The sequence below is a fragment of the Nostoc sp. genome (assembly GCF_036917935.1).
In the GTDB taxonomy this organism is placed as follows: domain Bacteria; phylum Cyanobacteriota; class Cyanobacteriia; order Cyanobacteriales; family Nostocaceae; genus Nostoc.
In genome coordinates, this window is sequence record NZ_JBALEL010000016.1 from 1 (window position 1) to 57,671 (window position 57,671).

40 protein-coding genes and 4 pseudogenes (1 of these 44 running past the window's edge) are annotated in these 57,671 nt (G+C 43.3%); 22 read left to right on the plus strand and 22 right to left on the minus strand.

All coding sequences use genetic code 11. The annotated features are described in order from the left end of the window. A pseudogene (locus V7K62_RS07080) lies at positions 1–105 on the plus strand (glycine--tRNA ligase subunit alpha); the annotation flags it as partial. 402 nt (positions 106–507) lie between these two features. Here the strand turns inward: V7K62_RS07080 and uvrA are convergent. Next, entirely contained in the window at positions 508–3,396 is a 2,889-nt protein-coding gene (uvrA, locus tag V7K62_RS07085) for an excinuclease ABC subunit UvrA (protein ID WP_334863065.1), read from the minus strand. A gap of 181 nt (positions 3,397–3,577) precedes the next feature. Between uvrA and V7K62_RS07090 the strand changes: the two genes are divergently transcribed. Continuing rightward, entirely contained in the window at positions 3,578–4,324 is a 747-nt protein-coding gene (locus V7K62_RS07090) for a Uma2 family endonuclease (protein ID WP_334863067.1), read from the plus strand. A gap of 63 nt (positions 4,325–4,387) precedes the next feature. Continuing rightward, positions 4,388–5,137, plus strand: a pseudogene (locus V7K62_RS07095) (Uma2 family endonuclease). A 563-nt stretch (positions 5,138–5,700) separates the two neighbouring features. Here V7K62_RS07095 and V7K62_RS07100 read toward each other — a convergent pair. Both V7K62_RS07100 and V7K62_RS07105 read right to left on the minus strand, forming a co-directional pair. Next, positions 5,701–6,759, minus strand: coding sequence for a serine/threonine protein kinase (locus V7K62_RS07100; RefSeq protein WP_334863259.1), 1,059 nt, complete (start codon positions 6,757–6,759; stop codon positions 5,701–5,703). Positions 6,760–6,881: 122 nt separating this feature from the next. Then, a complete protein-coding gene (locus V7K62_RS07105) occupies positions 6,882–7,775 on the minus strand; it encodes an alpha/beta fold hydrolase (protein ID WP_334863069.1) in 894 nt (297 codons plus the stop codon). 339 nt (positions 7,776–8,114) lie between these two features. Between V7K62_RS07105 and V7K62_RS07110 the strand changes: the two genes are divergently transcribed. The 3 genes from V7K62_RS07110 (at position 8,115) to V7K62_RS07120 (ending at position 11,532) form a co-directional block, all read left to right on the plus strand. Continuing rightward, complete coding sequence (locus V7K62_RS07110) at positions 8,115–8,324, plus strand: hypothetical protein (RefSeq protein WP_334863071.1); 210 nt, start codon at positions 8,115–8,117, stop codon at positions 8,322–8,324. A gap of 64 nt (positions 8,325–8,388) precedes the next feature. Further along, positions 8,389–10,053 carry an FAD-dependent oxidoreductase gene (locus V7K62_RS07115; RefSeq protein ID WP_334863073.1) on the plus strand — a complete coding sequence of 555 codons (1,665 nt, stop codon included), beginning with the start codon at positions 8,389–8,391 and terminating at the stop codon, positions 10,051–10,053. A gap of 75 nt (positions 10,054–10,128) precedes the next feature. Further along, positions 10,129–11,532, plus strand: a complete 1,404-nt coding sequence (locus V7K62_RS07120) for an ATP-binding protein (protein ID WP_334863075.1) — start codon at positions 10,129–10,131, stop codon at positions 11,530–11,532. A gap of 123 nt (positions 11,533–11,655) precedes the next feature. On the opposite strand, the gene V7K62_RS07125 is transcribed toward V7K62_RS07120, so the two are convergent. Beyond that, entirely contained in the window at positions 11,656–11,868 is a 213-nt protein-coding gene (locus V7K62_RS07125; RefSeq protein ID WP_334863077.1) for a hypothetical protein, read from the minus strand. Positions 11,869–12,385: 517 nt separating this feature from the next. Continuing rightward, on the minus strand, positions 12,386–13,843 hold the full coding sequence (locus V7K62_RS07130; RefSeq protein WP_334863079.1) for an alpha-amylase: 1,458 nt from the start codon (positions 13,841–13,843) through the stop codon (positions 12,386–12,388). A 478-nt stretch (positions 13,844–14,321) separates the two neighbouring features. Here V7K62_RS07130 and V7K62_RS07135 point away from each other — a divergent pair, with 478 nt between their 5' ends. Then, positions 14,322–15,803 (plus strand): site-2 protease family protein, encoded by a 1,482-nt coding sequence (locus tag V7K62_RS07135; RefSeq protein ID WP_334863081.1) that lies wholly within the window; start codon positions 14,322–14,324, stop codon positions 15,801–15,803. 233 nt (positions 15,804–16,036) lie between these two features. Here the strand turns inward: V7K62_RS07135 and V7K62_RS07140 are convergent, their stop codons facing one another. Next, a complete protein-coding gene (locus V7K62_RS07140; protein WP_334863261.1) occupies positions 16,037–17,296 on the minus strand; it encodes a glycoside hydrolase family 10 protein in 1,260 nt (419 codons plus the stop codon). A gap of 484 nt (positions 17,297–17,780) precedes the next feature. Between V7K62_RS07140 and V7K62_RS07145 the strand changes: the two genes are divergently transcribed. Next, entirely contained in the window at positions 17,781–21,503 is a 3,723-nt protein-coding gene (locus V7K62_RS07145) for a beta strand repeat-containing protein (protein WP_334863083.1), read from the plus strand. A gap of 264 nt (positions 21,504–21,767) precedes the next feature. Here V7K62_RS07145 and V7K62_RS07150 read toward each other — a convergent pair whose 3' ends face one another. The 5 genes from V7K62_RS07150 to V7K62_RS07170 form a co-directional block, all read right to left on the minus strand. Continuing rightward, on the minus strand, positions 21,768–22,238 hold the full coding sequence (locus V7K62_RS07150; protein WP_334863085.1) for a hypothetical protein: 471 nt from the start codon (positions 22,236–22,238) through the stop codon (positions 21,768–21,770). A gap of 104 nt (positions 22,239–22,342) precedes the next feature. Then, the gene (locus V7K62_RS07155; RefSeq protein ID WP_334863087.1) at positions 22,343–22,645 is read right to left on the minus strand and encodes a hypothetical protein; all 303 of its coding nucleotides are present in this window, start codon (positions 22,643–22,645) and stop codon (positions 22,343–22,345) included. Between the two features lie 450 nt (positions 22,646–23,095). Beyond that, entirely contained in the window at positions 23,096–24,499 is a 1,404-nt protein-coding gene (locus V7K62_RS07160; RefSeq protein ID WP_334863089.1) for a glycoside hydrolase 100 family protein, read from the minus strand. A gap of 62 nt (positions 24,500–24,561) precedes the next feature. Further along, positions 24,562–24,807 carry an SDR family oxidoreductase gene (locus V7K62_RS07165; RefSeq protein ID WP_334863091.1) on the minus strand — a complete coding sequence of 82 codons (246 nt, stop codon included), beginning with the start codon at positions 24,805–24,807 and terminating at the stop codon, positions 24,562–24,564. A 238-nt stretch (positions 24,808–25,045) separates the two neighbouring features. Further along, positions 25,046–27,427: a phosphoketolase family protein gene (locus V7K62_RS07170; RefSeq protein WP_334863093.1), complete on the minus strand. Its 2,382-nt coding sequence runs from the start codon at positions 27,425–27,427 to the stop codon at positions 25,046–25,048. Positions 27,428–27,532: 105 nt separating this feature from the next. Between V7K62_RS07170 and V7K62_RS07175 the strand changes: the two genes are divergently transcribed. Then, positions 27,533–27,829, plus strand: coding sequence for a hypothetical protein (locus V7K62_RS07175; RefSeq protein WP_334863095.1), 297 nt, complete (start codon positions 27,533–27,535; stop codon positions 27,827–27,829). A 215-nt stretch (positions 27,830–28,044) separates the two neighbouring features. Next, positions 28,045–28,242, plus strand: a pseudogene (locus tag V7K62_RS31490) (STAND family AAA ATPase); the annotation flags it as partial. 124 nt (positions 28,243–28,366) lie between these two features. Here V7K62_RS31490 and V7K62_RS07180 read toward each other — a convergent pair. From V7K62_RS07180 to V7K62_RS07190, 3 genes and pseudogenes are all read right to left on the minus strand, one after another. Continuing rightward, positions 28,367–28,987: pseudogene (locus V7K62_RS07180) on the minus strand (Uma2 family endonuclease). A 49-nt stretch (positions 28,988–29,036) separates the two neighbouring features. Further along, a complete protein-coding gene (gene rimM / locus V7K62_RS07185) occupies positions 29,037–29,744 on the minus strand; it encodes a ribosome maturation factor RimM (protein ID WP_334863097.1) in 708 nt (235 codons plus the stop codon). Between the two features lie 121 nt (positions 29,745–29,865). Next, the gene (locus tag V7K62_RS07190; RefSeq protein ID WP_334863099.1) at positions 29,866–31,149 is read right to left on the minus strand and encodes a valine--pyruvate transaminase; all 1,284 of its coding nucleotides are present in this window, start codon (positions 31,147–31,149) and stop codon (positions 29,866–29,868) included. 283 nt (positions 31,150–31,432) lie between these two features. Between V7K62_RS07190 and V7K62_RS07195 the strand changes: the two genes are divergently transcribed. Both V7K62_RS07195 and V7K62_RS07200 read left to right on the plus strand, forming a co-directional pair. Beyond that, positions 31,433–32,542, plus strand: a complete 1,110-nt coding sequence (locus V7K62_RS07195) for an S-(hydroxymethyl)glutathione dehydrogenase/class III alcohol dehydrogenase (RefSeq protein ID WP_334863101.1) — start codon at positions 31,433–31,435, stop codon at positions 32,540–32,542. 282 nt (positions 32,543–32,824) lie between these two features. Beyond that, positions 32,825–33,283, plus strand: a complete 459-nt coding sequence (locus V7K62_RS07200) for a DUF29 domain-containing protein (RefSeq protein WP_334863103.1) — start codon at positions 32,825–32,827, stop codon at positions 33,281–33,283. A gap of 37 nt (positions 33,284–33,320) precedes the next feature. On the opposite strand, the gene V7K62_RS07205 is transcribed toward V7K62_RS07200, so the two are convergent. Together V7K62_RS07205 and V7K62_RS07210 are read right to left on the minus strand one after the other, a co-directional pair. Then, complete coding sequence (locus V7K62_RS07205) at positions 33,321–35,000, minus strand: hybrid sensor histidine kinase/response regulator (RefSeq protein ID WP_334863105.1); 1,680 nt, start codon at positions 34,998–35,000, stop codon at positions 33,321–33,323. A gap of 245 nt (positions 35,001–35,245) precedes the next feature. Continuing rightward, positions 35,246–37,189 (minus strand): GTPase family protein, encoded by a 1,944-nt coding sequence (locus tag V7K62_RS07210; protein WP_334863107.1) that lies wholly within the window; start codon positions 37,187–37,189, stop codon positions 35,246–35,248. A gap of 269 nt (positions 37,190–37,458) precedes the next feature. Here V7K62_RS07210 and V7K62_RS07215 point away from each other — a divergent pair, with 269 nt between their 5' ends. Both V7K62_RS07215 and V7K62_RS07220 read left to right on the plus strand, forming a co-directional pair. Beyond that, positions 37,459–37,692 (plus strand): ribbon-helix-helix protein, CopG family, encoded by a 234-nt coding sequence (locus V7K62_RS07215; RefSeq protein ID WP_442937235.1) that lies wholly within the window; start codon positions 37,459–37,461, stop codon positions 37,690–37,692. Positions 37,693–37,931: 239 nt separating this feature from the next. After that, entirely contained in the window at positions 37,932–38,735 is an 804-nt protein-coding gene (locus V7K62_RS07220) for a PEP-CTERM sorting domain-containing protein (RefSeq protein ID WP_334863110.1), read from the plus strand. Positions 38,736–39,089: 354 nt separating this feature from the next. On the opposite strand, the gene ebsA is transcribed toward V7K62_RS07220, so the two are convergent. Then, complete coding sequence (gene ebsA / locus V7K62_RS07225) at positions 39,090–39,464, minus strand: type IV pilus biogenesis protein EbsA (protein WP_334863112.1); 375 nt, start codon at positions 39,462–39,464, stop codon at positions 39,090–39,092. A gap of 594 nt (positions 39,465–40,058) precedes the next feature. Here ebsA and V7K62_RS07230 point away from each other — a divergent pair. After that, the gene (locus V7K62_RS07230) at positions 40,059–41,465 is read left to right on the plus strand and encodes a glycosyltransferase (RefSeq protein WP_334863114.1); all 1,407 of its coding nucleotides are present in this window, start codon (positions 40,059–40,061) and stop codon (positions 41,463–41,465) included. Between the two features lie 61 nt (positions 41,466–41,526). On the opposite strand, the gene V7K62_RS07235 is transcribed toward V7K62_RS07230, so the two are convergent. Beyond that, positions 41,527–43,638 (minus strand): DNA polymerase III subunit gamma/tau, encoded by a 2,112-nt coding sequence (locus V7K62_RS07235; protein WP_334863116.1) that lies wholly within the window; start codon positions 43,636–43,638, stop codon positions 41,527–41,529. Between the two features lie 386 nt (positions 43,639–44,024). Between V7K62_RS07235 and V7K62_RS07240 the strand changes: the two genes are divergently transcribed. The 4 genes from V7K62_RS07240 to V7K62_RS07255 all read left to right on the plus strand — a co-directional run bounded on the left by V7K62_RS07240 (position 44,025) and on the right by V7K62_RS07255 (position 52,148). Then, positions 44,025–44,711 carry a hypothetical protein gene (locus tag V7K62_RS07240; RefSeq protein WP_334863118.1) on the plus strand — a complete coding sequence of 229 codons (687 nt, stop codon included), beginning with the start codon at positions 44,025–44,027 and terminating at the stop codon, positions 44,709–44,711. Positions 44,712–44,908: 197 nt separating this feature from the next. Further along, positions 44,909–48,763 (plus strand): CHAT domain-containing protein, encoded by a 3,855-nt coding sequence (locus tag V7K62_RS07245; RefSeq protein ID WP_334863120.1) that lies wholly within the window; start codon positions 44,909–44,911, stop codon positions 48,761–48,763. A gap of 467 nt (positions 48,764–49,230) precedes the next feature. Beyond that, positions 49,231–49,377: a hypothetical protein gene (locus V7K62_RS07250; RefSeq protein WP_334863123.1), complete on the plus strand. Its 147-nt coding sequence runs from the start codon at positions 49,231–49,233 to the stop codon at positions 49,375–49,377. A 1,088-nt stretch (positions 49,378–50,465) separates the two neighbouring features. After that, positions 50,466–52,148: a fasciclin domain-containing protein gene (locus V7K62_RS07255; RefSeq protein WP_334863125.1), complete on the plus strand. Its 1,683-nt coding sequence runs from the start codon at positions 50,466–50,468 to the stop codon at positions 52,146–52,148. Positions 52,149–52,337: 189 nt separating this feature from the next. On the opposite strand, the gene V7K62_RS07260 is transcribed toward V7K62_RS07255, so the two are convergent. Beyond that, the gene (locus tag V7K62_RS07260) at positions 52,338–53,003 is read right to left on the minus strand and encodes a class I SAM-dependent methyltransferase (protein ID WP_334863127.1); all 666 of its coding nucleotides are present in this window, start codon (positions 53,001–53,003) and stop codon (positions 52,338–52,340) included. A gap of 67 nt (positions 53,004–53,070) precedes the next feature. Here V7K62_RS07260 and V7K62_RS07265 point away from each other — a divergent pair, with 67 nt between their 5' ends. Further along, on the plus strand, positions 53,071–53,478 hold the full coding sequence (locus tag V7K62_RS07265) for a hypothetical protein (protein ID WP_334863129.1): 408 nt from the start codon (positions 53,071–53,073) through the stop codon (positions 53,476–53,478). On the opposite strand, the gene V7K62_RS07270 is transcribed toward V7K62_RS07265, so the two are convergent. Continuing rightward, positions 53,467–54,075: a hypothetical protein gene (locus V7K62_RS07270; RefSeq protein ID WP_334863131.1), complete on the minus strand. Its 609-nt coding sequence runs from the start codon at positions 54,073–54,075 to the stop codon at positions 53,467–53,469. The two genes, V7K62_RS07265 and V7K62_RS07270, sit on opposite strands and share 12 nt — an antisense overlap. Positions 54,076–54,621: 546 nt before the next feature. On the opposite strand from V7K62_RS07270, the gene V7K62_RS07275 reads away from it, so the two are divergent. Then, on the plus strand, positions 54,622–55,395 hold the full coding sequence (locus V7K62_RS07275; protein ID WP_334863134.1) for a hypothetical protein: 774 nt from the start codon (positions 54,622–54,624) through the stop codon (positions 55,393–55,395). Between the two features lie 419 nt (positions 55,396–55,814). Further along, on the plus strand, positions 55,815–56,093 hold the full coding sequence (locus V7K62_RS07280) for a hypothetical protein (protein WP_334863136.1): 279 nt from the start codon (positions 55,815–55,817) through the stop codon (positions 56,091–56,093). A gap of 235 nt (positions 56,094–56,328) precedes the next feature. Here V7K62_RS07280 and V7K62_RS07285 read toward each other — a convergent pair whose 3' ends face one another. Together V7K62_RS07285 and V7K62_RS07290 are read right to left on the minus strand one after the other, a co-directional pair. After that, a complete protein-coding gene (locus V7K62_RS07285; protein ID WP_334863138.1) occupies positions 56,329–57,213 on the minus strand; it encodes a hypothetical protein in 885 nt (294 codons plus the stop codon). Positions 57,214–57,283: 70 nt separating this feature from the next. Continuing rightward, positions 57,284–57,671, minus strand: the 3' portion of a protein-coding gene (locus V7K62_RS07290) for a DUF1517 domain-containing protein (RefSeq protein WP_334863140.1). The gene runs 206 nt beyond the window's last position; the window shows 388 of its 594 coding nt (coding positions 207–594); its start codon lies beyond the right edge, outside the window; the stop codon is at positions 57,284–57,286.

Sequence of the window (57,671 nt, forward strand, 5' to 3'; positions counted from 1 at the left end):
GGTACTAAGAATCCACAGACCTTTTTAAGAGCTTTGGGACCAGAACCCTGGGCTGTTGCCTATGTTGAACCCTGTCGTCGCCCGACTGATGGACGCTACGGTGAGAAGCGATCGCTTTCCCATCGCGTAAATTATTTATAGATCAATTCCTTTGCGCTTCAATCTGGCAAATGATATACAACCGACAATCCTTGCATACACAACGTTTGTCGGTTTCTGTGTGAATGCGAATGAGAAAATAAGTTATATAAAATATAGTAAGATTTCGTAAACTCTTTGCTGTAACCACCCAGAAAAAATTCAGTTCCCTGTAAATAATGTTTCAACTAGTACAATAGCGATCGCGCCCTCTTGTTTAGCATTGTAGAGGGCTTTATCGGCTGAAGCGATGAGCATATATGATCTTATATCCCAAGTGGGTGGGTATGAGAAAAGTAATAGCCAATCGCTTTTATTTGCACCTTCCCTGCGGTAAGCCTCTTTGCGTCTATGGCTGAGAAAAAAACTCTACTTCTTCATCGCCGGATATTGTTTCAACACCTGCTGCAAATATTGCCCAGTATAAGACCTGGGATTTTTTGCAACTTCCTCTGGTGTACCCACAGCAATTAGTTCTCCCCCTTTATCGCCACCTTCTGGCCCCAAATCTATCACCCAGTCAGAACAGCGAATTACATCTAAGTTGTGTTCAATTACTAATATTGAATTGCCTTTATCCACCAACCGTTGCAACACATCTAACAATTTGTGGACATCATAAAAAGATAACCCTGTTGTCGGTTCATCTATTAAATATAGTGTCTTCCCTGTGGCGCGTCGAGATAGTTCTGTTGCTAATTTTACCCGTTGTGCTTCCCCACCAGATAAGGTAGTCGCAGGTTGTCCTAGTTGAACATAACCCAACCCGACATCAAATAAAGTTTGCAAACGCGCGATCGCTTTGGGAATATTTTGGAAAAAGTCTAAACTTTCCTCAACTGTCATTCTCAAAACATCAGAAATTGACTTATCTTTGTACTTCACCTGCAAAGTTTCGCGGTTGTATCTTGCACCTTTACAAATTTCGCATTGGACGTAAACATCCGGGAGAAAGTTCATTTCAATAACATTCACACCCTGTCCGCTACAAGCTTCGCAACGTCCACCTTTAACGTTGAAAGAAAATTGTCCGGGTTTGTAACCCCTAGCTTTAGCTTCTACTGTTTGGGAAAATACATCCCGAATGGCATCGAAAATCCCCGTGTAAGTGGCAGGGTTAGAACGTGGTGTGCGTCCAATGGGAGATTGATCGATGACGATCGCTTTATCAATCGCGTTTAATCCCTGAATTTTATCCAAATGCCTGGGTAAGGGAACTTTTTTAGTTAAATGGTGTTGCAGAGATGGGTACAGTAATTCGTTAATTAGGGTAGATTTGCCAGAACCAGACACACCAGTAATGGAGACGAGTTTACCTAGTGGAATATCTACATCTATATTTCTTAAATTGTTGCGATGGGCATTTTTAATTCCCAAACTGCGTCCATTTCCTTCTCGGCGTTCTAGTGGTGTGGTAATTACTCGTCTTCCTGATAAATAAGCACCAGTCAAAGAATCTTCCGCCGCTAATAACGCCTGAAAATCACCTTGGGCGACAATATTTCCGCCGTGAATTCCTGCACCAGGGCCAATGTCAACTATGTAGTTGGCTGCACGAATTGTTTCTTCATCATGCTCAACGACAATTAATGTATTACCCAAATCGCGCAATTTCGTTAAGGTTTTGAGCAACCTACCATTATCTCGCTGATGCAAACCAATACTTGGTTCATCTAAAACGTAGAGAACTCCTGTTAAACCAGAACCAATTTGCGTTGCTAGACGAATTCGTTGGGCTTCGCCACCGGAAAGGGTCATGGCTGGACGATCAAGGGTGAGATAATCTAAACCTACATCCAACAAAAATTGCAATCTTGCTTTGATTTCTCTCAGGACTAAATCAGCAATTTGTAACTGGCGATCGCTCAACTTAAATTGCTCAATTCTCTCTCGACAATCCCGAATTGATACCCCAGTCAACTCTAAAATTCCATATTGCCCCAACTTTACAGCCAAGGCTTCCGGTTTTAATCGTTTTCCCTGACAAACTTCACACGGTTGATCAATTAAATACTGCTCTAATTTTTGCTTAACTAATTCAGAGCCACCCTCATATTGTCGTTGCAAAATTGGAATAGCACCTTTAAAATTCTGGGTTTTTTGTGCTTTTGTGCTTCCTTCTTCTTTCTCTCCATATAGAATAATCTGCTGCTGTTCTACTGTCAGCTTGCTCCAATTTGTCTGTAATTCAAACCCATGAGCTTGTCCTATACTATAAAGTAATTCCAAATAATAAGAATTATCTTTTTCTGACCAAGGCGCGATCGCAGCATAAACTGGCGCTTCCCAGTCAGGTACGATCAAATCTGGCGCAAATCTTCTTAAAGTCCCGATTCCATGACAGTGCGGACAAGCACCATAAGGTGAATTAAAGGAGAACAATCGCGGCGATAATTCCTCCATTACCGCGCCATGTTCTGGACAAGCAAAGTTTTCGGAAAATACTAATTCTTCTTCTTTTTCTTGTCCGTCGTCACCAAGCAGACTCACGAGAATCGCCGCAATCCCACCCGATTGTTTGAGACACGTAGACAGGGAATCAACCAAACGCTCCTGAATATCAGCCTTTTTCACCAAGCGGTCAATTACCACTTCTATGGTGTGCGTAAAATTTTTATCCAATTCAATAGAATCTGACAGTTCGCGAATCTCGCCATTGATCCGCACACGGACAAAACCAAGGGAAGCCAGACTTGACAAAAGCTTACGGTGTGTGCCTTTTTTCCCCCTGACAACGGGTGCAAGGATTTGGAAGCGGGTGCGGTCTGGTAATTCCATGATGCGATCGCACATCTCATCGATTGTCTGGGGTGCAATACAGCGATCGCATATCGGACAATGGGGTTCACCAGCCCGACCAAACAACAGCCGCAAATAGTCGTAAATCTCTGTAACCGTACCCACAGTGGAACGGGGATTATGAGACGTTGACTTTTGGTCAATAGAAATTGCTGGACTTAAGCCTTCAATGGCTTCCACATCCGGCTTATCCAGTTGTCCTAGAAATTGCCGTGCGTAGGCGCTGAGGGATTCCACATAGCGACGTTGCCCTTCAGCGAAAATGGTATCAAAGGCTAGGGAAGACTTACCAGAGCCAGAAACGCCAGTGAACACAATCAGGCGATCGCGCGGCAATTCCAAGTCAATATTTTTCAGATTATGCTGCCTAGCACCCCGAATCCGAATGGTATTCTGGCTGTTGTGGCTGGGGTAGGGAAGATGTCCATTCAAGGATGCTGCTAGCTGTTGGTCTGACATATTGGGCGGCGAAGAAGGAGTTTCTTATGAAACAGTCCTTAATAATACTATCTTTAATCGGTTTATTGTAGAACAATAGTACTGTTATAGTTAGTTATCATTCCAGATTCATGCCGCAGACATACTTAAGAGTCTGCTAATTTGGAAGCATCCGATTAAATATCCTTCTGAGGGCGAAACTATGGTATCGCAAATCCAACCGCCGACCCAGCCAGAGGTGATCTACCCAGATAGTGACGGACAACCAGTGGCTAATAATACCATACAGTTTGGCTGGATTGTAGAAATTAAGCAGAATATAGAGTGGCTATTTGCAGACAATCCAAATGTATTTGTCGCCGGGGATTTATTTTGGTATCCGGTAGAGGGACGCAACAAAATTGTTAACGCCCCAGACGTGATGGTGGTATTAGGTAGACCAAAAGGCGATCGCCTGTGCTACCAACAATGGAAAGAGGAGGGAATTGCACCACAAGTGGTATTTGAAATTCTTTCTCCCAGCAACACCCAAAGTGAAATGGACAAGAAATTACTTTTTTATGACCGCTATGGTGTGGAAGAGTACTACATTTACGATCCTGAGAAAAATAATTTGCACGGTTGGTTGCGTGGTGAAGATGGCTTAGATGTCATCCCCCAAATGAAAGATTGGGTGAGTCCTTTATTAAAAATTAGGTTTGTTCCATCATCAGAGAGTTTGCAGCTATATCGCCCTGATGGAGAAAGGTTTTTAACTTATACAGAAATTTCCCGCAACGCCGAACAAGAACGACAACGGGCTGAACAAGAACGGCAACGGGCTGAACGGGCTGAACTTGCCAGAAGAGATGCCATACCCCGATTATTGCAAATGAGTTTGAGTATCGAACAGATTGCACAAGCTTTAGGATTATCAGTGGAAGAAGTGCGAACCCTTGCTCAGGAGTAATGTCGTGTGCAATTTTTTAATCAGGCCATTAGAAATTGAAATTGTATTTGAGATATTCTGATTATGCTAGCCAATGCCACCACCCATAATGTCATCTGGGAAAAGTTACCTGATGATTTTGTTTTAGAGAACGAACCAGTAGATAACATTAATCGGCCACTCTTGGCTGCTGCTTTAACAGAAAGCTTGGAACTTGCTGACAGATTACCCGCAAATGCTTTAACCATCACCAACTACGGCATCTGTGCCACCTTCAATAATCGATTTGTGATCAAAGCACCAGATTGGGGATATGTATCATCTATTCGAGTCTCACGAGAAGAAGTGAAGCGCAGTTATACCCCACGACTGCAAGGTGATATTCCCGTAATTGTGATGGAATTTCTCTCAGATACCGAAGGTGGAGAGTATTCTAGTAAACCAACCTATCCCCCTGGTAAATGGTTCTATTATGAGCAGATTTTACAAGTGCCAAACTATGCCATTTTTGAACCAGAGGGGGGAGTGTTAGAAGTTTATCGGCGAGATGATTTAGGACATTATGAACTGCAAACACCGGATGTAAATAATCGTCACTGGATTGGCGAAATGAACTTGTTTTTAGGCGTATGGGAAGGAAGCCGAGAAAACCGCACAGGTTATTGGTTACGTTGGTGGGATGACAACGGCAAACTATTGCTGTGGGGTTTGGAATTAGCAGCAAAAGAACGGCAAGAGAAAAACGCTGCTCAACAGCTTGCATAACAAGAAAGCCAGCGTGCAGAGAGATTAGCCGCTCAGTTAAAAGCGCTGGGAGTAGAACCGGAAGTTTAACTCGGAAATGCGATATTGGAAGTGCGATCGCATTTTCAACTAAAGAAAGGGCACTGTTACCCCTAATAGCTCCGTTGATCATAAGTAGGTAGGCACAAATAAACCTAACTATGTAACGAAAAGTAAAAGCGGTGAAAACCTTGCGATTGCTTCACTCCACTTCGTTACATTCGCAATGACATAGTTATAAATTTTCTCACCTACCTACTTACCAAATAAGAATCTAAAAGCGAATACTTCTACAACAAAAAGATAGAAAAATGCTCGATTAGAGTTCAGTAATTTATGAACGCCAGCGAAATACCTTTCTCATTATAATATATAGCTATACTTGCACCTATTGCTCCTAACAACAGAATCACAATGTAGAATCTAGCCCAATAAGTGGACTCTCAAGTGAAATATTGATGGACAGAAATATAGCGGTTCTCAGTTGAGTGAGGTACAAGAACCCCACCCCCAACTCCCTAAGAGCAAGCGAGGAGGGGACTATGATGTACCTTATATGATTAGGAAACGCTATAATTTTTTTAAGTATTTCATTTGGATTTTTACGAATTATTTTAATGTCCAGTATTTTCTTGACAACTTGAGCTTAAATTAAAGCCTTGACATTCTGTAGCTTTCAGCAATTGCCTAACCGGATCGCCAGGCTGACAACTGATAAAAGTTGCCCCAACCGCAGCCAATGTAACAACAGTGGCTAGTCCTAGCACTGTAGCTCGTTTTCTAGGTTTGATTGTACTAACTAAAGTTTCTATCCTGCTGGCAGTACCAACAACCTCAATGGACTTGAGTACTTTCAACGCAATAGCCGCATTAGCATAGCGACGTTTGCGATTTCGTTCCACTATTCTCATTAACCACGACTCAAAACGTGGACTGATGTGAGGAACGAATTGCTGGAAATTAAAGCGATAGTTATCATCAATTAATTTCTCAATCTCAACAGAACGGGTATTAGTAAGTAAGCAAATTAGTGTTGCTCCTAAACTATATAAATCTGATGCCTCAGTCAGAGAATGACCAAACTGTTCCTCTGGTGGCATAAAACCTGGAGTTCCTGCTACAAAGCTGCTCAGAGCTATTTTCGTACCCTGTATTCTAGCCAAACCAAAATCCACCAAGTAAGCATTTAGTTCTTGATCAACCAAAATATTCTCTGGCTTAATATCCCGATGAATAATTGGGGCAACTTGCTTTTGTAGATAAACCAAAATTTCTAAGATTGACAGAGCAATTTGCTTAATTTCTTCAGGATGAAAGCTGCGTTTTAATCCCAAGGATGGAGCATTTTTATATTCCTGTACCAGATAAAAAGCCCTTGGCATTTCAAAGGAATCTACATAGCGAGGAATGCGGGAATGATTCAATTGTTGCAACATTTCAATTTCGCGCTGATATGCTTTCACACCTGATAAATCAGCACCTGCACGAGCAAAACAAAACTCTTTAATCACCACCTGTTGATTAGAGTTGAGGACATTAGCTAAGTAAGTAATCCTTCCCCCTTCTCGGTTGCGTCCTAGTTCGCTGATGACTTGATAGCCTTGTTCGGAAAAATCTGGATGGTGATTTAAACGAATTACCCCTTTATATCCATTACGCACATCAAGCTCCATTTCACAAATCATACGAGTTTGATTCTGTCAAGGCGCAATTAAAAAATTAATATCCACTCACCCAGATTGTTAGCCCCATTTTTACCCTGCCTGGGCTAAGGCACATCGGCAGGGCGAAATTGTTAACTTTGCGCTAGCCAATCGACAATCTGGGCATTAACAACATCTGGAACCTCATCGTGAGGACAATGACCGGCATTGGGAATGGGAACAATTTTGATTTCTTTGCCATTCTCACGCGCCTTTTCGTAAATCTTTGCCCCGGTAATTGGTGTCCAAGGGTCGTCAGCACCCCAAATTACTAATAAAGGACGTTCGACTTTTGGCAATAGTTCCTCTGGACTAGGGCCAGGAGGTGCTGTGAGAATGGAGGCGAAAACTTGTTGCGCTCCTGGGTCACAAGAGGGAGTATAAAGTAAATCGACTAATTCATCGGTGACGGCTTGGCGATCGCGGTAAACTTGGTAGAGGGTACGGCGAATTTGGGCTTTTTGGCGGATGCGGTTATAGACAAATTTACCTGTAATTGGCGATCGCACAAACCGATTAAAAGCTGCCATCACTATCCGTAGCGGCGGGTTCAATTCGTGGGGACGATGACTCAACCCACCCGCAGAGTTAATTAAAATACCACCAGCAGCAATTTCTGGATGTTCTACCAGCACAATTAAGCTCAAAAGTGCGCCGATGGAGTTGCCAATAAATACAGCAGGTTCTTGGATGTGTGCGGTGCAGAAATCTTTCAGCTGTTCCACCCAAACTTCTACACTGTAATCAATGGGTGCTTTATCAGAACCGCCAAAACCTAAAAGGTCTATAGCAAATACCTGGTAGCCAGCATTAGCTAAAACTGGGATATTTTTGCGCCAGTGTCCAATGGAAGCACCAAAGCCGTGAACCAGAACCAAAGGGCGTCCTGTGCCCACAACAGTGTACTGAATTTTATAGCCTTGCCAATTCCAAAAGAATTTTTCAAAAGCGTCTTGAGTTGCAAGCGGCTGTGTAGTTACAGTCATTATTAAGATTAATAAAGTGTTTCTTTAATATAGTAATGTTCTCTGACCGAAACAGTGTTGAGTAAAAAAAGCAAAATTTGCTCAGGGGTTAAAAGCTAGCTAGCGCATCGTCGTGCGATTCTATGATGTTCAAAACCGCTTTATTGGCTATAGCGAATGACCAAAATAGTTTTATGATTCTCTAAGAAAGGATGTTTGAAATTATTTAGGTCTACTACCAAAATATTCTCAAGCCCATTCTGGAAAATGGTGAATGGTGAATCACCCAAAGGTGATTCGTGCAATGCTGGTGTTGAAACTTCTTCCAGGGTTAAATAAAGTATAGGGAGTTGAAAAAGTATGGCTGAACACCCATTTCATGACCAACTGAGTTTAGAGGAACAAACTGAAAAACTCGCAAAGCAAGCAGTAAGCTTGGGTTTGATTCCAAGTTTTGTGGTGCATTACTTTCCCGATACCTGGGTATTCTATATACCTAATGAAAGTAAATCAGAACCGCTGACACCAGAAGAGGCATACTTTCGTTTAAAGCAACTGGTTAAACAGTAGATATTTTGACAAGAGATTTTTGAAGATAACGGCTAGACACTGCAATTGTTAAGTAACAGTAGTTATGGCGAAACCAGCAATTTTAACCGTCGATGATGATCCAGAAGTGTTGCAAGCGGTGTCACGAGACTTGCGGCATCAGTATGGCGATCGCTTCCGCATTGTCCGAGCAGATTCCGGTATTACGGCTCTGGATGTGGTGCAGCAACTAAAATTGCGGAATGAAGCAGTTGCTCTATTTCTAGTGGATCAACGTATGCCCCAAATGGGAGGCGTGGAGTTTCTGGAACTGGCAAAAGGCATCTTTCCCGATGCGAAACGCGCCTTGTTGACGGCCTATGCAGATACGGATGCTGCTATTAAGTCAATTAATAGTGCCAGACTTGATTATTACTTACTCAAGCCCTGGAATCCACCAGAAGAGAAGCTATATCCGATTTTAGATGATTTGCTAGATGACTGGCTAGCTGGATTCCGCCCACCCTTTGAAGGTATTCGAGTCATTGGTAATCGCTGGTCGCCTTTTTCACATCAGGTGAAAGACTTCCTAGCACGTAACCAGATTCCATATAAGTGGTTAGATATTGAACTGGAGCCGGATGCGGCCAAATTGGTGGAATACGCCCAAGCTGATGGTAGACAACAATTGCCCTTGGTGCTGTTTCCCGATGGTTCCCGGTTAATTCAACCATCTAATTTAGAGATTGCCGCCAGAATTGGACTGCAAACTCAGGCAGAGCGCCCCTTCTATGATTTGGCGATCGTGGGTGCTGGCCCTGCCGGACTGGCAGCTGCCGTCTATGGCGCTTCTGAGGGATTAAGTACTGTCTTAATTGAGCGTGAAGCGCCAGGAGGACAAGCAGGTACGAGTTCGCGGATTGAGAACTATTTGGGGTTTCCTGTTGGTTTGAGTGGCAGTGATTTGGCAAGGCGGGGAGTCACCCAGGCGCGGCGATTTGGGGTAGAAATTCTCACTCCTCAAGTAGTAACTGGGGTTCGACTGGAAGATCCTTATCGGGTTCTGCATTTGGCGGATGGTAGCGAGATTAGTTGCCATGCACTTTTAGTTGCAACCGGTGTTTCCTACCGTTGGCTAAATGTTCCAGGAGCCGAGAAGCTCACAGGAGCAGGAATTTATTACGGTGCTGCCATGACTGAGGCGATCGCTTGCACCAACGAAGAGGTTTACTTGGTAGGCGGGGCAAACTCTGCTGGACAGGCAGCAATGCACTTTTGTAAGTATGCCAGGAAAGTGATCATCTTGGTGCGGGGTGAGTCACTCTCATTGAGTATGTCCCAATATTTGATTGACCAAATTGCCGCGACTGAAAATATCAAAGTTTGCACAGGTTGCAGCGTCGTGGAAGTGAAGGGAGAGGAACATTTAGAAGCAATTGTGATTGCCCATACCAACACTGGACAAACCGAAACTCTGCCAGCGCGATCGCTGTTTATCTTCATCGGTGCTAGCCCCAAAACTGATTGGCTTGATGGTGTTATTCAACGCGATGCTCAGGGGTTTATCATCACAGGGCCAGACTTGATGCATAATGGCAAATCTCCTCGTGGTTGGCCTTTGGAACGTTCTCCTTTTTTACTAGAAACCAACATTCCCGGCATCTTTGCCGCCGGAGATGTCCGCTATGGCTCAATCAAGCGGGTGGCATCCGGTGTGGGAGAAGGTTCGATCGCCATTCAATTCGTTCACCGCTACCTAAGTAATGTTTAGCTGAAGCGGCAAATACTATGCTGTTTAACTAAAATCTCCAAACCCTCTCCCCTGCCCTCTCAAGGAGGTTCATTGATGTTATGTGTTGAAGAATTAATCAACTTAGACCCATTTCAACAGCTTCCCAAAGAGCGATTGCAGTGGGTTTGCGATCGCGCTCAAACAGTTGAACTTTCGGCAGGAGAAGTGTTGTCCCATGAGGGAGACCCTGCATGTCGCTTATTTATCTTAGTCAAAGGTAAAATCTACATCACCCGCCGCAGTGAAGGAGTTGAAATTCCCATCGGGCAACACGAAGCTCCATCCTTTTTTGGTGAAATTCCAGTACTCACAGATGAACCTGCACCTGTGACAATGCGGGCATTGACAAATTGCAACCTTTATGCTCTAAAAGGAGAAGACTTCCGTCAACTGCTACATGAATGTCGTGATTTTGAGCGGATGGTCTTCCGGATTATGCAACGTCGTGTCCGGGGGCTAGAGTCTTTTATTCGTGGGCGGGAAAAGATGGCAGCTTTAGGGACACTTGCCGCCGGTCTAGCTCATGAACTCAACAACCCAGCCGCAGCCCTCGTTCGGACTTTAAGAGAAATGCCAAGTGCCATCCTAGAGTTACAACGAATGAACTTAGTTTATGGGCAACGCAATGTTGAGGAAGCCCATACTCAACACTGGTTGAGAGTACGCGATCAAGGCTATGATGCGATTTTGAATAATCGCCTAGATCCGGTGACACTAAGCGATCGCGAAGCCATATTGCTAGAATGGTTAGAAGACTATGGTGTCAACCAAGCATGGAAATTAGCAGAACCTTTAGCGGAAGGTGGTGTTGAGGTTGAAACCCTAGAGCAACTCATGGAACGTTGGCGCAACGACGATACCGAATTGCGAGAAATGGGATTGCACTGGCTATCGCTTTCCTTTGAAGTCATGTCGATGATTAAACATGGTTTGCGAGGATCTGAGAGGATTTCCGAACTTGTACAAGCGATGAAGTCTTATTCTTACCTAGATCAAGGCACTCAGCAAGAAGTAAATATACATCAAGGTTTGGAAGATACCTTGCGATTGTTTGCTCATAAACTTAAGTGCGGTGTCCAAGTGCAACGCAATTACGATCAACGTCTTCCAACAATCCTTGCCTATGGCAGTGAACTCAATCAAGTGTGGACGAACTTAATTGACAACGCTATTGATGCAATGGATGGTAAAGGACTGCTGGAAATTACAACATACCATTGCGATCGCTATGCACATATTGACATCATCGATTCTGGCAGTGGAATTCCACCTGAAATTAAAACCCGCATTTTTGAACCTTTCTTCACTACCAAATCAGTGGGGCATGGTTCAGGACTCGGTTTGGAAACCGTTCGCCGGATTGTAGAAAATCGCCATCACGGTACGCTTTCGTTTGAGTCGCAGCCAGGCAGAACTTGTTTCACCATTTGCCTACCCTTACCCTTATCAAATAAATGAATCAATAAGCGACTCGTTAAAAATGAAATGGGAACCAATGGTTCCCAAAATTTAGCAGCAAGTGAATATTTTCGTCAGACTTCTAGTTTCTTATTGACTCCTACACTAGAATTCCTTTTGTATTTATAAATAAAATGTTGGGGTAGAAGAAGTTTTTGGAGGTAAGGGTTGGGGATTAAGTGCTACCCAGCCAAAAGAAAATAACGAAAATCTACTACTAGGTGGTGGCAGTGGTAAAGTTGGTGAACCACCATTAATAGATAGAGCTTCAGTGTCTGTCATTTCGCTCTCTTGAAGATAGATATCTTCAATGACTATTTTTTTTGAGGTTTGCATGATCAGTTTAAGCTAAAATTTATATTCAGTTACCAAATAAATTGAGAAAAGTTGCCTTGAGTTATTTCATGACAACCTCTTAATTGCCCTCGCAGAAATTTCTGCATGGATTAATTAGGGATTACTCCTGGTCAATTAATATCTGATAATTTTGGTGTTTTGGGCTGTTGTTCGGAGCTAATTAATTCAGTCTTAGGTGGTTTTCCTATTGTCTTAGGAGGTTGTTTTTTTGTTGTGGGTTGTGGGTTATTATTCTCGCTCATGTTAATTTATCTCCTTGATAGCTTTAATTATTTGGGTATTTTAAGATTTATTGCTTGGAGTTGGTCAAGCAATAAATTCAGTGAACGCAGTCAGTTTGTGTTCTGATGATTATGACTTCAAGCGATGTCATCTCAATTCCGTAATCCTGTTGAAAATTTTGCTCCATTTCTAGGTTGAATACTATTGTAAAAGAGATAGATAGGGGAAAAAACTCCTTACTTTCTACCTCTTTTACCTCAGTTTTCTATTCAAACTATTTTTGCAGCCAGACCGATATTGAACCACCAGGACACGGGAAATTTCCCCATCCGTCGTTATTGGTGTGAATGATATCGTTTATATGTCCCGTGGCATCGTAAAATTCCTGATTGGGTCGGAACACATTCATCCACTTGTTCCCTGCTGAGCTATTGGTCAGCACTACAGCCATTGCACCCGGATGATTACTATTACCCAAGCGCGTCCAACCGATAGTATTGGGATGGTCAAAATAATCATGCTGGTCGCCAAAACCGTATTCTCTACGCGCCTTCAAGAACTTGTCAATCAAAAAACGGTGCGAGTAAAGGGTATTATCACGTTCTTTATCTTGATATTGTGCCCCGTAATAATCTGCATAGAAAACGCAAGGATAGCCTTCGCGACGCAGTAAGATTAGTGCATAGGCTAAGGGCTTAAACCAAGGTTCAACAGGCGACTCTAGGGATTGGCAAGGTTGGGTATCATGGTTTTCGACAAAGGTCACAGCGAGGGCAGGTTGTTCTTTAACTAAGGTTCTATCAAAAATCGATCGCAGATCGAAACTACTGCCCTGGCGACTAGCTTGGTGAAACTTGAAATGTAGAGGCACATCAAATAACGACAAACGCCCATCACTAGAGGCAATATAACCGTGTAAGGCATCGATATCTTGAGACCAGTACTCCCCAAAGCTAAATAGTTCCCGCCCACCAAAATGCACTCGCAGGTGATTTAACCAATCACGGAAAAAAGTGGAGCGGATATGTTTAACAGCGTCAATGCGAAAGCCATCTACACCGGTGGTATCAACAAACCAACGCCCCCAATACATCAACTCACCGCGCACGAGGTCATTACCTGTATCCAGGTCATTCGCCATTAAATAATCGTAGTTACCATGTTCGTGGCTAACTTCCGTCTCAAAATGTTTATCTTTAAGGCGATAGAGCTTGTATGCATTTTTGGTATCTGCGTTATATGATAATGAATCAAAACACCACCAATACCATTTCATACTGGAGTATTTATCTCCACGACCAGGAAAATTGAACTTTGTATAAGCTCCAATTTCGTACCAATCGCTGACAGGACGGTTGCGGTCATTCCAATCCATTTCCTGGGCCGAGATGCGTTCTATTTCATCCCCACCATCTTTGTGGTTGAAAACCACATCAGCATAGATTTGAATACCTGCACGCTGTGCCGTTTTAATCGCCCTTAAGTATTGCTCGCGTGTTCCATATTTTGTCCGAACAGTATTTTTTTGATCGAACTCACCCAAATCAAACAAATCGTAGACTGCGTATCCAACATCCCCTGTTCCACCACTGCCCTTATAAGCTGGCGGCAGCCATAAGGCATTGAAGCCTGCATCAGCTAGCTCATTGGCTGTTTTATCCAGCTTGTCCCATAACGTACCATCATTGGAGATGTACCAATGGTAATACTGCATTATTACGCCGTTGGTCATGCGATCGCCTTTGTAGAATCTTTGATTTTACAGATTTCTGTCAGAAATCTCTGATGCTTAGAATATGTTACTTTTGTCACACATCCTAACTTCACCCTAATTTATTTAGGTTTCAATGACGACTTAACAAAGGACAAATGGCAAAGGTGTTAAACCTAAACCTTGTGGCGAGATGCACTATCTGAGCAAGTTCTTAGAAAAGCGGATGTCATTCGCTTATATCCCCCGCTTGAAAGACGGGGGCTTTACGCATCACGCCTCGTAAAGCAAGTCGCTGTGAAATTGAGAAATTACAGTTGGAAACGGCGAGGCGTTTTCAGATGGCATTGGCAACTTTTTCCATTGTGGCGTGGCGTTTATTACGGCCACTACGCAAAGCGTGATAATTTGGGCAGATTACAGGCGGCGTTATACATTAATAAGTGTATCTGCAATACCGGACTTGTTCTGGCTCAGTCTCAATAGCAAAGGTTTGGAGATGTTTACTTTATCAGAAACTTCTATCCTGGCAGCAATCCTACTGGTAGCTTTAGGCATTTTGGGCTGGGGCTTTTATCGCGCCAGACCTTTTGGTAAGCTGGGAATCTTAGCCTGGTTACAGTCGGTGGTGTTGATGACTCCCTGGCTCCTATTTTTTGGATTGTTTGCCGCAGGGATTTACATCAATATAGCGGGTATATTGTTCTTAGTGGTGATTTCCGCTGGATTGTACATCTTCTTGGGCAGACAGTTACGCGCATCTGGGCAAGATGCCATCCTCAAGCAAGGCGCAACAGAAAGACTTGCTGCTGCTTCCTCACTTGCAGCAAATTCCCCCCAACTAGCAGTCACAGAACTGAAAGCGGAGATCCCGCCAATACCGGAAGATGACTTGAATGCAATTAAAGGTATTTTCGGTATCGATACATTTTTTGCCACAGAAACGATCGCCTACCAAGATGGAGCCATTTTCAAAGGCAATTTGCGGGGAGAACCAGAAGAGGTTCACAACCGTCTAACTACAAGTTTACAGCAACGCCTTGCTGATCAATATCGCCTGTTTTTAGTGGAAAACACAGACGGTAGACCAGTAGTAATTGTCCTGCCTAGCCGCAATGATCCCCGGCCGATGTTGTTATCGCAAAAAGCTTTTGCAGGTATTCTATTGGTAGCAACTCTGGCCACAAATCTAGAAGCTGCGGGCTTATTGCTGAATTTTGATTTCTTTGGCAATCCAGGGCGGTTTCAAGAAGCTTTGCCCATAGGCGCTGGGATATTTACGATTTTAGTCGCTCACGAAATCGGTCATTGGTTACTTGCCCAGCGTCACCAAATTCGCCTTAGCTGGCCCTTCTTTCTGCCGGCTGTGCAAATTGGCTCTTTTGGTGCAATTACCCGCTTTGAATCTCTGTTACCCAACCGCAAGGTATTATTTGATATTGCCTTGGCAGGGCCAGCCGTAGGTGGTATTCTCTCTTTGTTAATGCTGGTGACGGGCTTGCTGCTTTCCCACCCAGGTAGTTTATTTCAATTGCCAAATCAGTTTTTCCAAGGGTCGATTTTGGTGGGAAGTTTAGCGCGAGTTGTCCTTGGTTCGGCGTTGCAGTCATCCCTGGTAAGTGTTCATCCCCTAGTGGTAATTGGTTGGCTGGGGTTAGTAATTACTGCTTTGAACTTGATGCCCGCAGGACAACTAGATGGTGGCCGCATTGTTCAGGCGATTTATGGACGCAAAACCGCAGGACGGGCAACGATCGCAACTTTAATTTTACTGGCGTTAGTGTCTCTCGGTAATACTCTTGCCATGTACTGGGCGATCGTGATTTTCTTCTTGCAACGAGATCAAGAACGCCCCAGCTTGAATGAAGTCACTGAACCCGATGATGCCAGAGCCGCTTTGGGTCTTTTAGCTCTATTTTTGATGATTACTACCCTTCTACCCCTCACTCCCGGCTTGGCTGGACGTTTGGGAATAGGGTAGCGCTTAATGGAGCCAACACCCGAACAAGCACATAAAGCTAGTTATTTAACGTGAGTTCGATGAACCTCTCCCTGACTTAAACTAAAGTTCAAATCTGTCCCTTTCCGAGTCGGAGAGGGACGGTTTTGCGTAGTAAAACCAGGGAGAGGTCTTTTCATTAAGCGAACACCAGATGAGCCGTCGAACTCACCTTAAAATTAAGCGATGTGTTCACCGACAGATTGCTAGGAAAATTAACTGAACGGTTTCCAACCTGCTAACAAATTTGGGTAAGCCCTTGGTGTGGGGAAAATTTTCTGGAAGCCAGTTTGTCGCTCTTGTGGCTTTTCTTTGCTCATATTCCAGAGGCTTTCATAGAAAAAGAAGGAGACACCAGCAAAGTTGCGATCGCGGATTTTTTGTACTTGTGTCTGAATCTGTTGCATCGGCACGGATCTATTTTTCAACCCAGCCAAAATGCCTACACTCACTGGAATATGGCTCTTGGCCGCTTTCACTTCTGGATACTCTAATTCACTAACAAAGACATTCAAATCATCTCGATATATCTGCAAAACTAAGTCTTCAATGATTCCCAGCCGTTCCCACTTTTGCCAGTCTGCTAAAAAGAAGTCGTAGGAAAAACGTTGAGGATTAGGAGCAACAGAAACTAGGCAATCTTTTTTAGTAGCTTTGATGCTTTTAAATACCCGTTTCATAAACTCTGTAATTTTGTTAGCTCTCCAACTTACCCATTCTGGATCTTGAAAGTTTTTCGAGGGAGCTTGACCACGGTGTTCTTTTTTATAAAGTGCCACCGTATAGGCATCGTACCCTAATTCTGATGGTAAGCCAAAATGGTCATCAAATTGAATCCCATCAATATTATAGTTTCTGACAATTTCAACGATTAAATCTTGGATGAACTGTTGTACTTCTGGGCGAAAGGGATTTAGCCAAACGCGATTATGTTTGCCTTCTTTAAGAATCCGAGTTCCATCACGACGACTGGTGAGCCATTGGGGACGATTTTTAGCTAATAGAGAATCTGCTGGTGCCATGAAGCCAAATTCAAACCAGGGAATCACCGTTAACCCTTTTTGATGTCCCACATCAACAATTTCTTTGAGGATATCTCGCCCTTGCAGTCCGGGAGTCGGATCGAGCGATCGCCCGATAACTTTTTGGGCAACTTTGCTAGGATACAATGTATACCCCCAATTCCAAACTGCCGGATATATAGTGTTAAAATTGAGTTCGTCCAGGCGTTGCAAAGATCCCTTGAGGCGATCGCGCTCAAATAACACATCACTATCAATATTTGTTAACCACACCCCCCTTAACTCAGCTGCGGGTGTTGGCGGCAGATTAATTTGAGCGTTCAATGGGAACGATAGGATCACCGTAGCTACCACGCTCAAGGTAAGCATAACGGCAAACAAAAGAGACTTTCTGCTTTGGCGAATATTCCCCCAAGAAGGAAACTCAACACACCACTTTATAAACCTTTTCATCATTATTTCAAATGTCTGTGTGACTGAAGGAAACATAGGCATGATAACTAATGCCAACTTCGTCGTCACTCTTGGCAATGCCACCTATTAGGTGGTGATTGTTATAACTTTTATCATGCTGCGCCATCTTGTGTCTAAATATTTACTTTATAAATGGTCTCTAAATCTAAATTTTGAGCAAATCTTAGTTATTCACGTAATATTACGGTAGTAAATCCTATGCTATTGGTATAATTTATAGCTAACTATGATATTAAGTTTTTCTGTTTTACCTCAATAAAAAGAGGTTTTAATTACCAATTAAATTTAGGCAAGGAAGCATATATCTAAATATTCGCTTCTGATTTAGTGTTGTGTTCCCAAAGTCTTAGATTCGAGTCAACAGTTAAAAGTTGCCAAATTTTATTTACTAACAATAATCAGGGTGCAACTGCGAGAAAACAAAACTTCTCAAACCTAAACTAATTGTGCAAAGGAATTGTAAATGCCAACCAACACAGCGCCAATACTGGACAACAAGGGTAATCCCACACTGGCCGCCATTACCCAAGATGTAACCGACATCGATAACCTCGGTACTCTAGTTTCTGCCATCCTTGCCACAGGTGCAGGTGGCAACCCGATTACTGATGCAGACACAGGTGCAGTGGAGGGAATTGCTGTCATTGGTATAGATAATACCTACGGCATTTGGCAATACTCCACAAATGGGGGTAACAACTGGATTAATTTCGCTGTGTCCGCCACTTCTGCTACATTGCTCAGAGATACAGAAAAAGTCCGTTTTATCCCCAACGCTGGTTACAACGGTACGGCTAAAATCACCTTTTGTGCTTGGGATGCTTCAGATGGCCACGCTAGTGGCACTACTGGCGTCAATCCCGGTGTTGGTGGGGGCACAACAGCCTATAGTACTGCTACAGATATTGCTACCATTGCGATCGCACCTCTCGTAGGATTAAGACCCTATTCCATCGTTACAGGCGACTTTAATAAAGACGGAAAATTGGATTTAGTAACGGCAAACAAGTCCTCCCAAAGCGTTTCGGTGCTTTTAGGAAAGGGTGATGGCAGTTTTAACCCTGCCAGCAACTTTAGCGTGGTTGGATTCAACGGCTTAAATCCCTATTCTGTCGCTGTAGCCGACTTCGACAAAGACGGAAAATTGGATTTGGTAACGGCAAACAATGTCTCCAATAACATTTCGGTGCTGTTTGGAGATGACAAAGGTACTGGTAGCTTTGGGCCTGCGATCAATTTTGCTTTGGAGTCAGCTTCAGCACCCACATCCGTCGCAGTGGGCGACTTTAACAAGGATGGAAAATCTGACATAGTAACAGCAAATAATGCTTCCCAAAATGTTTCAGTGCTGTTGGGAGATGGTAATGGCGGCTTTGCGACTGCCAAAAACTTTAAAGTTCCAAGCCGTCCGACTTCCGTCACAGTGGGCGACTTTAACAAGGATGGAATATCTGACCTAGCGGTGACGAGTTCTTACTTCAATAACGTCTCAATCTTGTTGGGAAAGGGTGATGGCACTTTTAACTCAGCCACCCAATTTGATGTCGGCACAAATCCTCATTCTCTCATCGTAGGCGACTTCAATAAAGACGGTAAATCTGACTTGGCGGTGGCGAATTCGGATTCTAACAATGTCTCGGTGGTGTTGGGCAATGGTGATGGCACTTTTAAACCTGCCACCAACTTTAATGTCGGGTTGAATCCCGTGTCTCTGACAGAGATTGACTTCAACGGGGATGGAAAATCTGATTTAGCAGTCGCAAATGCAGACTCCAACACGGTTTCAGTGCTGCTAGGAGATGGCACTGGCAGCTTTGGAAATGCCACGAATTTTAACGTAGGCACAACACCCGATGCTGTCACCATAGGCGACTTCGACAAAGACGGTAGATTTGACTTGGCGGTGGCAAACAGTGAATCTAGAAACGTTTCGGTGCTACTTAATAATTCCGATGATCCTGTTGTTCCCGTTCCCCCTCAGCCGATACTGATCAACGAAATTCTCTTTGATCCCCCAAGTACAGATGGCCCTAAAGAATATATCGAACTGCGTGGTACTCCTGGTGCAACTCTAGCACCTGGGACTTATCTAGTTGGTATTGAGGGTGATTCTGGCTCCTCCAATCCTGGCAATGTTCAAGATATTTTTAATTTGTCTGGTAAGCAGTTTGGAAGCAATGGGTTGTTGGTTCTGTTACAAAAAAGCAATCCTTATGTGAATGTAGTCAACCCCAATGCAAATGTAGTAACTAATACTGGAACTGGAGCCGGATGGGGAAGTGGAGCCTCAAGTTCAATCAGTCACACTGGTCAGGCGGGGGCAACTGACATAGAAAATAGCTCTGTTAGCTTTTTCCTCATTCAAGCTACTACTGCACCCACACTTAGCAATGATATTGACTCAAATGACGATGGTATTGCTGATGGTACTGTGTACTCAAATTGGACATTGCTAGATTCAGTTTCCGTTTTAGATGGCACATCTACTACAGATAGAGCATATAGCTCGATTGTATTTAGAAAAGGTACCACTGGCGGTTCAGTTCCAGCTAATGCCACAGTTGTTGATACCTCATTTATCGCTGGATATGTAGGACGTTCAGGTAATACTACAGGTTCAACAGCCTCGGATTGGGTAGCAAGTGCAATCACCACAGGCACAGCCCCAAATTTGGCATTAGGTACTGTTGCTAACACATCACCTGCAAACTTTGCTGAACAACCATTGAATCATATTGGGGATACTAACTTTGCTCCTGGTGCTAATCTCAATTACGCCATTTCAACTGCTACCCCAACTGTGATTGAAGGTAATAGTAGTAGCAAAATTGTCAGTTTCACCGTGACTCGCAGTGGTAATACTGCCGTTGCCACTACCGTAAATTATGCCTTGGATGGCACGGCAACTTCTGGCAGCGACTACAATAACATTAAAGTTGGAACTGCAACAGGTAGTTTATCTGGGACTTTAAAATTCGCCGTTGGGGAAACAACAAAGACCATTTCACTCAATGTTCTGGGTGAAAAGGTGACTGAAGTTGACGAAACCATTAATCTTAACCTGAGTTACCCCAACCAAACAGCTGCGATCGCTCCTGGTACAATCACCATAGTTGATGATGACACCATTCCCACTATCTCCATCGCAGATAAAACTGGCAACGAAGGCAGCGGTAATTTTGTTTTTACCGTCAAACTCTCCAATGCTAGCAGTAACGTCATTACAGTCGCTTACAATACTAGTAATGATACTGCGATCGCTAACACAGATTACACCCCGATCGCAGGCAGCCTGACTTTCAACCCTGGAACTATAACTCAAACAATCACCGTGCCGATTCTCGACGATTTCGTTGTTGAATCAAGTAAGCGTTTTTTTGTCAATCTCACTAACCCCACCAACGCCAGCATCACTGATAACCAAGCTAATGGTACGATTACAGACAACGATATAGCGGGTTTTACTATCTCTCCGACAACTGGACTCATAACTACCGAAACTGGTGGCACTGATAGTTTCAGTATTCGACTCACTAGCCAACCCACTGCTGATGTTATCTTAAATTTGAGTAGTTCCAAGGTGACTGAAGGTACTGTTTCAAATAGCGTTACCTTTACCGCTGCTAACTGGAATACGCCTCAAATAATCACAGTTACAGGTGTTAATGATGGCATTGCAGATGATAATATTGCTTACCAAATAATTACTGCCAAAGCCGTTAGTAGTGATGCTAAATACAACATTCTTAACCCTAACGATATTGATGTCGTTAACATTAAAAACGGCAACCAAGTTAATAGCATTATCACAGGTTCAGCCAAGGCTGATAACTTGCAGGGAACTAGCTCAGACGATCTGATTTTTGGCTTTGCTAGTAATGACATAATTGTTGGCGGCTCAGGAAATGATCAGATTTATGGCGGTTTAGGTGCCGATAATCTCACCGGTGGTGCAGGTAATGATACCTTTGTGCTTGCCAAGGGTGAAGGTAGAGATACTATCCAAGACTTCAACATTAGTCAAGATTTTATTGGCTTATCAGGTGGTTTGATTTACTCAGGTTTGTCTATTACTCAGAGCGGTAGTAATACCTTAATTAAGGTTACTTCCAATAACGAAAATCTGGCTCTGTTAACTGGAATTCAGGCATCAACTTTAAATGCTAGCCATTTCGTCATTTACTAGTACAGTATGGCGGAAGTTTACCTACCTTTAACAAGTTGCTCTGAGCAACTTTTTGCCTGTTTTTATTTCTTCAACAAGCCAACTCTCAAGTTTCAGGTTTGTTGAATCTGGTAATAGGTAAGTTAGCACCGACATCTAAACTCGGAATCGGCGGCAACTCCAAGTTAGGGGCAATCTTATCAGCACTCAGAAAACCAATAGCGTAGGTAGATGTCGTCTGCTAGCTGGTAGGAGTTATGGATTACTGTCGCGATGGCTTCATTTTTATACGAAAAATTTTCCAGAGATTGGGTCTTGTTTGAGGGATTGAATAAAATCCTTCAAAGTCATCATGCTGCCTGTTAAGGTGAACTTAGGAGTGCCATTTTGAGCAACGATTCTCACTTCACTGTCTTGGCTCTGAATCTTATTTTTAATGCTATCCCATAGAGTATCGAAGCTCTGATCATCCTTGCAACCATTGGCTTCAAGGAATCTTTGGCGCACTTCTGTTTTTAGGGCTAGTGCTTCCGCTGCTTGAGTACGTGCTTCAAAGTGCTTAACTACATCTTCATAGGCACTTTCCCTGAGAGTTTTGTTTTCAGCCTGAACTTGCTCTAACTGAGTTTTGCTGGCTTTCAGTTGGGATGCTAAAGCGGCTGATTTTTGATATTCAACTTTTAAAGCTTGCTTTGCATTGGCTAACAAGGTTTTATAATCTAGCTGATCTTGATCTTGATTTTTTTCGGATTGCATTTTTATCTCTCGAACAACAGATTTTCGGTGATAAACTCTCGTCAGTTATCTGACAAGAACTGGCGAGAGCTTAGTAAATATTCTCTGTGTTATCTAAGTATTAGTTATTTTACCAATAATGGTGATTCAGAGGTGGGATTCTCCTGGATACTACTCAAACAAAAACTAATGTGCGAACGAATAGCTCGCTCATAAACTCCAGTTTGCTGGGTGCGTACCCCTACAGCCTGATATATTAAGTTAACTTCTGGGAATTCAGACCAATACATCAAAAAAATGTCTTTAGCTGGAGTAATAATTTCATAATTATTCTCTTGTCTTTTCTTTCTGAGTTTACAATTATTTAGTTGTAATTTTTGTCTGAATAGTTGTTCAAATTCTGAAATTAAATCTGAAGTAGTTTTCATGGTTTATACACGTTAAAACGTGTTAATTATGCAAAGACTATCTGGTGATATTACTAAGTATGACACTTCAGATACCTCTTACAATATAGTGTATCAGTTATCGGGTATTTGAGAAGGGGATTCAGACGCAGGGGTAACTGGTTGGCGTAGCCTCTGTCTCCGTCACGCTGTTCGCGATCGCCGCAATCTGTTGAGCAGGATTTTACTTAGTACAAATGTGCTATTTATTAATTTATACTTACTAAAAGTTTGGCCGTTTGTTATTTTATGTCAGTGTAGCTAGTACAGGCGGGAGTTTGCCTACCTTTAACCAGTTGCTCAGATCAACTTGTCTGCTTAATTGAGATGGTAGCTGGATTTATACCAAGCTGTACTAGTTAGCAGAAACACCCTGTTATAATTACACCACTAAATCATCTTTGGGGTAAAGCCTTGGGAGGTATTCACTACCTACAGGCTACAGCCTGGGACTTCAAGACCCTCTGCAAAGCTGATTAATTCCAAGTACTCTGGATTTTCCAGCAACTTTTTGGCTGCTAGCAATCCGGCAACGCTCCAAGTTTGATAAATTCTGGCTTCTTTGCCAATTAAACGACCATTGTGGCCATCGTAGTATTCCGGGAATTTATCCTTAAATAAACGCCTTTCGGCAATGGCGATCGCTGCTTGGGCAAGTTCTGTTCGACCTGCTTTCAGTGCCGCAGCGGTAAATAACCACAGTAAAACGGGCCAGTTACCGCCGTTGTGATAAGACCAAGCCCTGTTCTTAGAATCACATCCTGTAACAATTCTCCATTCTAAACCTTCCAAAGCTGGAAAGCAGATTTTAACAGGCATATAGCCGATCAAGTCTTGCCAACGCTGGGCAAATAAATTCATAATGCTTTGAGATTCTTTTTCGCCGGCTAAGGAAGTTAAGATTGCCATCAGATTTCCTAGAGCAAAAAAGCGAAAATCTATCCGTCCCGGCCCCAGATTTCCCGCTAAATATCCTCCAGTTTCGGGCAACCACTCGGTCAACCAAGTGGGGATTGATTCTGAGTTGATGTTGAATTTATTAACAATTTCTTTACCAAATTCGTTATCCTTGTAACGATAGATTTCCCCCAATCGCTTCAGGTCTAGCCAGTAATAGTTGCGGATATGATATTTCAAAGATCCCAATCGCCTATTGACTTTGGCAACGTAGATATCGTCATCCCCATCTGGTAAAAGCAATTCACTAGCAGCCCTGAGGGACGCATAGAATAATACTTGAATTTCTAGAGGATGTTCGTAGACTCCCATGCGACGGTCAATCATAAACGCGCCATCGGGAACTAACATTGTTGGGTACATGGAAAAGCGATGTACTAAGCAAAGATCCAAAATTAACTTGATTCCTGCTTGAAAATCTGGCTGACGCGCCAGGGTTAAATCGCCTGTAGCTTTTTCATAAGCGCGTAGCAGGAGAATCCACCACATACAAGAATCAATTGGCGGAACACGAGCGATCGCCTGCTCACCAAAATCAGCGACCAAAAATTCCTCATTCCCCTTAGAATGTACTTTGAAACTTGCAGGCATTAATCCCGCTCCCGGTTCAAAGCAGTCTATCTGCTTTTCATGACTTTGTAATTTCAGTGTTTCTACTAAGAAGTTACGCACAATCTCTGCTTTGCCGTGCATGAGAAACACCAAGGCAGAAGGGACAAAATCGCGGAGGAAGCACTGGTCATAATTGAGTGCATCTGACTCCGGATCGTGGGCGGCTACAGTACCAATGGGTTTTCCCTGGTAATAAATTACCGATTCTTCCAACAATTCCCAGGCTTCTGCTTCCAGCAGACTGTTCTTATCAATCGCGCTAGTCATAGGCGTTTAATTCCACTAATGGTATGTATCGGCTCAATTGTGGAAAGTACGCAAACTTTACCTCAAGCTGACCAGTTTTCCTGGAAGTCAGCATATAGAGTCAATCCACCATCTACAAATAGCGTTTGTCCGGTGATGTAGGTGGCTTCATCCGAAGCTAAAAAAGCGACTGCGGCTGCAATGTCCTCAGTGTCTTTGCGGTAATTGATGACGATGCACCCTTGTTGAGCGAGTCTGATCGCGATCGCCTGACCGATACCTGACGTTGCACCTGTAATTAAGGTATTTTCCCCTTTTAACCCTATCATATTTCTCTCTAAGCTGCTTTTGGTTGAATTTGCAAGTCAGACAATTTGGGATTTATCCAAAATGTCTAAGTACACAGGTTCCTAAATTCGTGACCAATTCAGGGTTTAAGTTTAAACGCAGAGGAGGGCAAAGTTTGTTTGAGTCTATTCGCTACGAACTTAGGCAAAGCTGTACTAAGTATTACAGTCATAAAAAGAAACAAGGGAGAAAATTTTACTTCAACTCCCTTATCCCCTCTTAATAGGGCCACTTCCAATCGCGAATTTCCGGCACATCATCGCCGTACTTATCGATGTAGTGTTTGTGTTCGATCAGCTTATCTTGCATCTGTTGTTTGATATAAGCTGCCCTAGATCCTAGTTTGGGCACGCGATCAATTACATCAATTACCAAATGGAAGCGATCTAGATCGTTGAGAACAACCATATCGAAGGGGGTGGTGGTAGTTCCCTCTTCCTTATAGCCACGCACATGAATGTTTTTATGATTAGTGTGGCGGTAGGTTAGGCGATGAATCAGCCAGGGATAGCCATGAAAGGCAAAAAGAACCGGTTTGTCGGTGGTGAAAATTGTGTCAAAATCTTTTTCACTCAAACCGTGGGGATGTTCGGTTTTTGGCTGTAGTGTCATCAAATCGACTACGTTCACTACCCGCACTTTTAAATCCGGGAAGTGCTGACGCAGGATGTCTACAGCCGCCAAGGTTTCTAAGGTGGGAACATCCCCAGCACAAGCTAGGACTACATCTGGATCGCCGCCTTCGTCATTGCTTGCCCATTCCCAAATGCCGATGCCTTTGGTGCAGTGCTTGATAGCAGCATCTATGTTGAGATATTGCAATGCTGGCTGTTTTCCAGCAATGATGACGTTGACATAGTTGCGGCTTTTTAGACAATGGTCTGTTACCGACAGCAGAGTGTTGGCATCGGGGGGCAAATACACGCGAACGATCTCGGCTTTTTTGTTAAGTACATGGTCGATAAAACCGGGGTCTTGGTGAGAGAAACCGTTATGGTCTTGTCGCCAAACGTGAGAGGTGAGTAGGTAGTTGAGGGAAGCAATTGGTCTACGCCAAGGAATATGTTTGGTGGTTTTCAACCATTTGGCGTGTTGGTTGAACATGGAATCAATGATGTGAATGAATGCCTCGTAGCAAGTGAACAACCCGTGACGCCCTGTGAGGAGGTAGCCTTCTAACCATCCTTGGCAAGAAGTTTCGCTGAGAATTTCCATCACCCGACCGTCGGGGGAAAGGTGGTCATCTTCGGCGTAAATCTCGGCTACGGAAACTCTGTTCGTAACTTCCAATACAGGGTCTAGACGATTCGATGCTAATTCGTCGGGGGCAAAGATGCGAAAATTGCGACTTTCTTGGTTAAGTTGAATGATATCCCGCAGGAATTTGCCAGTCACTTTGGTAGCTTCCGCGATCGCCTTCCCAGGTTGAGAAACATCTACAGCATAGTCTCGAAAGTCGGGCATCTTCAGGTCATGCAGCAAAATGCCGCCGTTAGCGTGGGGATTGTCACCCATGCGTCGATGCCCTTTGGGGGCTAGTTCTGCTAGTTCGGGAATCAGTGTGCCGTTAGCGTCGAAGAGTTCTTCTGGTTTGTAACTCTTCATCCAATCTTCTAGGAGTCTCAGGTGGTCTGGCTGTTTAGCTATGTTACCAAAAGGAACTTGGTGCGATCGCCAAGAACCTTCAGTTTTTTTGCCATCCACTTCTTTGGGCCCTGTCCAACCTTTGGGGGTTCGCATGACAATCATCGGCCACTGGGGACGTTCCGTGAAACCATGTACACGGGCTTCCCTTTGGATACTTTGAATTTCGGCGATCGCTGTTTCTAGAGTCGCCGCCATCTGCTGGTGGACATCTGCGGGATCGTCACCTTCTACAAAGTATGGTTTGTAGCCGTAGCCTATAAATAAACTCTTCAACTCCTCATGGCTAATCCGTGCCAGCATCGTTGGATTAGCAATTTTATACCCATTCAGGTGCAGAATCGGCAGTACAGCACCATCACGTACAGGGTTAAGAAACTTGTTGGAATGCCAGCTAGTTGCTAAAGCACCTGTTTCGGCTTCGCCGTCACCGACAACAGCAGCAACAATTAAGTCAGGGTTATCAAAGGCAGCACCATAAGCGTGGACGAGGGCATAACCTAATTCCCCGCCTTCGTGGATCGAACCTGGAGTTTCCGGTGCAACGTGGCTGGGAATACCACCAGGGAAAGAGAACTGTTTGAAGAGTTTCTGGATTCCTTCAGCATCCTGGGAGATGTTGTGGTAATACTCAGTGTAAGTGCCTTCTAGGTAGGTGTTGGCTACCAGTCCAGGGCCTCCATGACCAGGGCCAGCAATGTAGATTGTGTTTAGGTCGTATTTTTTGATGATCCGATTCAGGTGAACATAGATAAAGTTCAGCCCTGGTGTAGTTCCCCAGTGCCCCAATAGTCTGGGTTTGACGTGTTCCAGCTTTAGGGGTTCTCTTAGTAGCGGATTGTCGAGTAGATAGATTTGCCCAACCGAAAGATAATTAGCTGCACGCCAGTAGGCGTTTATCTTTTGTAATTCTTCGTCTGTTAAAGGCTTTGTTTGTGGAATCGTTGCTAATGTCATTATCGACACTCCATTCCAAAAAGATTTTGACGGGTTCATCAGTAAGGAATTATACTTGTTTTCCAGATGATGGCCATCTACCCATAATGAATTTTTTCAGCCTTTGTGACTAAATTCCTTGGTTCTTGGCACAGGATGGAGAGCGGGGTCGCACTAGAGTTAACTGAAGAAGCAGACGATCAACAGCTTTGGAAAAAGACAGATGAACTGCGGCATCACGTAGACTTGCTTGTACGCAAGAATGTAGTTCCAGCAAAACCATTCCACATCTTGATGCTTCTTCAGTCTTTAGAGACAATAACCACACAGAGACTTGAACTTACTGCTTACGGACACTATTATCAGTATTTGATCTACCAAGCCCTACAGCGTGTTCATGAGACCTCTTGCAAAAGTCCATAACACCCCACCCCCAACCCCTCCCCGCAAGCGGGGAGGGGAGCGTTTGCTTTACTCAAATGCGGGGTGGGGTTCTTTATTTTTGATTTATGCAAGAGGTCTATGTAAAACAAACTGAGATTGATACATACCTCAATGTTTTATCAGAACTTGGAGGAGCAATTTTAGAGTCTCCCTCGGAAAGTCTAAATGAATCTGGCTAAAATGCATTCTTTAAAGAATACTTAAAGAATTTTCTTCCAGTTAGTCAAGACAAAGTGATTGATGATTTGGTCAATTCATTTATTCTGCAACGTTCAGAGACCGGTCTAAAGTTTCATTACCGTTATCTGTTTTACTTGTTTGCGGCGAAAAAATTGGCAGACTCTCTTCACAAAGGAGAGGAAGCTAAAAAACACAAAAATGAAATGCTGTGAAGCTATTGGTCATCTAACCCATGATGAATTTTCTCAGCTTTTGTGACCAGATTCCTTGGCTCTTGGCAGAGGATGGAGAGCGATCGCTATAACGGGCTGTTCGGTGACACTTATGAATTATGAATTAATCTGAAAGATTACCAGCTTTAAAAATCTGTTGGACAGTTAAATTTAACTCTGGAAATGTTAGGGACTGGATGCGGTTTGTACCCCTAAACTTGCTAACTTGATACTCACCTTCATCCAAAGAACAAACTAAGATAGTAGGTTGTTTTGGTTTGCCAATAAACTCTCTACCACCGAAAGCACCATAATCAACAAGCCAGTATTCATGAATTCCCATTTCCTCATAATCAGCATATTTTTTGAGGTAATCATCACGCCAATTGGTACTAACAACTTCAACAACTATAGGAATTTATCCGGGTTGACTAACAGTAGATTCTTTTTTCCAAAGAGGTTCGTTTATCAAATTAGGGCGATTCAACAATAGTACGTCTGGCGAGTAACCTGATTCATTTACAGGTGGTTTGACTAGTGCTGTCTTGGATATGAAGTAGGGGAGATTTAAACGGATACATTCTCTAGTTAGTTCAAAGGCTAAAAATCCTGTTACCTCTTCATGGTCTCCTAGAGGTTGAGGCATTTTAACAATTATTCCGTTATGCAATTCATCGCGTTTAGTCTCTGGTTTCCACTTGACAAATTCTTCAAAAGTTACGATTTTTGGGAAAGCTTGAGTCACGTCGCTTTGCTCCGAATTAAAAATTAAAAATCTCCATTCAATTAATCACCTAATTATTAATTTCCAATAACCCAGGCGGAGGTGTAATTTCAATGCGATTAGATTTCAAATCTACCACTGGGGCGATCGCTTCCACAAATGGAATCAAAACAGTCTTTTGCTTTTTGTCAGTAGCAAATGATTCATGCAACTTTACTTCTAACAAATCATTGCCAGCAGGGATAATGTCTACTACTGTACCCACGAGTTCGCCAGATGCTTGCATGAAGACTTCCAAGCCAATCAAATCGAGGACATGATATTCATCTTCGCTTAATTGGGGGCGATCGCTTGCTGGCACCATTAACGTACAACCGCGCAACGCCTCCGCCTGATCGCAATTTTCCACACCAGCTAATTTGATTACATACAAGTTTTTGTTACTGATGTAACGTCCTGTCAATAATTCGATTGGTTGCGGTTCTGTGTCACCAGAACGCAACAACCAACGTTTTCCCGGCACCTCAAATCTTTCGGGAAAGTCCGATACAGGATAAACCCGTAATTCTCCAGACAATCCTTGAGGGGAAACAATCTTACCAATTTCTAGCCAATTATCGAGATTGGGGGCTGGCGACTGGGGGCTGGCGACTGGCGACTGGCGACTGGGGGCTGGAGGCTGGGCATTTTTAATTTTTGAATTTCCTCGTACTCTCTTGCCTCCCTGGCCCTCTGCTTCTTTGCCTCCAATCTCTTTATTAGCTTCTTCGTGTTTCATTTCCATTTTTCCTACTAGTACAATACGGCGGAAATAAACCACCCATTCCAAATCAATGAAACGCTTACGCTGTATTCATTTTTAATTTTTAATTTTTAATTTTTAATTCCGCCTTGCGGTACTAGGCACTCACAGCCGCACGCTGATACGCTTCTTCAGCCACCTTTGCTAAACGTTGCATGGCAGTGGCAATTTCCTCATCGCTACCTGTGAGGCTGATGCGGAAGCATTGGTGCTTGTGCGCCCACTCTTCCTCTAAACCGGGGAAGAAGGTACTTCCAGGGACAATAATCACACCTACTTGCTTGAGGCGTTGGTAAAATTCCCAATCACTGATGGGTAAATCCTCTAACCACAACCAGGCAAAAATTGCTCCTTCACCGCGATGGAGGAACCAAGGTAAATTCTTGGGCATCGCTTGTTCTAAGCTGGTTTCTAAAACAGTAAACTTATTTTGGTAAAAGGGACGGATGACAGTGTGAGAAATCTCCACTAAGGCACCAGAATTGATTGCATAAGCTGCGATCGCTTGGCCGTAACGTGAAGAATGGAGACTCATATTTGCCTGAAAACACTCCAGCACTTCAATCCACTTTTCATCCCCAATCGCAATCCCAATTCTTTCTCCTGGTAATCCCGCTTTCGATAAACTCATGCAGTGGAGGATGTTATCACCAAACACGGGTGTCATTTCGGTAAAATTTAATGCTGGGAAGGGAGGCGCATAAGCCGAGTCAATTAACACAGGTAGATTGTAAGGCGCAGCTAGGGCGGCAATCTTTTTCACCTCATCATCTGTGAGGACATTACCAGTAGGATTACAGGGGCGAGAGAAGAGGACGCAACCCGTATTTTCTGTAATCGATAGTTGGCTAAAGTCGGGGCGATATTTAAATCGGTGGGCGGCGGCATCAATATCGAGAGTTGGTTTGTAAGCGATTAGGGCTTTTGGAACTAAGCAGATACCGCCGTAACCTGTGTAGTCAGGACTGAGGGGCAAAACGATTTGTTTTAACTCGCCGCTGGGGGTGTAACCACCGAAGCTATTGACAGCGTAGAAGTAGAGGCTTTGACTACCAGGGGTGATCAGGATATTGCGATCGCTTAAGTTTAACCCGTAGCGTTTGTTAAAATCATTAGCGATCGCTTCAACGAATGGTGCATAGCCCTGACTTGATCCGTAGCGGCAAACTACCTCACCATATTCTGGACTAGCCAAAAGCTGTGCAGTACAATCCCGCCATAATTGCTCTACCTCTGGCAAAATCAACGGATTACCAGCACTCAAATTAATAAACTGCTGCCCTGCACCCGCTCGTAATGTTTCGATAATATCCTTCATGATTGCTCTGACGCCAGTCAGGTTGGACATTTGAGCGCCAATTTGAGTTAGGGCAGGGTTCATAAGCTGTGACAAAATTTATTAATTCAGGGGTGGACAAATTATTTGGGGCTTGCTGCTGACATCAAGTTTACATTGTTGGCAAAGCAGTTCTTGCCGCCTTTAACCAATCTAGCTAGAGAATGATATTTTAACAAAGTAATATTTATCGTTATAGCGGCGATCGTGCTGAGTAAATACGATGAAGTGATACAAAAGTGTATCATGCGCTCAATATGTTTAAGTGAAATAATCCCCTGCTTCAGCATTGGGGAAAACGTCAAAAAACTATACAGGAGGGCTGACATTGCAAGTTAAAGCAGCAGTAGCTTACAGCGCAAGTAAGCCGTTGACGATTGAAACCGTTCACCTGTCGGGGCCACAAGCTGGTGAAGTGTTAGTTGAGGTGAAAGCAAGCGGGGTTTGTCATACCGATGCTTTTACCTTATCTGGTGACGATCCTGAAGGTTTGTTTCCGGCTATTTTGGGACACGAAGGTGCTGGTGTGGTAGTGGAAGTAGGCGCTGGTGTCACCAGTCTCAAACCAGGGGATCATGTAATTCCCCTATACACTCCCGAATGTCGCCAGTGCGAGTATTGTCTGAGTTTCAAAACTAATCTTTGTCAAGCCATTCGTTTAACTCAAGGACGCGGTGTTATGCCCGATGGCACCAGCCGCTTTAGTGTGGATGGGCAAATGATTCATCATTACATGGGTACATCAACTTTTGCTAACTATACGGTGCTGCCGGAAATCGCCTTGGCAAAAATTCGGGAAGATGCGCCGTTTGATAAGGTTTGTTACATTGGCTGCGGTGTGACTACTGGTATTGGTGCAGTCATTAATACTGCCAAGGTGGAACCTGGGGCAAATGTTGTGGTTTTTGGTTTAGGCGGTATTGGCTTAAATGTCATCCAAGGGGCGCGGATGGTAGGGGCAAATATGATTGTTGGGGTGGATATTAATCCCAGCAAACGCGCCTTGGCGGAAAAGTTTGGCATGACGCACTTTGTTAATCCCCAGGAAGTAGAGGGTGATTTGGTTCCCTATCTGGTTGATTTAACAAAAGGCGGTGCTGATTACAGCTTTGAATGTATCGGTAATGTTAAATTGATGCGTCAAGCATTAGAATGCTGCCATAAAGGTTGGGGTGTTAGCGTGATTATTGGTGTTGCTGGTGCTGGACAGGAAATCAGTACTCGTCCTTTTCAACTAGTCACTGGGCGCGTTTGGAAAGGTTCAGCATTTGGTGGCGCTAGAGGGCGTACAGATGTGCCAAAAATTGTTGATTGGTATATGCAAGGTAAGATAAATATTGATGATTTGATTACTCATGTGATGCCCATTGAGCAAATTAATGATGCTTTTGAATTGATGCACAAAGGTGAATCAATTCGCAGTGTAGTGACTTTTTAGCTATTAGATTCAAAGCTTTTTCTCAAAATACAATTAACTGTAGGGAAGATTGCTTATGGGTGTCAAGTTAAGCTAAAACACGAGAGAAAATTCTCGTTTCTAGCCTCTGGCTGGAAATGCATTAAAAGCGGCTCTGCCGCAAATTTAGCAGGCGGAGCCTGACGATAGGCATTCCCAGGCAGAGTCTGGGAACGAGAGAAATCTCTATCTAAAACATAATTATGAATTATGAATTTTTCAATTATGTAGACACTACAAACCTGAAAAACGGCAAAAAACCTGATGCAAAACTTCTATGAAGCAGACTTTTACAGTTGGACTCAAGAACAGGCTAACTTTCTGCGTCATCACCAATGGAATCAGCTTGATCTGCCCAATTTAATTGAGGAAATCGAATCTTTGGGAAGAAAGGAACGCCAAGAATTGAGAAATCGTCTTAGTATATTAATTGGACATTTGCTCAAATGGGAATATCAACTAAAGCAACGAAGTCGTAGTTGGTTGGCGACAATTAGAGTACAACGACGGGAAATTCTCAAGTTGCTGAACGAAAATCCTAGCCTCAAGCCTTATGTTGAAGAAGCACTCCCAGAATCATATCAAAACGGTAGGGATTTAGCATCTGGAGAAACAAATCTGCCACTCTCAACTTTTCCCAAGCAATGTTTATATCCTTTTGAGGAAATTCTGAGCGATCGCTTTTATCCGGGTGAGCCTGTCACAGATGATTTAATGGATTGACTTTTACTCAGTAAAAATACGTAAGCAGTAAAATTTGTCAACTTGATAATACTCCATCAAAGTATCGATCAATTTCTGCTGTAAGTATTTCAAAGTCCACAGGCTTGGTCAAGTGGGATTTGAAACCAGCCTGAAGCGCAAGCTGCCGATCCTCCTGGCTACCGTAGCCGGTGAGTGCAATCAGAATTGAGCGACTAAATTTGGAGTCTTTACTCAGTTCTTGTGCAACGGCAAATCCATCCATCCCAGGAAGTCCGATATCACAAATAATCACATGAGGCTCAATTTGCTTTGCGGTTTCTACCCCTAAAATTCCATTGTTGGCAATGGAAACCTCATGCCCAAAATATTCAAGCACTGCCTTTAATGATACGGCTGAATCCTCGTTATCTTCGATGACTAAAATCTTCAACGATTTTTTAGCCGCCTCTATAATCTCCAGATCGTTGTCCAAGGCTTTAATCTCTTCGCATACCGGGAGAGTGACTTTGAATTCTGCTCCCAAATTGATCCCTCTACTTGAGGCTTCAACATTACCACCATGAAGTTCCACAAGACTTTTTACTACTGAGAGTCCCAAACCTAGCCCGCCCCTAGAACGGTCTAAGCTGCAATCGGCCTGGGTGAACGGCTCGAAGAGTTCTGGTAATATTGTCGGCTCTATGCCTATGCCTATGTCTCTTACGGATAAGACCGCCACACGACCCGATCCATTCTCACCTGGAATAGCTGAGAGATCCACCCAGATCATTCCACCTGATTTTGAAAACTTTAAGGCGTTATCAAGAAGATTCCCAAAGATTTGGAAGAAGCGGGTAGAGTCAACATAAGCCCACACAGGTGTGTTTGGCAGGTCTTGTCTGACGGTAAGGTTCAATTTCTCTATTGCTGGTGCATGGTTGTTAATACTCTGGCGAACCAAATCTACTACATTAAACCTTTCGAGATTTAATGAAATCTTCCCGTAGGTGATGGATGATATGTCGAGGAGCTCATCGATCAATTTCGAGAGGTGCTTAATCTGGTGTTGCATCATTAAAACTGTTTCCCCGACTGCGCCAGTCTGGCCCAGTTTCAACTTGAGTAGCTGAACCCCATTCGAGATCGGGGCAACTGGATTCCTCAACTCGTGAGCTAGCATTGCAATAAATTTGTCTTTAAGGGCGTTTTGGTTCGTCAGTTTCTGGAAAAGTTGCACGTTCGCGATCGCAACTGCCGTAGTGTCAGTCAAAATCTCAAGCATTCCGATCTCTTCGGGCGTGGCTAGGTGTGGTGTACTCCAGTAGGCTCCAATCGCACCTAGTGGATCGGAAACCCGGATGGGAACCATCACTAAACTCTTGACGAAAGTTACTTTATATGCATCGAGAGGAATTCGGGCATCCTGGTAAATGTCCTCAATCACGGCTGCTTGTTTATTAAGCATTGCCCAACCGGAGATGCAAGACTTGAGCGGAAAACGCATACCTTTCCAAAGTGGGCCAATGGCGTTTTCATCGACATAGTGGCAACATTCACCATCCCGCAGTACAAAAGTTACTCCATCCGCATTTGTGAGATCGCGAGCAGCCAAACGCACAATTTCAATAATTTCTTCAATAGTCCGCACACAAGCTAAATCCTTCACGACCGAAAGCAGCCTGTTGTAAGACGAAATGTTATGGCTGTGATCTGAATTCTGTTCTTGAGAGATGGAGGTTTGTAATCTATTTTTCATAAAGAACTCCGAACAAAAAGGATGTCTGTATAAAAACTCAGGTAAGGCGGGTAGGTTCAGCAGACAGCTACTCTAATCGTAATCTTACTTTGATATTGAGAGTACAATCTGTTAGCGCATTTTTGGTTTTCCTATTATGGTATAAATATTTTGAAAACCACTACGTGAATATTCGGAATTTGCCCGTTTGCGATCATGCAACTTCTAATGTTTAATGTACTGGGGTTACGTAGTTAGTAAACTCGTTATTTAGCGATCGCTAAATAATACTCAAATCGCTCCCGGAGTTGTTCAACCGTTAGATTTTGAGTCCAGTATTCCACTAGGGCGTGACCAAATGCCCAGGCGTTGCGATCGGGTGAAGCGGAGTTTTCTAGCAGTAGCGGCCAGAGGGATAGCAATTCCAAGTTGAGCTTGTTAGAGTTGCTTGTATTCAAGAGCGAGAAAAGGTCATAAGCCATTTGAAGTTTGCCAATCACAATCGGCAGTTGTTCCACGGGAATTTGCTCCGCTAGCATATAGGCTAGGGCTGGAGATCCGGTTGATAGCGTAGAAACAAACTGGAGGACGGGACTTTTGAGCAATGCCGTTAGTCCCCGTGTTGTCGTCATCTGGAAGGTGTAGTGGTCGATGATTTTGGCAGCGGCGACGATGCGGACTTCTAGGTTACGCAAAAAGCGGGCGAGACGGAGTTGCTTGGTAGGTGCGATCGCATCCACTAATCCCAACGATAGCGCCTCAACTCCCCAAGGGATTCGACTTGTTTTGCTGTCACCTGTAACCACAGGTAGAACTAGATTACAGAAGTTTCCTAGTAACTTGGCGCGATACTCAGTGGCTTCGCGAATGGCAATTTCTTTTGGGCGATTACCCCATTCCCAATCATAAGGCGGTTGCCATTCGCGGATGGGACGCAGACGATCTACTTGAGTGACGATCGCGATTGCGCTAGGCGCACACTCCGTGAACGCAGGTAAATCTGCAACTTCTGCTTTGATGTCTTGCAAAAAGTCCACATCCATTTGCAGAGCCGGATCGAGGGCAGGGGTAGCTAACAGCAGCAAATCTGCATTTATGGCATAATCAAGCACCAGATTTCGGAGATCGGCACGGTTGACTTGTTCATAACCAGGTGTATCCAAAAGCGTCAGGGTTTCGCCGTTTTGAGTCTGCCATTGATAATTCTGAATGCGATCGGTACTGGGTAAAACATCAACGGCGGCGAGATCCGCCTGAAATAGCGTGTTAATCAGGCTACTTTTTCCTGACCCTGTGCGCCCCACCAGCAGAATATTCACGGGTTTTTGCTCAACCGCCTCGGCTGGTTGAGCTTGAGTTAAGATTTCTCGGAGTGTTTGAGTTTTTGTCTTGGGTAAAGTTGGTGTGGAAACTACGGTTGTTGAAACTGGTAATGTGCTACCTCCGTAGAGAGCGATCGCCTGTCGGCATAAGTTTCTCAGGGCAGCTTCCCGGAATAACTGGCTCAAATTCCCCAATAATTGCTGAGTTGCTTGGTTACTAGAACCCTGACTGGCTTGTTTTGCCACCGCCGCCACCGGATTTAAAACCCACTGTGCCCAATTCCAAGCTTTCCAGAATTTACGAGCCGATGGTTCCAACTTCCGGTAGACCTCATATCCTTGGTATGCTTGTCCAACCGTTACCTGATTGAGGACAGGCGATAACTTTTGCATCCACTGATCCATATCATCCACCGTTCCGCGAATCAGCCCGTAAGCTTGGGGAACGTAAATATTCAGCAGGGGATATTGAATTTGAGGATTGTAGATATGAGCGATCGCTACCACTAAATCCTGGCATCGCGTCCAAAAAGTTTGCCAGTCTTCCCAAATCGGGCGATCGCTTTGTGCTGCTTGCAAAATCTCTTGGAGTGCGGTTTCTGCAAGCTTTGTGACATCACTTCCCCCTGGTAGCCCTACTGTATCCTCTGCTGTCGATTCCAGTTCTTCGCGGACTTGGGCTAATACAGCTTCCACTTGGTTAACAGCAGGTTGAGTCCATTCGACTAGCAGCCAACGCCAACCAACGAATAAAAGGGTGAACACACCCCAGATCCAACTAATACCCCACGCATGAATTTGCGAACCGGCGGATACCAGTAAGAAAGTGATGATAAACGCGATCGGGATTGCCAACACTACCCATTGCCACGGTTTTAATCGCACCATTGCCCCATACCTGCTTTGATAACCCTTCTAATACAAATAGTAACTATAAAAGTTTGCAAAACTGATTGACTACCGATGATGGTATCTTTTGAATCTTCTAATTTTTTGTTCATACTTTTAGAAAATTGATGTTATGACTGTGTATAAATTAATATTGCTATAAACAATATTTTAGATTGGGTAATCAGGCAATTGTCTTCGATACATTCAGCGATCGCAAGCAAGAATAAAGATAGCGATCGCCTGCCAGAAGACCTAAAATACCACTAATGCTACACTTTTCTAGTATTCAAGGAGTAAAGGCTGTGGCTTCCATCACACTCAATATTTCCGATGAACAATTGCAGAAGCTGCAAGCATTAGCACGAGAGAGTGGTATATCGCTTGAAGATTTGTTACGTGCCAGGATAGAAGACTGGCTCAGTCAGCCGACGAGCGAGTTGGCTGCTTCCGCAAACTATGTGTTAAAGAAAAATGCCGAATTGTACCGACGTTTAGCATGATTAGAACAATTTAAACATCTTCTCATAATTAAATAAGATTTAAATTGACTAATGAGGCGATTGTCTCCCACACACTCTGCAAACACAAGAATAAAGATAGTGATTGACAAGGCTTTTTGCTGCCGATGAAATTTACATCACCAACTTGGGAATAATAAATCATGCTTGAGAAATATTTGCAAGGAATCTCAGCAGATTAGGTGTGTTTACCATCGGCAATTAAAGGAGCGAGAAGTTACATGAAAGTTAGTTCATCAGGAATTAAACTAGGTTTTGCAGTTGTTAGCGGCAGTTGTTTAGCAGCAGTAGCGATCGCTTTCAGTGGAGCAAGTGCAATTGCTGCTCAATTCATCACAATTGAAAGCACTGGCACATTATCAGGAACTATCGAACTTCCCAGAAATAATCCCAATTTCAATAACAGTATTACTCGTATTGATACGGATGAAACTGGAACTTATTACCGGAACTTAGGTACTAATAATAATCCTAATTATGTTCCTGTATACCAGTCAGACTATTTACAGGTAGAAACACGTTCTGATGGAAGTCTGCATAACTTTGTTGACTTTAAAGGTATTCCCTTTGTCTCGTTTGATGGTGTTCTCACATCGCCGGTTCTCTCTGGTGGTCAGTTGACACCCTATAAATACCAAGGACAATTGGCAGGAACCACATTTCAAGGAGTAGTTCAGGATGAATTTAATCTCACAAAAGCCTTCTATACTGGTACTGTCACCGACCCCGACACCGGAAGGAAGTATCAAGGTACTTTTGAAGTGAGTGGATATGGGGAACGATATAGTAATCCCAATGGTAGTTTAACTCCCACAGTCTTTGATTTCCAGTCCGATATCCCAGGTTTGCCAAGCGTAACATCTTTGACCATAACTAACGCTACCTTGGCAAATTTAAGAATCAAAGTACCTATAAATGAAACTTCTATTCCAGAACCCGCTAGCCTTCTCGGAACTCTGATGGTAGCTGGTTTTGGTATCGTTCTGAAAAGAAGAAAAGACATCGGACTTAAGAAGACGTTTTAAAACTGGGAGGCTGTTGTCATTTACTCACAAGGCTTAAGCATCAGTGCCTTGTGAGTAAATGACCTTAGAGGATGTTTTAAAAGTGGTCAGATGTAATTTTAGGCACTTCTAGATCCCCCCTAACCCCCCTTAACAAGGGGGGAACCGGAATCGAATCAAAGTCCCCCAATTTATCGGGGGATTTAGGGGGATCTAAAACGTTTTGTTACCGACGAAAGAACTTTTAAAACATCCTCTTAAAAAATAAGGACTAAAGTCCTTACTACGAACTTGCTTACCCATTAATTTAAATTGACAAACTACTAGGGGAATTTTAAATACAAGCCGAACTTGCAAAAGTCCGGCTGAGTTTAATCAATCATCTATACGCAGTAGCTTGCGGTAAAACGGTTGCGAAAAATCGGTAACGCGATAACGTTTATAGTTGTCCATAAGTTCAATTAAAAAATTAATAAACTCGAAACTAGCCATCATCAGTTCATAACTCATGTCAGCGTTGCCATCAAACTGGATTCGGCAACGGGTTAAGTCTGAGGGTAAAGTAGCAACATTCCAGGAGGCGACAAAGGGGACATGTTCGCTGGCTTCGATTTTCCGATGTCCCTCCAAGACCCCTTTTTGATAAAGACTGATGGCATAAGGTAAGAAATTGCGCCTAGCGCCCTGAACGTAAGGTAAGTAAACACTGGCTTGTTGTTGAGTGGCAGGCTGGAGTTGCTCAATAGTCATAGTTAAATATTCCTCAAGTTAGTTGGCAACTAGGGATATTAGTGGCTATTAGTAGTATTCCCCAAAGATGTGTCTAAAGCACATAGTGAAGAGTGGGGAATGAGGGAGACAAGGAGAATAACCATACCCCATGCCCAATAAATGAAGTTACTGCTAAGAAATATTAAAATTTCGGTTACAATGATGCTGCATTAACTGTTATCGAATCTGGGAACGGTAACACTAAAAATCCCTACTGTAAAGTGGTGGATGCCGTTATTGCAGTTTTTCCCAACAAAAAGCTGCTGCTACCTTGCTATTACTTTGCCCAAACCGGAGTTTTCATTAGAGAAAGTCCGACTCTACAAGCTTCCTGCCCAAGTGGCTATCAAAGGAATCAAGCCTCTGTCTAAGAGTAGCAAACGTGGTTAATATGAGGTAATTACGCAGAGTGGCGGTGACAACAAAGGTAATCCCAGCGGCTTTTGGCTTAGGGATAGCGGGTATTGCAGTTTGCCCATTCCGATTAGATCGGGAAAAGTAGCTTAGGGATATTTGTCCGTAAAATTACTAACTGTAGACAAATACTGGTTTTTGAATCAAGCAACCTAACCTATGCCAGCGAATTCCTGGCCCGAAGAAGATTCTTATCAAGAGCTTGATCCGCTCAACTCCTTATTGTCTGACCTATCAGTAGATGAGGAGTCAGTGTTAGAGACAGATCCTGTATCTCTAACACCCCGGTTTCAAGGTCGTAGAGGCAAAGCAGCTCTAGTCTTGACTATCGTCTGGAGTGGCACGATCGCTCTACATTTAGTTTCTTGGGCTTCCATATTTATTCTAGGACTGACCACCATTCTAGGATTTCATGCTTTGGTGGTAGTGTTTACTAAATCCCGTCGCTATCCAAAAGAAATACAGGGAGATTTGCCTTCTGTATCTTTATTAGTGGCTGCAAAAAATGAGGAAGCGGTAATTGCTAAATTAGTCAAAAATCTTTGTAATCTGGAATATCCAGGTGGGCAGTACGAAATTTGGATAATTGACGATCACAGCAGTGATAGCACGCCACATTTATTAGCAGAACTAGAACAGAAACACGACCAACTGAAAGTACTAAGGCGTTCAGCAGAAGCTACTGGTGGCAAATCGGGGGCGTTGAATCAGGTATTGCCGCTAACAAAGGGCGATATTATCGCAGTATTTGATGCTGATGCCCAAGTGACACCAGACTTGCTGCAACAGGTAATACCTTTATTTCAAAGAGAAAAGGTGGGGGCGGTGCAGGTGCGAAAAGCGATCGCCAACGCTAAAGAAAACTTTTGGACTAAGGGTCAAATGGCAGAAATGGCACTTGATACCTGGTTTCAGCAACAGCGAACTGCCCTTGGTGGTATTGGCGAACTGCGGGGCAATGGTCAATTTGTCCGGCGTTCAGCCTTGGAAAGCTGCGGTGGCTGGAATGAAGAAACCATTACCGATGATTTGGATTTGACAATCCGCTTACATTTGGATAAATGGGATATTGAGTGTGTTTTTCATCCAGCGGTGCAAGAAGAAGGAGTGACAAGTGCAGTTTCACTTTGGCATCAGCGCAACCGTTGGGCAGAAGGCGGATATCAACGCTATCTGGATTATTGGGATTTAATTCTCAAAAACCGCATGGGATGGCGGAAAAGCTGGGATTTGCTGATTTTTCTGCTGATTATGTATATTTTGCCGACAGCAGCAGTACCAGATTTATTAATGGCGATCGCTCGTCATCGTCCACCAATGTTAAGTCCGATCACAGGCTTGTCTATTTCTATGTCGATAGTAGGGATGTTTACAGGTCTGAAACGGATACGTCAAGATCAAAAATTCCCACTTTCTACATATTTTATGATGCTGGTGCAAACCCTGCGTGGCAGTTTATATATGTTGCACTGGTTAGTCGTCATGAGCAGTACTACTGCCCGAATGTCGGTAAGACCAAAGCGGCTGAAATGGGTGAAAACTTTGCATACGGGGAATGGGGAATAGCCCCTTTGGGAAATTCAAAATTCAAAATGCAAAATTATATTTGGTAATTTTGCATTTTTTTTTATTCATCATCAACTTCTGATTCTTCTACCCACTCAGGTGTAGTTATAGAGTCGGAGAATTCTGTGGAATCATCTGCGAAGCGGATAATTTGTCCGTTGAAAAATTCTGCTAAACGTTGAGCTGCGATCGCTACTTCGTCAGGTTCCCAATCAGGTGCGGGTGTTCGGGTTGGAGTTGGAGGCAAAGTTTGCACCCTATTGCCATTTGTCCCATTGCCATTTGCCCCATTGCCATTTGTCCCATTGCCATTTGTCCCATTGCCATTTGTCCCATTGCCATTTGTCCCATTTCCATTTGTCCCATTGCCATTTGTCCCATTTCCATTTTTTGCTGGTGTCGGCGCTGGTGGTGGAGTGGCTGGCTGCGGTACTGGCGCTGGAGGCGAAATTTGCTGATTGTAACTGGGAGTGGGTGGTTGCTGAACGCGAGTAGAGTCTTTTGGGGGAGGATTTTTTTTGGCTGAGGTAGAGTTTGAAGAAGTTCCTTTTTCTATATTTATCTGAATTTCACGCTGGAAAGTCCGTTGGAAAGCTGCCGCAATCATCGGTAGATAAGATTTCGCCTTGTCATACCATGCCTGTTTGGTCGCAATTCGAGCCACAACACCGTCGAACTCTACAAGATGGCTCACTTGACGCAGCATTTCTTGACTTGATTTTGGCTGGAGGTTAGCAAGCACCTGTTGCCAAACCTGAGTTAAGTCATATTCTGTTTCCCCAACAACTTCTGAAGTTACTGGTTCAATGTTCGCAGGTGACACGGGTACAGATACCGGTTCTGGGGTTGCTGGTGAAACTGAGTTAGCAGCAGAATTGTGATTTGTTGGCCGTTCAACTGGGGGAGATGAAGTGACAGGCTGATTTTGGGCAGCCGCTAGATGATTTGGGGATGCAGAATTATGATTTGTTTGCGGTTCAGCTAGAGGTACAGAAGAGACTGGGTGATTTTGGGCAACTGCTGGAGATACAGCAGGTGTGTTAACTCGCGACGCGACACTTGGGGCTTGTGGTTGAATATTTGTCGCACTGGGTAACAATCCTAGTAATGTTACCTCCAACCACAAACGCGGCTGGGTGGTATTTTTTATTTGCACTTCTGATGTGCGTAGGTGTTGCTGTCCCGCTAAAATCCCGCTTATATCGAAGTATTGAGCAAACTCAACCAGCGCTGTCCAAGTTTGCTGAGTACAAGCAACCAAATCGTGGCGGTTGGGTGCAGTTTTGGCTATGAGTAAATCGCGGTAGAAGGCGGCGAGATTTTGCAGAATAGTTAGGGGTTCTCGACCACGATCTAGGATGTAGTGAGTACAGTCTAGAACTGCTTCCGGTTTATCTTGAGCGATCGCATTTAACAGCCCCAGCAAGTCCTGTTCGCTTACCGTCCCCACCAAATCCCAAACTCGCTCTGGTGTCACTTCACCCGCTAACAAACCCAATTGGTCGAGCAAACTTTCGGCATCCCGTAACCCTCCCTGTGCAAGTTGAGCTACAAGGGTGACAGCATCGGGTGAAATATGAATATTTTCTATAGAGGCGATCGCACTTAAATGCTTCACCATCGCCTCTAACTGAATGCGTCTAAAATCAAACCTTTGACAGCGCGAAATAATCGTTGGTAACACCCGTTGCGGGTCTGTTGTCGCCAATACAAAAACGACGTGTCTCGGTGGTTCTTCTAGGGTCTTCAGTAGCGCGTTGAACGCCTGGGTACTGAGCATGTGGCATTCGTCGATTACATAAACCTTATAGCGACACTGCACAGGAGCAAACTGGGCTTTTTCAATCAATTCGCGGATATTATCGACACCAGTGTTGCTGGCAGCGTCGATTTCAATTACGTCTAAGGCGTAGCCCTTGGTGATCCCCTGACAAACCTCACACACGCCGCAGGGTTCAGCCGTGGGCTTGTCACCTTTGAGACAATTGAGGGATTTAGCCAGAATCCGGGCGCTAGAAGTTTTCCCCGTACCTCTAGGCCCAGTAAATAAATAGGCAGGGGCGATTTTGGATGTGCCGATCGCGTTCGTGAGGGTGGTAGCGATCGCCTCTTGACCCACCAGTTCAGCAAAACTCTTGGGGCGATATTTGTGGTGCAGGGGTTCGTAAGACATGGAAATATAGACTTCAATGCCTTTCAACGTTTATTACTAGCACCGAGTCGAGTTTGGGATTCAATTATTTTAAACTCTCGTACCTGCTTTGTTTATCGATGTTGCCATAGCGCCAGACTCAACTAATGCCGTATATTTTGGCACTCCGAAAAGCAAGCAACTAGAGCTTATCCTCTACTATGATTTCAACATCAATGTATGGGAATTATAGCATAGCATTTAGTACATTTGTTCTATTTAAAAGACTGGGGAGCAGAGAAGAATAACTCTTGACAAATGACAAATGACTAATGACAAATGACTATACGTTTTATTGACTGAACTAACGCCATAGTCCAGTGCGATCGCTACAATCTTAGGATAAGCAATATTCGATGGTGTAGCAGATGCTCAAGCGGCTATTTCAATGGCTCAAAAAGCTTTTTCAGGGCTTGTTTGGTGGAAAACAGACTACCTCAAAATCTAAGGGGAATGTGGAAAAAGAACCAGCACCACCCTTAAGCGATACGGATCTGGAATTTCTCTTCAACGAACTGTTGCAAGGAGTACATCAAGCACGAGGAGAAGCATGGGCACGGAAGTGGCTGCATAATATTGAACATCGCATCCCAACTGAAGACTGGGTTGAATGGTTAGGGCGCTTTGGCGACAGATTGCTAGCATCTCCCACACCCAATAATGAAATGGCTGCGCGGTTAGTGCAACTGGGTGAGTTGGGCATCGGAGAAATTGGAGATGTTGCCTATAATATCGGGATGCAGTTGTTGACACGCAATCAAGGCGAACCAATTTGGGAATATGAAGGGCCAGATGCGATCAGCACAACTTTGCCCTTTGAGCCAACTGCCCTAGTATCAGAGTCAGCAGATGCACCAGAGAACCCCCCAGAGGGAGAATACCAAACTGTCACCCTAGAAGAGTTGTTTGTGATGTTGCAGGAGGATGAAAACTTACGTCAGCAGATTGCTCAACAGCTTGCCGTTGAAACAGACGATCCACAACTGCTTGTCCAGGCATTAATTAGTCAATTATATCCTGCCGGTCAATCGACTACAGAGCAAACAGAAAATTAACTGCTTGCCAGAGTCAAATTCAAGAGTTAAACCTGGGAATTGTAACGTTGTAATGCTATGCTCTTGAAGATTTGTATATTTTTTGCTAACGTGCTACGGAAGCGCTGTCCGAATCTAATGGATTTTTAGGTAATTGATGATTTTTTTAACACAACGATGGCTAGAATCTAGAAAAACAAAATCCAAGAGTGTGGCAGATGCTCAGGCGGATATCGCAGTCGCTTAAAAGGTTTTTAAAGCGCCTCATTGCAAGTAAACAGAATAGTTCTCTCAAGGGTGCGAGAGGACGCAATCTCGTGCAGGTACTACCAGAACTAACCAATGCGGATCTGGAACAATTGTTTATCCAATTGTTAGAAGGCGTGCATCAAGCACGAGGACGACAGTGGGCATTGAGGTATCTGCAACGGATCGAAAATCGCATTCCGGCTGAACGCTGGATAGATTGGTTGGTGATGTTTGGCGAAAGCTTGCTAGCTTCACCTATACCAAATCCTCTTTTAGCAACACAGATGGTGCAATTGGGGGAACTTGGTGTTGGCAGAATTGGAGAAGTTGCATACAACATTGGCATTCGGCTAATGCAAAACTTACCCACAGAGATAGAGTCTCAGGATAATCAAGCAGAAGATGACGTAGAAATCACTCCTGGGCAAGAACTGATCAGCGATTTGGGCGAGCAGTTATGGGAGTATGATCAGCCAGATGTCATAGAAATTACTCCTGGGCAAGAACTGATCCGCAATTTAGGCGAGCAGTTATGGGAGTATGATCAGCCAGATGTGGTAGAAACTACAACCGATGAAGAAATTCTCCCAACTTCCCCTGGACAAGAGCTAATCCGTAGCTTAGGTGAACAATTATGGGAATATGATGTCCCAGATGTTCAACCAATAACATCAGCACCTCAAAATGCCTTTTTTGAGGAAAGATTGCCGGAAAACTTAGAGGAATTGGTATTGGAATATGAAAGGGAAGATGCCCAAACCACAATACCCGAAAATGTTCCTCTCCCGGCAGCGGAAGATTCAATCACCTCGTTAGCCCAATTGAGGTTCGACGGTGAAGAAGAAATTGTTCAATTTACAACACCAGCAAATCTCCTTTCCACTAGGCAAAGGACTGAATTAGCAACGTCTGACTCGGTGGAAACCTGGGATAATACTTTGACGAATTTAGAGCCAAATGTAGCTAATACCTTAGATGAGTTGTGGGTGAGGTTGGATCAAAGTACCAATTTAGTCCAGCAACTTGCTTCTGATTTGGCAGTTCAAAGCAGTAATTCCCCTGGTATTATTGAGCGACATAGCGATAATCCGATTACCCACGCTCAAGGGTGGTTTTATCAAGGTCTTCAGCAAGCGAAAACAGGTGATTTGTTAGGCGCGATCGCATCTTATGATCAAGCCATCGAACTTCAACCCGATTTCTCAGAATATTGGTTTAATCGCGGCTTGACGCTGTTTCATTTAGAACGTTTTGAAGAAGCGATCGCTTCTTATGAAACAGCCACACAACTGAAACCCGACTTCTACAAAGCTTGGTACAACCGGGGTGGAACTCTCGGAGAATTAGGATACTTTGAAGAAGCGATCGCTTCTTTTGACAAAGCCATAGAAATCAAGCCAGACTACCAAGAAGCGTGGTCTAGCAAGGGTTTGGCACTGCTGAAATTGGGTTGGCTACTAGAAGCTATTTCTAGTTATGACCAAGCGCTACATCTAGAACCAGAAGACCCAGAAAACTGGTATCACCGAGGCATAGCCCTAGCTGTAAGTGAACAATTTGCCGAGGCGATTATATCTTACGACAGAGCGATAGAAATTAACCCGGAGTACCACGAAGTTTGGATAGATCGGGGTGTGGTGCTGTTTAATTTGGGAAGGTGGTCAGAAGCGATCGCCTCCTGGGACAAAGCACTTTCAGTTCAAGCTGATTTCTACTTAGCTTGGTACAACCGGGGTATAGCATTAGACAACTTAGGACGCCGCCAAGAAGCGATCGCCTCCTATCAGCAAACGATCGCCATTAAACCCGACTTCCACTTAGCTTGGTATAATCAGGCAGTAGCACTGTTTTATTTAGAACAATTTGCCGAAGCGATCGCTTGTTATGACAACGCTTTGCAAATTAAACAAGACTATTGGGAAGCTTGGATTGGTCGGGGAACTGCGATCGGTCATTTAGTGAACTCTGACGTATTGCTGAACTTGGTAAGTAGTATCACAGCAACCAATCCCGCCTTACAACAGGGCGGCTACGAAGGAAAATTAGCCAGCTATGAGGAAGGGTTAAAGCATCTCCGGACTGATACCCACCCAGAAGGTTGGGGTAGATTGCATTTTGCGATCGCTAATACTTACTATGAGCAAGGTAAGAAACATACTAATCCCCGCGATTATTGGCGCAAAGCCGCATCTGAGTACCATCAGGCGCTGTTAACCCTGACATTAGAATATTTTCCCCAGTTGCACCTAGAGGTTTTACAATCTCTAAGCAAGGTGTTGATGGGTTTGGGACAAACAACACAAGTTCAAGAATTGCTGCAACGTGGCACAGATTTATTACAACAATTGCTGAGTGAAGAAACTCGCTCAGACGAAAGTAAAAAACAGCTAGCTTTGAAATTTGCCGGCTTCGATCAATTGGCAGTTGATTTAGCTGTGGAATCTGGTGATTTAGTAGAAGCTTGGCAAATTGCTGAACAAGGTAAAAATGCTTGTTTCAACTGGCTACTTTCTGGCTGGAATGATCATATTTACTCGCCTTATTATGGCGCAATTCAACAACTATTCAATCCCACAACAGCAATTATTTACTGGCATATTAGTCCAGTTGCTCTACACACATTTATTCTCAAAGACCAAGCACCATCACCAATTCTCCTGTTTACACCCATGCAAGATGCTGGGGTAATACCTTTAGGAGAAGACGCTATCCGTCTAAATGAATTGCCGCTACCCGAAGCAGTGCAACGCCTAATTGAATTTGAAGCTTGGTTAGAAGATTGGCATCAACAATACCAAGAATATCGCAGCACGGCCCAAGACAAAGAAAGTAAAAGCCAGCATTCTTGGCGAGTTGATATGGAAGAGAAGCTGTTGCAACTGTATGAAATCCTGAATATTTCCACAATTGCCCAGGAACTCGAAGGCATCACCCAACTGGTCTTAATTCCTCATCGTGACTTGTACAGATTGCCCATTCATACACTTTTCCATCTTTCTTCGCCATCTTCGGAAGAGTTACCCAATGTGGAATCAAATTTCACCGTCACCTATCTACCTAGTGCCCAAATAGGTTTATCAATCAGAACTGAGGATATTTGGCAGTGGCAAAATAAGTTATTGCTCAGTGTTGAACATCCTGAAAGTACAGGTTATCCCACACTTAAATTTGCCAAACTGGAGTCTGAACTTGTGAGTCAGATGTTCAATAATATTCAACGAATTCAGGGGGCAGAAGCTACAAAAAATATTGTCGAAAATGCCTTATCTGATAATTACAATATCTGGCATTTTACGGGTAATGCTACTAATAATTTAGCTGAACCAAAAAAGTCAGAGTTAGCATTAGCAGGTGAAGACAGACTTACTTTAGATGAAATCTGCCAGCAAAATCTGGCAAGTTACAACCTTATTACCCTCTCTGCCTGTGAAAATTTAAGTACTAGCAACTACACTATCAGCGAATATGTGAGTTTAGCTAGTGGTTTTGTGAGTCAGGGCGTACCTCATGTAGTGAGTACTCTCTGGAGTGTAGAATCTTCGGCTAGTGCTTTGGTGATGATCGAGTTCTACCGACGATTACAGCCCAATAAGTCAGCAGTTACTGCCTTAGCTGAAGCAACACGATGGCTGAAAGAACTAACTGCTGGAGAACTGACAAAATGGTATGAAGATGTCTTGAATAATTTGCATCCTGAAGAAGTACGAATTCAAACTTATTTAGCAACACAACTATATAGAAATAGTAAAATGGCATCAGATAAAAATCTTTATAATCATCCTTATTACTGGGCAGCTTTTACGATTATGGGTAAGCCGAATTAATCCTTTGAACTGGGGACTGGGAAGGGGAAGATTTGAACTGGGATTCAGACCTCAAGCAAATCTTAATACTTCGACTTCACTCAGTATGAAAGCCGAGCGAAGTCGTACTCCTTCCCTACGGGACGCTGCGCGAACAAAGAAGCAAGCTACCCGTAGCGTCTCTAAGAGATTTCAAATAATTTTTTCCCTTTTATGGCAGCAAGAATCTGAGCAATCGGGGGCTGGCCCCTATCCGACATCTGAAACAGAAGTGCCGCAGCTACGCCCAATACGGTTCGGATAAGACACGATCCCCCCAACCCCCCTTAAAAAGGGGGGACTAAAAATCGCTCTATTTCCCCCTTTTTAAGGGGGACTAAGGGGGATCTTTAAAACCTATGCACCTTAACCGAACCGTATTGCAGCTACGCCCGTCGTAGACATCGCTCGTCCAGTTTATCAGTACACATCCTAATATTACAGGAGCGATGTATAAACCCATAATTACCGTTCGCCTAATTACACGCGACGAACTTCCCCAACTTCTGGGGTTGTATCACCACCTAAATCCCGTCGATGCGCCTTTACCTGCTGATGATGTTTTACAATCTATAGGACTAGTATTTGATTTTTGAAATGCACGTAGTGGACTGTCTAGGCAAAATAGTGCATTAGACGTAGGTTGGGTGGAGCGGAGCGCAACCCAACTGATTATCAGGATGTTGGGTTACGCAAAGCCTCCACCCAACAAAGCAATTTTTTTGCAACATTAAAGCCATGACAGTCCACTACAAGACTACCGAGATTTTTTCAGAAATCAAATATGATTCCTATATCTGGGATACGATCTTACGTGATCCCCGATTGTATTACATTGTGGCTGACCTTGCTAACGCGAGGAGACGTTGCACTTCTATGAAAAAGCAGGGTTCAAGCGGGGAATAAAAACCGGATTTGTTGCCCTACCTCCAGAGGAGTTGTGAGCAGAACCGATACAGATTAGACCTCTGCTAAAAATACGAGTTTATCTGTGGGTTCCTTTTCATGAAATAGTCTTTTGTAAAAAAATAATTCCTAGCCAGAAGTATTGGCGCAATCATGGTCGAAATTTTTGATTGCGATCGCTAATTTCCAGTCTAGTATTTGAAAGTTTGCCATCAAGGACAACTATCTAAAGAGTGAAAGTTTTTCCTCAAAATCTAGCCATTAGTTAGTTGTATAATTTTTAACAAACAATAACAATAGAACATATCGCCAGGATACATTTTATTTAAAATCTTGCTAAAGATCATGATACATTTAGTTTGACGGCATTAAGCTTGCTCGGCAATTATAAAGAGACGGCTATTAAAAGCCAATTATTTTACTGCTTGACTGCAATTTTAGAACTGATAAAATCGCCTACTTGCATTAATTATCTTTATTGTTGCAACAGAGAATAGTGCCACAGTATGCCTGCTTATCTTTAGTGCGATCTGGGGTTCTTAAAAAAAACAAATAGGAATTCGCTACTATCGTGTGGTCAACATTTGGATAAATGTTATGAGATATCAGAGCAGCTACTCATAATGTCCCACCTTTGAATTTTCCAGAGTTAACGGGTTTCATTTCTGCTTTCCATATCAGGGCAAACCAAATAATTATCTGGATATTTGTATTCATTTAACCTTGCATCCAGTATTTTCCAATAGTAAACCCAAGAAATTGAAAAGAGGATATTTCCATGTCTAGTTTGTTTCGTTGGTCATCAACAAAGGTTGCTTTGCTAGTTCTGGGAATGACAGCTGCTACAATAAGTCCCATCGTAATTTCTGCCCCAGCTTCATCTCAAACTCCTGTTCCATCTGCAACCCCATCACCTGCGACACCATCACCAACTTCAACAGTTAACTTGTCTGATGTTTCCTCAGATTATTGGGCGCGTCCCTTCATTCAAGCCCTAGCTGAGAATAACGTGATTAGTGGCTTTCCTGATGGCACCTATAGACCAAATCAGCCTGTGACTCGTGCTGAATTTGCTGCCTTGATTCAAAAAGCTTTCAGTAACCAAAACCGAGTTCGGCAATTAAGTGCAGGTGGATTTAGTGATGTTCCTGCTAACTACTGGGCAGCTTCTGCAATTCAAAATGCCTACGAAATTGGGTTTTTGGCAGGCTATCCTGGGAACGTGTTTAAACCAAATCAAGAAATTCCCAGAGTACAGGGAATCGTTGCTTTAAGTACTGGCTTAGGTTTAACTGGTGGCGATACAAGTACTCTCAGTACTTACTACAACGACGCCTCAGCTATCCCGCAATATGCTGTTGGGAGTGTGGCAGCAGCGACAGTAGGTAATCTTGTTGTCAACTACCCAGATGTAAAACAACTCAATCCACAACAGTCTTTGACTCGTGCTGAAGCAGCAGCACTTTTATATCAAGCTTTAGTTAAACAGGGACGGCTGCAACCCATTGCTAGTAATCTTCCAGCTAGTCAGTATGTTGTAGCTGGAACTCCTGTCGGTACTGATATTGTTTCTTTGGCGGCATCCAGTAATTCTTTTACAACTCTGACTTCTTTATTAAAGACAGCCGGTCTAACAGATATTCTTCAACAGCCAGGCCCTTATACAGTCTTCGCTCCCACCAATGAAGCATTTGCTGCTTTGCCTGCTGCTACCTTAGAACAGTTACAGCAACCGGAGAACAAAGAAGCGTTAGTTAAGATTTTGAGATATCATGTGGTTCCTGGTGCAGTAACTGCTAGTCAACTCTCGGCAGGGGAATTGACAACCGATGAAGGAAGACCTGTAAATATTAAAATCGATTCCGCTAACAATCAAGTCTCGGTGAATAATGCCAGAGTTATCCAGGCTGACGTGAAAGCTAGCAATGGTATTATCCATGCAATTAACCAAGTTCTGATTCCGCCCGATGTTAACATCAGTCAGTTAAATCAGCCACCAACAGGAACCACAAATGGTACAACGCCTGAAGTTACACCAGGTAGAGCTACTCTTGGTGGTAGAAGCTATATCGGAGTTGCTGGTAACATAGGTTTGAGCGGCAACGATACAGCTTTGAGCGACGGTAACTTTGCAGTAATCAGTAAAGTTGGTCTGACACGCAATATATCAGTGCGACCATCGGTGATCTTTGGGGACGATACACTGTTTATGATTCCCTTGACTTTGGATTTGTCTCCACGTAGAGCAGGTTCAGTGGGCGAAAGAACTTACGCTATATCTCCTTACATAGGTGCTGGCGTAGCCATTGAAGCTAATCTCGATACTGATTTTGGATTACTGCTAACTGGTGGTGTAGACGTTCCTCTCGGTTCTAAATTTACGCTAACAGGTGCTGTAAATGCTGCTTTTATGGATCAAACTGATGTCGGACTACTATTCGGACTTGGCTACAACTTCTAAGTAATATAAGTAGAACAGGCGATAGGGGCGCACATCTGTTATAGCTGTCAACTTAAGGTAGAAGTTATTGCCCTCATCCCCTAACCCCTTCTCCTAAAATTGGGAGAGGGGCTGGGGGTAAGGGCAAAACTCATCCAGTCAGAAGATTTCAGATGAAGTTGACACCAATGCACAGATGTGCGCCCCTAGTTAGGGCCGCTTGATGGCTAAAGTAAGTCCATCGGCGATGGGGACAAGGGAGAGTGTTACCCGTTGATCATGATGTAACTTTTGGTTCAGCGCCCGGATTGCTTGGGTACTTTCATCTTGATTTTGCTCTTCAGCTACTTGTCCAGACCATAAAACATTATCAATCGCAATCAATCCACCTGAACGCACTAATTGCAGCGATCGCTCATAATATGCATCATAATTTTCTTTATCAGCATCAATAAAGGCAAAATCAAAAGTATCGGCTTGCCCAGTTGCCAATAGCCGATCTAAAGTTTCCAAAGCTGGTGCCAATCGGAGATCGATTTTATCGGCAACGCCAGCTTCTTGCCAATATCTGCGAGCGATCGCAGTAAATTCTTCACTCACATCACAAGCAATAATTTTCCCATCATCTGGTAGTGCCAAAGCTATAGAAAGTGAGCTATAACCCGTAAACACTCCAACTTCTAGGGTTTTCTTCGCTCCAATTAACTGCACTAGAAGGCTCATAAACTGCCCTTGTTCTGGTGAAATCTGCATTCCACTCCGGGGATGATTGGCGGTTTCTTGGCGTAACTTCCCAAGAATTTCTGGTTCCCGTAGCGAAACGGATAAAAGATAATTGTAGAGTTGCTTATCAAGACCTATAGATTGTTTTGGCATGGTAGATGAGAGAATTGAGACAAACTACAGTTATACTATCGCTGATAAGTTGAATCTCAGGAATAAAATGGTGCGGTTAGTTTTGACAGCAATATTGCTGGTGCTAGTGACAGCTTGTGGCAGTATTGGACTGCTACCGACTAGCGATTTAGTCCAAAAAGCGATCGCACTTGGGCTAGAACAAACTCAACAAAAACTTAGCCAACAGTTGGATCTAGATTTTCAAGGATTTGAAATCAAGCGGCTATCAATTACCCAAGAACAACCCCTGACGATTGAAAATTTACCAGCTTTCCGCGTTCGGGGAACCTACGACTTGATTGTTAAGCTGCCAAAACGCCGCTTGACGCAACCACAACAAGCATTTGACGTTTACCTACAAATTCAGCAAGAAGGTAAAACTTGGCGATCGCTAATTCCAGAAAAAGGTAGTAAAGGTACTCAATCAACTTGGCGCAGTTATCTAGTCGAGTAAACCTGGTGCTTTTTTACGGTTGCGTAAGAATTGCAAACCAGTAGCGCAAACACCAAATGCCAGTAAACCTGACATAAAACTGGGTTCGGGAACACTAGCAGTAGATACAGAATTTATATTTACAGCAAAGTCTTTATTCAAGTCTACATTATCACCAAATGAGCTGTCGGCAGCACCAATAAATATAAATTGTGCATTAATGGGAACTTGCACAATAGCCCCATTAAAATCTCCACGCGAGATGTAAAAAATACTATTGTCTAAACACTGAAATGGAAGACAACCGTTAGGAAGAATTGCATTAATAGCACCAGGAACTCTATCAGTCGTTGCGCCATTATACTCTCCATTGCTTGGTAGCAATTTATTGTCAGTGCTGAAAGTAGCCCACATTGCACCAAAGTATTCGTCAGTCGGATCGCTAAAGGGTGAAAAACTACCAAACCGTTCCAGTTTAATTGTGTCCCCTGAATTAATTCCCAAATCTGTTAGAGAAAAAGGTATGCTATCAGGACTTAATGTATATGAAGAAATAAAACTTGCACTGGGGTCGATGTTGAATTTAGATGCAAAAGCTTGAGCAGAATCAATTTTCAATAATAGTACTAAGCTGAAAACGGTTCTAGCAGTTGCAACTGATAATTTTGTGAATAATTTAGGAATTTTATGATTTTTAAAAAAGGTTGACATATGAGTTATTAGAAATTGTTAATTACTAGAGTTAGACAAAAAGTGAGGTATTAAGTGATAAACCAGCTATCTTACTGTTTAATTTAAATTTTCGAGTATATTTAAATACTTAATCTTTAAACTATCTTATAAAATTTAAAATTGTCAATCTACCAATAGCTAGTTGACAAGTGATAAAAATAAAACTTTTTATCGGTAATTAACACTTAAAAAGTTCAATAAATGTCGCAGTTGCGGAAGAACTACATTAAGGATTTTTAAATTTTGAATTACGTACAGTGGAATATGTGCTGCTAGAAAAACCATCACAAGGATTCTGAACACAAAAATTTTTTAAGTTTGAATTCTGCACAGTGGTATATGTGCAACTAGAAAAACCATCACAAATATATTTGTATAATTGAGAACCCATAGCCATAATCGAGGTGATAGTTTCACCGGAGACAGGGCAAAATGTATATTAACTTTTTCATCAGTTCCATTGCTGGAATTGTGATTGTGGTACTGGCGGCTTTTGGCTTACTGCAATGGTTGCACATCCCTGCTGGTAACTTTCTTGACTGGGTGATTGGTGGTGCAAGTTTTTGGTGGCTGTTGGTAATTGTTACCGTCCCGTGGAATGTGCATTTTCAAGCCAAAGAAGTCTTAGCAGAAGCAGCACAATCCAAGGAGAAAGGAATTCCAGTCGATGAGAAACAAGTGAAGTATGTCACGTTGTTGGCAAAGCGATCGCTCTGGGTTGCCATTGCTTTACACTTATTCTCAACCGTTGGTCTTTATACTCTTGCTGCCACTGGTATTAGTACGGTTGGGTATATAAGTTCTGGTGCCGCTTTGTTATTAACAATTCTGCGTCCCGCGATTCGGGCGTATGAGTATTTATATGCGCGGTTAGCGATGATTCGCCAAGAATGGAAGTATCCGCGCGAAGATATTGTTGAACTGCGCGATCGCTTCTCTATATTGTCACAAAAAATCCAGTCATTGGAGGAGCAACTTAACCCAGAACAATCTTATTCCTTACCAGCGACTCAACAACGCTTTGCCGAAGAAACTCGCAGAGATTTAGCTCGAATTGCGGCTAACTTAGAAGAATTACGGGCGACAAATCAAACTGAACATGAGCGTTTGGGGAGAGAAGCCAGAAATGCGATCGCGCAACTTTCTACTGATGGGCAATTTCTCGATCATGTCCGCGAAATTATTCGATTTTTTAAGACTGCTTAATTATATTGCAGGAGTATATAGTAGTTCTCGTTTTGATGCAAAATCTAGTAGAGGCACAGAAAAAGCTCATTGGTGTCAACTTAACGTGAAAACTAGCCTAGTACAAGCTTTTAGATATTATCTCGTTCCCAGTCTCCGGCTGGGAATGTCGTCCTAGAGGCTCCGCCTCTCTTGCTGGCGGCAGAGCCGCTAGGAGCAGCATTTCCAGCCTCCGGCTGGAAACGAGGTTTTAAAGGAGTTTCAGCTTAAGTTGACACTAATGAGCATTGCTGTGCCCCTACGATTGGTATGTATTCCATGTAATTGAGAACCGCTATAAAGACATTATAAATTATCAGGGCAAGGTATAAAACCAAATATGTTATAACTTTGTACGGATGATATTTGGTGAAGCTCACATAAATTGAGGAGTACTCACAGTGAATCAGATACAACTGACTTTAACTATTGGTTACTTATTAATGTCATGCTATTTTTTAAGCAATTGGTTAATATTTTCCCTACGTCATCCTGTTTCCACTCCCGAAGATAAATTTTTATCGGTTGTGATGTTTTTGGTAACAACTATCTTCTGGCCTCTGATGATTCCGATGTCTTGTTTAGAAATGGTTCAACAAAAGCGAATAGACTTTAGTAAAATGATTCCTGTTCTCTTAGCAATATTTGTATTTAGTATTTCATATTATTTAACCGAATAATTTATAATTCATCCTCACAAATTGCATAGATATAAAAAGAAGCCGGAGGATTGACTTGTGACCCTCCGACTTTTTTATGCAACACACTACCTTTAATTGTTAGGCAGTCTACTTATAGCGTTTCCTAATCAGATGAGATACATCATAGTCCCCTCCTCGCTTGCGGGGAGGGGGTTGGGGGTGGGGTTCTTGTACCTCACTCAACTGAGAACCGCTATATTGAATTGGAAATCTCCTAACGCCGTCTGCTGCCAAAACCACTTGAGCGGCTGGGTGATGAACTACGCCCACTACCAAAACCACTACCAGAATTGCGTCTAGTATTGTTGGAGTTACCAGAAGGTCGCAACGTACTACCACCAAAACCAGAACCAGAAGGACGGTTATTACCTGTAGTGCTACGCGGTGTATTGCGTATGTTTGAATTTCCAGGATATGACCTTCTAATTGTCCCTGTATTGCGGAACGCAGTGCGATTTACCACGGCTGCGGGTGGCGCATTGTACCGAGTTTGGTAGTTTTGAACTGCTTGGCCATAGCTGCCGCCATATCCACCGAAGCCACTTAATCCTTGTCCTGATTGATAGACAGGCGGTACATAATACTGGGGTCTAAATAATAGACTACCAATTGCCTGCCCCGCCAAGCTACCAGCCACAGACCCCGCAAACGGTGCCCAGAAGCTATTTTCTCGACGGACTACAGTCGTCTCTTGTTGTCCTGTTTGAGGATTGGTTTTATTCTCGGTAACGTTGTGGACATACTCAAGTTTAAAGTCTTCCGTCAGATATAAAATCGGTTGTCCTTTTTCTACCTTCAGATAGGTTTTCTTACCCTCCTTGATTTGATCGTCAGTTAACCGTGCCATTTGCAAATTTTCGGTTGAAAAGGTTGGGGGCTTATTGTTAAGTAAAAACAGGTTGTACTCCCCAGATGCATCGTCATAAGTAGCTTGTTGTATTTGATACTCCCCGTCACCCAGCTTTGTATTAGTAGAGGTTTGGTTAACATTCTTAGCCGGAGGAGTAGTTTGGTTTCCCCCACCACAAGCGACAGTTGTGATACACAAACTCAGAGCTAAAAAAACGGCTGTAAATTTACGTACTATGGTCATGATCATTGGATTATTGTCCTATCTCTGAGCTTAACAATTTATCGATGTGAGTAGTAAGTACGGACTACCCAACAGATTACAAAGGAATCAATTCTGGATAATATTGCAACAGTTGATCGCTAGTGAGTTCATCGCCTAACTGTGCTGGCGAGAAATGCACTTGGATTGCCTTAAATCGATGTTTATAATGCAAATTTATCAATGCTTTCAATCCTTCCTTGAGTGCCTGAACGTTAGAAAGATCAGTTTCTAACTCTGGTACTTCTCCTTCATAAGCTACTGTAACGATCGCAATGACGTTGCGGGTTACAGGTATAGATAAAGGTTCATTCAATCCAGAGTCAGAACTGGAATCTGGTTCACTGAGATATCTTTGGGCAGAGTCAGTAAACAATTCATTCACGTAATCTCCCGCCTCGCCTTCACTCCAAAATACGTCACCTTCGTTAGCAGCAGAAAGCCAA

Coding starts and splice junctions, on each gene's coding strand:
- V7K62_RS07165 (WP_334863091.1), bottom strand. CDS start 24,807: ATGATAGGGTTAAAAGGGGAAAATACCTTAATTACAGGTGCAACGTCA.
- ebsA (WP_334863112.1), bottom strand. CDS start 39,464: ATGACTATTGAGCAACTCCAGCCTGCCACTCAACAACAAGCCAGTGTT.
- V7K62_RS07100 (WP_334863259.1), bottom strand. CDS start 6,759: ATGGAGCTTGATGTGCGTAATGGATATAAAGGGGTAATTCGTTTAAAT.
- V7K62_RS07210 (WP_334863107.1), bottom strand. CDS start 37,189: ATGGTGCGATTAAAACCGTGGCAATGGGTAGTGTTGGCAATCCCGATC.
- V7K62_RS07110 (WP_334863071.1), top strand. CDS start 8,115: ATGGCTGAACACCCATTTCATGACCAACTGAGTTTAGAGGAACAAACT.
- V7K62_RS07190 (WP_334863099.1), bottom strand. CDS start 31,149: ATGAACCCTGCCCTAACTCAAATTGGCGCTCAAATGTCCAACCTGACT.
- V7K62_RS07275 (WP_334863134.1), top strand. CDS start 54,622: ATGTATATTAACTTTTTCATCAGTTCCATTGCTGGAATTGTGATTGTG.
- rimM (WP_334863097.1), bottom strand. CDS start 29,744: ATGAAACACGAAGAAGCTAATAAAGAGATTGGAGGCAAAGAAGCAGAG.
- V7K62_RS07115 (WP_334863073.1), top strand. CDS start 8,389: ATGGCGAAACCAGCAATTTTAACCGTCGATGATGATCCAGAAGTGTTG.
- uvrA (WP_334863065.1), bottom strand. CDS start 3,396: ATGTCAGACCAACAGCTAGCAGCATCCTTGAATGGACATCTTCCCTAC.
- V7K62_RS07130 (WP_334863079.1), bottom strand. CDS start 13,843: ATGACCAACGGCGTAATAATGCAGTATTACCATTGGTACATCTCCAAT.
- V7K62_RS07120 (WP_334863075.1), top strand. CDS start 10,129: ATGTTATGTGTTGAAGAATTAATCAACTTAGACCCATTTCAACAGCTT.
- V7K62_RS07245 (WP_334863120.1), top strand. CDS start 44,909: ATGCTCAGGCGGATATCGCAGTCGCTTAAAAGGTTTTTAAAGCGCCTC.
- V7K62_RS07155 (WP_334863087.1), bottom strand. CDS start 22,645: ATGAAAACTACTTCAGATTTAATTTCAGAATTTGAACAACTATTCAGA.
- V7K62_RS07230 (WP_334863114.1), top strand. CDS start 40,059: ATGCCAGCGAATTCCTGGCCCGAAGAAGATTCTTATCAAGAGCTTGAT.
- V7K62_RS07220 (WP_334863110.1), top strand. CDS start 37,932: ATGAAAGTTAGTTCATCAGGAATTAAACTAGGTTTTGCAGTTGTTAGC.
- V7K62_RS07215 (WP_442937235.1), top strand. CDS start 37,459: ATGCTACACTTTTCTAGTATTCAAGGAGTAAAGGCTGTGGCTTCCATC.
- V7K62_RS07285 (WP_334863138.1), bottom strand. CDS start 57,213: ATGATCATGACCATAGTACGTAAATTTACAGCCGTTTTTTTAGCTCTG.
- V7K62_RS07150 (WP_334863085.1), bottom strand. CDS start 22,238: ATGCAATCCGAAAAAAATCAAGATCAAGATCAGCTAGATTATAAAACC.
- V7K62_RS07265 (WP_334863129.1), top strand. CDS start 53,071: ATGGTGCGGTTAGTTTTGACAGCAATATTGCTGGTGCTAGTGACAGCT.
- V7K62_RS07140 (WP_334863261.1), bottom strand. CDS start 17,296: ATGAAAAGGTTTATAAAGTGGTGTGTTGAGTTTCCTTCTTGGGGGAAT.
- V7K62_RS07170 (WP_334863093.1), bottom strand. CDS start 27,427: ATGACATTAGCAACGATTCCACAAACAAAGCCTTTAACAGACGAAGAA.
- V7K62_RS07125 (WP_334863077.1), bottom strand. CDS start 11,868: ATGCAAACCTCAAAAAAAATAGTCATTGAAGATATCTATCTTCAAGAG.
- V7K62_RS07200 (WP_334863103.1), top strand. CDS start 32,825: ATGCAAAACTTCTATGAAGCAGACTTTTACAGTTGGACTCAAGAACAG.
- V7K62_RS07135 (WP_334863081.1), top strand. CDS start 14,322: ATGTTTACTTTATCAGAAACTTCTATCCTGGCAGCAATCCTACTGGTA.
- V7K62_RS07160 (WP_334863089.1), bottom strand. CDS start 24,499: ATGACTAGCGCGATTGATAAGAACAGTCTGCTGGAAGCAGAAGCCTGG.
- V7K62_RS07205 (WP_334863105.1), bottom strand. CDS start 35,000: ATGAAAAATAGATTACAAACCTCCATCTCTCAAGAACAGAATTCAGAT.
- V7K62_RS07105 (WP_334863069.1), bottom strand. CDS start 7,775: ATGACTGTAACTACACAGCCGCTTGCAACTCAAGACGCTTTTGAAAAA.
- V7K62_RS07250 (WP_334863123.1), top strand. CDS start 49,231: ATGTATAAACCCATAATTACCGTTCGCCTAATTACACGCGACGAACTT.
- V7K62_RS07255 (WP_334863125.1), top strand. CDS start 50,466: ATGTCTAGTTTGTTTCGTTGGTCATCAACAAAGGTTGCTTTGCTAGTT.
- V7K62_RS07235 (WP_334863116.1), bottom strand. CDS start 43,638: ATGTCTTACGAACCCCTGCACCACAAATATCGCCCCAAGAGTTTTGCT.
- V7K62_RS07240 (WP_334863118.1), top strand. CDS start 44,025: ATGCTCAAGCGGCTATTTCAATGGCTCAAAAAGCTTTTTCAGGGCTTG.
- V7K62_RS07090 (WP_334863067.1), top strand. CDS start 3,578: ATGGTATCGCAAATCCAACCGCCGACCCAGCCAGAGGTGATCTACCCA.
- V7K62_RS07260 (WP_334863127.1), bottom strand. CDS start 53,003: ATGCCAAAACAATCTATAGGTCTTGATAAGCAACTCTACAATTATCTT.
- V7K62_RS07145 (WP_334863083.1), top strand. CDS start 17,781: ATGCCAACCAACACAGCGCCAATACTGGACAACAAGGGTAATCCCACA.